Origin of the sequence: Micromonospora sp. RHAY321 (assembly GCF_023896955.1) — a bacterium.
GTDB lineage: Bacteria > Actinomycetota > Actinomycetes > Mycobacteriales > Micromonosporaceae > Micromonospora.
The window spans coordinates 56,341-113,524 of sequence record NZ_JAMHIW010000003.1; the positions used below are offsets into that span (position 1 = coordinate 56,341).

Consider the following 57,184-nt stretch of genomic DNA (forward strand, 5'->3'; position numbering starts at 1 on the left):
GCCGACGGGGAGAAGCTGCGGATCACCGAGGACCCGACGCCGCGCGGGCACTCCATCGAGTTCCGGATCAACGGCGAGGACCCGGGCCGCAACTTCCTGCCCGCCCCGGGCACCGTCACCGCGCTGCGGCTGCCCACCGGCCCCGGCGTGCGGGTGGACACCGGCATCTCGGCCGGGGACGTGATCGGCGGCAACTTCGACTCCCTGCTGGCCAAGGTCATCATCACCGGTGAGACGCGGGCCGAGGCGCTGGAGCGCGCCCGCCGCGCGCTCGACGAGATGGTGGTCGACGGGATGGCCACCGCGCTGCCGTTCCACCGGCTCGTGGTGCGGGACGAGGCGTTCACCGCCGAGCCGTTCACCGTGCACACCCGGTGGATCGAGACCGAGTTCCACAACACCGTGGCGCCGTTCGGCGCCGCCAGCGTGGCCGAGGCGCCGGCCGAGCGCGAGACCGTCGTGGTCGAGGTGGGTGGCAAGCGGCTGGAGGTCAGCCTTCCCGCCGGCTTCGGCGGGGGTACGACCACCGCGGCGCCAGCCACGCGCAAGCCGACCCGGCGCGGCGGCGGGGCCAAGGCCGGCGCCCCGGTCGGTGGCGACGCGCTCACCTCGCCGATGCAGGGCACCATCGTCAAGATCGCAGTCGCCGACGGTGACACCGTGGCCGAGGGCGACCTGGTGGTGGTGCTGGAGGCGATGAAGATGGAGCAGCCGCTGCACGCTCACAAGGCGGGCACGGTCAGCGGGCTCACCGCCGAGGTCGGTGCCGTGATCACCGCCGGCGCCGCGATCTGCACCATCGCCTGAGCTGCCCGGAAGGCCCTGACGGCCCCGGCGGAGGTCGGCCCGATGCACCGGGCGGGAGGCGTCGGCGGTCAGCGGAGGGTCTCGGCGGCGACCGCGCGGACGGCGGCGGTCAGGGCGTTCAGCACGTCCGACTCCAGCCTCCAGTGCTGCCAGTAGAGCGGGACGTCCAGGTGCCGGCCCGGCGCGAGGTCGACACAGCGACCGGCGGCCAGGTCGGCCTCGGCGATCTGTTCCGGCACCAGACTCCAGCCGAGCCCGAGCCGGATCGCCTCGCTGAAGGCCGGCACGGACGGCACGTAGTGCACCGGCGGGTCGAGCGGCCGGCCGGCCACCGCCCGGATGAAGCGGTGTTGCACCCGGTCCTTCCGGTCGAAGACGACCATCGGCGCGCCGGCCAGCGCGTCCGGGGTGAGCCCCTCGGCGAAGTGGGCGGAGACCAGCTCCGGCGTGGCCAGCGCGCGGTAGCGCATGGCGCCCAGCGGTAGCACCCGGCAGCCCTGCACGGCCTCCCGCTGGGCGGTCACCGCCGCCGTCACCGAACCGTCCCGGAGCAGCTCGGCGGTGTGGTCCTGGTCGTCCTGACGCAGGTCGAAGAAGAGCCCTGCCCGCTGCGGCAGTCGGGCCAGGGCGGCGGGGAACCAGGTGGCGAGCGAGTCCGCGTTGACCACCACAGCGACCCGGATGCGGCCGCCTCCGGCCAGCGGGCCGCGGGCGTCGGCCAGCGCCTCCAGTTCGAGCAGCGTGAGCTGACCGGCCAGGCGCAGCAACGGCCGGCCGGCCTCGGTCGCCACGCAGGGTCGGGTCCGGCGGACCAGCACCTGGCCGACGGTCTCCTCCAGTGCCTTGATCCGTTGGCTCACGGCCGACGGCGTGAGGTGCAGCAGCCGGGCCGCCGCCTCGAAGCTGCCCTCCGCGACCACCGCGGCGAGCGTCCGCAACTGCGCCGAGTCGAGACCTTCCATCAGGTCAGCTTAAGCTAGGTAAAAATGTTTAGCTGGACTGCATTCTCCTCCCGGTCTTAGCGTCGTTGCGTGCTCACCTCCGCCGTCGCCGGCTTCTCGATCTCCATCGCGCTCATCGTCGCCATCGGCGCCCAGAACGCCTTCGTCCTGCGTCAGGGCCTGCGCCGCGAGCACGTCGTCGCCGTCGTGCTCACCTGCGCCGTGTCGGACGCGCTGCTGATCACGGCGGGCGTCGCCGGGATCGGCACGCTGGTGACGGGCCGGCCGGGCGTGCTGACGGCGATCCGGTGGGGCGGCGCGGCGTTCCTGCTCTGCTACGCGGCGCTCGCCGCCCGCCGCGCCCTGCGTCCCGGCACCCTCGTGCCCACCGAGCGGCCGCCGGCCACGCTGGGGGCCACCCTGCTCACCTGCGCCGCCTTCACCTACCTGAACCCGCACGTCTATCTCGACACCGTGCTTCTCCTCGGCGGGGTTGCCCAGCAGCACCCACACCGCTGGGTCTTCGGCGCCGGGGCCGCCCTGGCCAGCATGGTCTGGTTCACCGCCCTCGGCGTAGGCGCGCAGCGCCTCGCCCCGCTGCTGGCCCGTGCCGGGGCCTGGCGGGTGCTGGACGCGCTCATCGCCGTCGTGATGGCCGGGCTCGCCGTGGCGCTCCTGTTGGGCTGACCCGCCCTGTGCGGGGCGACGTCGACGGGAGTGTTATCCGTGACCATCGGCGGCAGGACGGGCCACGAGCGGGAATGATGGCCAGGTGCAGTTCCTTCACGGCGCGGTCCCCGCGCACGACCTGACCTACACCGACGTCTTCATGGCGCCGGGCCGCTCCGACCTGGGTTCCCGACTCGATGTCGACCTGTCCACCGGCGACGGCACGGGCACCACCATCCCGTTGGTGGTGTCAAACATGACCGCGGTGGCCGGCCGGCGGATGGCCGAGACGGTGGCCCGGCGGGGCGCGATCGCGGTGATCCCGCAGGACATCCCGATCGAGGTGGTCGCCAACGTCGTCGCCTGGGTCAAGCAGCGGCACCTGGTCTACGACACCCCGATCACCCTGGGCCCGACCGAGACCGTCGGCGACGCCATCCACCTGCTGCCGAAGCGCGCACACGGCGCGGTGATCGTGGTCGACGAGGCAGGCCGTCCGATGGGCGTGGTCACCGAGGCGGACACCATCGGCGTGGACCGGTTCGCCCAGTTGCGGCACGTGATGTCCACCGAGCTGCACACCGTCCCGGCGGACGCGGACCCGCGTACCGGCTTCGACCTGCTCTCGGCGGGTCGGCGCCGACTCGCCCCCGTGGTGGACGCCGACGGCCGGCTGGTCGGGGTGCTGACCCGGCAGGGCGCGCTGCGGGCCACCCTCTACACCCCGGCGGTGGACGACCAGGGCCGGCTGCGGATCGCCGCCGCCGTCGGGATCAACGGTGACGTCACGGGCAAGGCCGCGGCGCTGCTCGAGGCAGGGGTGGACACGCTGGTCGTGGACACCGCGCACGGCCACCAGGCACGGATGATCTCCGCACTGCAGGCGGTCCGCAAGCTGGACCCGGGGGTCCCGGTGGCAGCCGGCAACGTGGTCACCGCCGAGGGGGTACGCGACCTGGTGGAGGCGGGTGCCGACATCATCAAGGTCGGTGTCGGCCCGGGGGCGATGTGCACCACGCGGATGATGACCGGTGTGGGCCGGCCGCAGTTCTCCGCCGTGCTCGACTGCTCCGCCGCGGCCCGCGAGCTCGGCCGGCACGTCTGGGCCGACGGCGGCGTGCGGCACCCGCGCGACGTGGCTCTCGCGCTCGCCGCCGGCGCCTCGAACGTCATGATCGGATCCTGGTTCGCCGGCACCTACGAGTCCCCCGGTGACCTGTACACGGACGCCGACGGTCGGCGGTACAAGGAGAGCTTCGGGATGGCCTCGGCGCGGGCGGTCAGCGCCCGTACCGCCGATGACAGCCCGTACGACCGGGCGCGCAAGGCGGTGTTCGAGGAGGGCATCTCCTCGGCCCGGATGCACCTGGACCCGGCCCGGCCGGGCGTCGAGGACCTTATCGACGAGATCATCGCCGGGGTGCGCAGCGCCTTCACCTACGCCGGTGCACGGGACCTGGCGCAGTTCCACGAGCGGGCGATCGTCGGCGTGCAGAGTGCCGCCGGCTTCACCGAGGGAATGCCCCTGCCCACCAGTTGGTGAGCCCAGGGGGCGTGCACGTCAGGTGACGAGCCGGCGCAGGACGGCTCGGGCGGCCTCGCGTGGGTCTTCGCCGACCCGGTCCGGCAGTGCGCCCGCCAGCCAGAGGGTCGCGAAGCCGTGCGCGATCGACCAGGCCGCGAGCGAGTCCCGGTCGGGATCGGCGGGCGTGCCACGGGTCGGCAGTGCGGCCACCCCGGCCCGCAGTGCCGCCCGGGCCCGCCCCTGCGCGGTGACCACCTCGGCGTCGTCGGTCCGGTAGAGCTCGGGCCGGAACATCACCTCGAAGTGCGCGCGGTGCCGGACGGCGAAGTCGACGTACGCGACACCGGCTCCCAGCAGGTCGTCCCGCGCCTCGCTCAGCGTCTGCGCCAACAGGTCGAAGCCCTGGGCGGCCAGCGCGGTGAGCAGGCCCGCCTTGTCGCCGAAGTGGTGCGCGGGGGCGGCGTGCGAGACGCCGGCACGCCGGGCGAGGTCGCGCAGGCTCAGCGCGCCCGGCCCGACCTCCTCGATCGCCTCCAGTGCGGCGGCGAGCAGTGCACGGCGCAGGTCGCCGTGGTGGTACGCGCGCGTTCCGGTCATGTTCGCGATCCTATCTTGCCATTGACAAGATGCCCCTCCGGACCGCAATCTTGTCACCGACAAGTTCGTGGAGGAGGATTCGATGGCACCCCTGATCGCCCTGGTGGTCGGCACCACCCTGGCCCGGCTGGTCGGCGTGGCCGGCGTCGACGCGCTGGACGGCTGGCACCCCGCCCTGCGGGTCGGGCTGGCCCTGATGTTCGTGGTGACCGGCATGGCGCACTTCGTCGGCCGACGGCGCGCCGACCTGATCGCGATGGTCCCGCCCCGCCTGCCAAGGCCGGGACTGCTCGTCACCCTGACCGGCGTGCTGGAACTGGTCGGCGCGATCGGCCTGCTGGTGCCGGCGACCGCCCGCCCGACGGCGGCCGGACTCGGCCTGCTGATGCTCGCGATGTTCCCGGCCAACGTCTCGGCCGCCCGCCGGGGGCTGACCCTCGCCGGGCGACCGGTCACCCCGCTCGGCACGCGCACCGCCCTGCAGATCGTGTTCGTGGCCACCGCTACGGCAATTTCGTTTGGCCCCTGACTATCAGGGCGCTAACGTGCCTCTCGTGGAACTCGTCACTCTCCAGGATGTGCCGCTCGGCCGGCTGCTGGTGGTGGCCGGGCACCTCGTCGGGCAGCGGTGGAACCGCTACCTCGCCGAGGAGCACGGCCTCACCCAGGCCGGCATGGTGACGCTGATGACCCTCGCCCGACACGGCGAACTGCCCCACCGGGAGGTCGCCGAGAAGGGCTTCGTCCGCCCGGCGACCCTCACCGGCATCGTCGACACCTTGGCCCGCGACGGGTTGGTCGAACGGCAGCGCGACGACAGCGACCGCCGCAGCGTCCGGCTCGCCATCACCCCCGCCGGCCGGGAGCGGGTGGCCGCCCTCACCACGTTGATGCACTCCGGACGCCCGCTCACGTCGGTCGACGCCGACCCGGCGAAGGCCCAGGTGATCCGGGAGTTCCTGCTCGAAGTCATCGGCAGCGGGGACGACCCGCGGATGACCGGACGCGACACCGAACCGAAGGATCCGGCGTGCTGATCCGACTGCTGCGCGACAATCTGCGCCCCTACCACCAACCGTTGACGGCGGTGGTGCTGCTCCAGTTCGTGGGCACCATGGCCTCGCTCTACCTGCCCAGCCTCAACGCCGACATCATCGACCAGGGCGTGGCCCGGGGTGACACCGACTACATCGTGCGCACCGGCGGCTGGATGCTGCTGGTCAGCCTGATCCAGATCATCTGCTCGATCGCCGCCGTCTACCTGGGTGCGCGGATCGCGATGGGCTTCGGTCGGGACGTCCGTGCGTCGCTGTTCGGGCACGTCAACCGCTTCTCGGCCCGCGAGGTGGCCCGGTTCGGCGCGCCGTCGCTGATCACCCGCAACACCAACGACGTGCAGCAGGTCCAGATGCTCGTGTTGATGAGCTGCACGATGCTGGTCGCCGCGCCGATCATGAGTGTCGGCGGCGTGGCGATGGCACTCCGGGAGGACCTCGGGCTGTCCTGGCTGATGCTGGTCAGCGTGCCGGTGCTGGCCGTCGCCCTCAGCATGATCATCCGTCGGATGGTGCCCGGCTTCCGCCTGATGCAGACCCGGATCGACACGGTCAACCGGGTGCTGCGCGAGCAGATCACCGGCATCCGGGTCGTCCGCGCCTTCGTCCGCGAGCCGTACGAGACGGACCGCTTCGGCGTCGCCAACGCCGACCTGACCGCCACCGCCCTGCGTACCGGCCGGCTTCTGGCCCTGATCTTCCCGGTGGTCATGCTGGTGCTGAACGTCTCCAGCGTGGCCGTGCTCTGGTTCGGCGCGCAGCGGGTCGACGCCGGAGCGATCCAGGTCGGCGCTCTCACCGCCTTCCTGCAGTACCTGATGCAGATCCTGATGGCCGTCATGATGGCCACCTTCATGCTGATGATGGTGCCCCGGGCCTCGGTCTGCGCCGAGCGGATCGTCGAGGTGCTGGACACCGACTCGTCGGTGGTCCCCGCCGCCGCCCCGGTCACCGAGCTGCCCACCCGCGCCGAGCTGGAACTGCGCGGAGTGCGTTTCCAGTACCCGGGCGCGGTCGAGCCGGTCCTGCGGGACATCTCCTTCCGGGCCACCCCGGGCACCACCACGGCGATCATCGGCAGCACCGGCGCCGGCAAGACGACCCTGCTGTCGCTCATTCCCCGCCTGGTCGACGTCACCGCCGGCGCGGTGCTGGTCGACGGTGTGGACGTGCGCGACCTGGCACCCGACGAGCTGTGGCGGCGCATCGGCCTGGTGCCGCAGCGGCCGTACCTGTTCACCGGCACCGTCGCCAGCAACCTGCGCTACGGCAATCCGGACGCCACGGACGACGAGCTGTGGGCGGCGCTGGAGATCGCCCAGGCCCGCGAGTTCGTGGCCGAGATGCCCGGCGGGCTGGACGCCCCGATCGCCCAGGGCGGCAGCACCGTCTCCGGTGGGCAGCGGCAACGCCTGGCCATCGCGCGGGCCCTGGTGCGGCAACCGGAGATCTATCTCTTCGACGACTCGTTCTCCGCGCTCGACCTCGGCACCGACGCGCGGCTGCGGGCGGCGCTGCGCCCGGTCACCGCCGACGCCGCCGTGGTGATCGTGGCCCAGCGGGTCTCCACGATCGTCGACGCCGACCAGATCATCGTGCTCGAGGACGGAGGGGTCGTCGGAGTGGGACGACACGAGGACCTGCTGGAGACCTGCCCGACGTATGCCGAGATCGTGTCCTCCCAGCAGACGGCGGAGGTGCCGGCATGAGCCAGCCCGACGAGCCGCGGACCGCGGCCGTACCCAGTCAGAAGCCGGCCGGCGACGCGCGGACGCCGGGAGGCGACGCGCAGCAGCCCGGCGGCGGCGCGCCGACGCCGAAGCGGCTGCCGCCCGGCGGCCAGCGCGGCGGCCCGGGGTGGATGACCGCCGGGATGCCCGCCGAGAAGTCGATGAACTTCGGGCCGTCCGCCCGGCGGCTCCTCGGCCGGCTGCGCCCGCACCGGCTGCACCTGACCGCCATCGTCACGCTGGCCGTGGTGAGCGTCGGGTTCAGCGTGGCCGGGCCGAAGATCCTCGGCCACGCCACCGACCTGATCTTCAGTGGGGTGATCGGTCGGCAACTGCCGGCGGGCACCACCACCGAGCAGGCCGTCGCGGCGGCCCGGGCCAGCGGCAACGACAGCTTCGCCGACATGCTGGCCCGGATGGACGTGGTGCCCGGGACGGGCATCGACTTCAGCGCCCTGAGCCGGGTGCTGCTGCTGGCGCTCGGGCTCTACCTGGCGGCGAGCCTGCTGTCCTGGTGGCAGGGTTGGCTGCTCAACGGGGTGGTCCAGCGCACCGTGCTGCGGCTGCGCGCCGAGGTGGAGGAGAAGCTCAACCGGCTGCCGCTGCCCTACTTCGACAGGCAGCCGCGCGGTGAGTTGCTCAGCCGGGTCACCAACGACATCGACAACATCTCCACCAGCCTCCAGCAGACCCTCAGCCAGCTGCTCACCTCACTGCTGACCGTCGTCGGCGTGCTGGCCGTGATGTTCTGGATCTCGCCGGTGCTGGCCCTGGTGGCCCTGGTCGCGGTGCCACTGTCGGTGCTGGTCACCCAGCGCATCGCCAAGCGCTCACAGAAGCAGTTCATCGCCCAGTGGACGCACACCGGCGAGTTGAACGGCCAGATCGAGGAGGCGTACACCGGTCATGAGCTGGTGAAGGTCTTCGGCCGGCAGCGTGAGGTCGAGGCCGCGTTCCACGCGAAGAACGAGGAGCTGTTCCGGGCCAGCTTCGGGGCGCAGTTCATCTCCGGGATCATCATGCCGTCGATGATGTTCATCGGAAACCTGAGCTACGTGGCGATCGCCGTGGTCGGCGGGCTGCGGGTGGCCTCCGGGACGATGAGCCTCGGCGACGTGCAGGCGTTCATCCAGTACTCGCGCCAGTTCACCCAACCCCTCACCCAGCTCGCCTCGATGGCCAACCTGCTCCAGTCCGGGGTGGCGTCCGCCGAGCGGGTCTTCGCGGTGCTCGACGCCGACGAGCAAACCCCCGACCCGGCCAAGCCGGCCCGGGTCGCCGACCCGCACGGCCGCGTCGAGTTCGAGCACGTCTCGTTCCGGTACGAGCCGGACAAGCCGCTGATCGACGACCTGTCGCTGGTCGCCGAGCCGGGGCACACGGTGGCCATCGTCGGCCCGACCGGCGCCGGCAAGACCACCCTGGTCAACCTGGTGATGCGGTTCTACGAGCTTGACGCAGGGCGGATCACCCTCGACGGAGTGGACATCACGACCATGCGCCGCGACGACCTGCGCGGACGGATCGGCATGGTGCTCCAGGACACCTGGCTCTTCGGCGGCACCATCCGGGACAACATCGCCTACGGCCGGCCGGACGCGACCGAGGAGGAGATCATCGCTGCGGCCCGGGCCACCTTCGTCGACCGGTTCGTGCACAGCCTGCCGAACGGCTACGACACGGTCATCGACGAGGAGGGCAGCAACGTCAGTGCCGGCGAGAAACAGCTCATCACCATCGCGCGGGCGTTCCTCGCCGAGCCGTCCCTGCTGATCCTGGACGAGGCGACCAGCTCGGTGGACACCCGTACCGAGGTGCTGCTGCAACGGGCGATGGCCGCGCTGCGCTCGGACCGGACCAGCTTTGTCATCGCGCACCGGCTCTCCACCATCCGGGACGCCGACCTGATCCTGATGATGGAGAACGGCCGCATAGTCGAGCAGGGCACCCACGAGCAACTGCTCGCCGCCCGAGGCGCGTACCACCGCCTGTACCAGTCGCAGTTCACGGCCGCCGTGGTGGACGAAGAGCCCGCGTCCCCCCAGCCCGCGTCGGTCTAGGGCGGATCATCGTGAACGGAGATCCACTCACAGCGATCCGCCCTCGATCGACGGGTTGGTCAGCTCGCGGGCAGCAGGTCGGTGGCGCGGAGAGCGACCTGGTTGGTGATCAGGGTCAGTGCGGCGGCGGCCGGCATCGGGGGCAGGGTGCGGCCGTCGCGCAGGCGCAGCGCGAGACGGTCGTCGGCCGCCTCGCGGGCACCCAGCACCCCGAGGTACGGGACTCGGCGGCGGGCCGCGTCCCGGATCCGGGCGCCCAGCGAGCCGGCGACGTCGACCTCGACCCGCAGCCCGGCGTCGACGGCCCGGCGCGCCAGCCCGGCCGCCGCGTCGACCTGCCCGTCGTCCACCGGCAGCAGCACCAGTTGGACCGGCGCGTACCAGGCCGGAAAGGCGCCCTCGTGCACCTCGATGAGGTACGCGAACAGCCGCTCCATGCTGCCGACCAGGCTGCGGTGCACCATCACCGGCCGGCGTCGGCTGCCATCGGAGTCGGTGTACGACAGGTCGAACCGCTCCGGCTTGTCGAAGTCCAACTGGATGGTGGAGATGGTCGACTCCCGGCCCGCCGCGTCGACGATCTGGATGTCGATCTTCGGGCCGTAGAACGCCGCCTCCCCCGGCGCCTCGACGTACTCCACCCCGGCCAGCGCACCCCGGAGCAGATCCTCGGCGCGAGCCCACTGCGCGTCGTCGCCGACGTACTTCCCACCCGGGCCTCGCAGCGACAGCCGGAAGCCCGCCGGGCGGACGCCGAGCGCGGCGTGCGCGGAGCGGATCAGGCCGAGGATCTCCACGACCTCCTCGCCCACCTGGTCGGGAGCGCAGAAGGTGTGCGCGTCGTTGAGCGAGATGGCGCGTACCCGGGACAGGCCGCCGAGCACACCGGAGCGCTCCGAGCGGTACATCCCGCCCAGCTCCGCGATCCGCAGCGGCAACTCCCGGTAGGAGCGGCCCCGCGCCCGGAACACCAGTGCGTGGTGTGGGCACAGCGCCGGCCGGAGCACGAACTCGTCGTCGGCGCTCAGTCGCATCGGCGGGAACATGTCGTCGGCGAAGTAGCCGAGGTGCCCGGAGAGTTCGAAGAGTTCGCGCTTGCCCAACGGCGGCGAGTAGACGTGCTGGTGGCCGGAGCGGCGCTCCAACTCCCGGACGTACTCCTCGACGGCGTGCCGGGCGGCGGCGCCGGCCGGCAGCCAGATCGGCAGGCCGGCGCCGGCCAGCGGGTCGGAGACGAAGAGGTCCAGCTCCCGGCCGAGCTTGCGGTGGTCGATCATGTCGTGCTCCTGGATCGGGTACGACCCGGAGGCGACCTGGACACCGAACGCCGCGCGGCCCTCGGGGCGGATCGCCCCGGGGCCTGGTCGACGGTGGTTACGTCAGAGCGGCGCGCCGGGGACACCCGGCGTCGTGGTCACCACTACCGCGCTGCGCATGCGGCGACGGTACTCGTCGGGCGGTCAGGGACGCACCCGGATTTGTCATGGCGAGAGCGGGGGCGGGCCGCCGGCGCGGGACCCGCCGGCGGCCCTGGGCGGCCCGAATCGTCAGGAACGGGGGACCCGACGGGCGGGGCCGCGCGGACAACGGTACGCCGACGGACGCCGATCCGCCGACCCCGCGGGAGCGCGGTGGGACGGTCACCGGGCCGTCACCCGAGGACGGTTCGCCTCGTTGTACCGGGGTGGCCCGGCCGTGTCGACGGTCACGACCCTACGGGGCTGTCCACGGTGACGCCGGACACGCCGTCAGGCTCAAGACACCCAATTGGCCGCATCCGGCGAGGTGGCAGGCGTGCCCGAACTACTGACTGACGTCGCGTCGCCGACGTGGGCGTACCTCGCGCTGCTCGGCCTGCTGATCGCGGACGCCTTCGTCCCGGTGATCCCCACCCAGATCATCATGATCACAAGCGGCGCGCTCACCGTCTACGGGGGGCTCAGCCTGCCCGTCACCATCGCCGTTGGCGCGCTCGGGGTGTTCGCCGGCGACCTCGCCTGCTACCTGCTCGGTCGAAGTGCGCCGGACCGTCGGGCACCCCGGCACTCCGAGCCGAGCCGCGCCCGCCGGGTGGCCAATCGCGTCACCCAGGGGCTGCGACAACCCGGGCCACTGGTCATCCTGCTGTGCCGGTTCGTGCCGGGCGGTCGCATGGCGGCCTGCTTCTCGGCGGGCCGCAGCCGCTACCCGTACCGCCTGTTCGTGCTCTACGAGGCCGTCGCCGCGCTGGGCTGGGCCACCTACGGCGCCATGGTCGGCCACCTGGGCGGCACCGCGCTGACCGAGTCGGCATGGCGGCTGGCCATCATCGCCACCGCCGCCGCGGCCGGATTCGCCGCGGCCGGGTGGGCCATGACCCTGGTCAGCGCCCGGCACGCCCGGGCGGCCGCCGGAGCCGACATCCCCATCGACTGAGTGTCGCCCGCCGCTGTCGGGGTGCCTCTAGGGGTGGTCCCGGGGAACGAATTCGGTGGCCGTCCCGGATCCGGCTGGGGCCTCCGCGGCGACAGGCTGAGGCATGCCTGGAACCCGGAGCACCGGCCTGCTCGCCCTCGGCGGGATCGCCCTGGCGGCGCTGCTCACCGTGATCGGCCACCTCGAAGTCAACGACGACCTCAACCCGTGGGCGCTGACCGTCAGCGACTTCGCGGTCTCCGACCGGGGCGGCGCCATCGACGTCGCGATGGTGGTGCTCGCGCTCGCCACCGTGGCACTGCTGTACGGGCTGCGCCGCACCGGGCCACCCCAACCGACCCCCGCCCGACCGACGGAGCTGCTGCTCGGCGCGTGGTCGGCCGGGCTGCTGCTGGCCGCGGTGGTGCCGACGAACGAGCCCGGCACCGCCATGACCACCGCCGCCTACCTGCACCGGTACGCCTCGGTGGTCGCCTTCCTGGCGCTGCCGGCCGCCGGCTGGCTGCTCGCCCGACGGCGGGACCTGGCCCCCGCCGCCCGGACACTGCGCACCCTCGTCGTGCTCAGCCTGGCACTGGCGGCGGCGATGATCTGGTCCGCCTACCCGGGTGACCGGCTGCTCATCGGCCTGGCCGAACGCCTGCTCATCCTCACCGAGGTCGCCGTGCTCGGCACCGTCGCGGTGGCCCTGACCCGGACGCCCGTCGCCCGGTGGAGCGTCACTCCAGCTCGTGGAGCATGAGCTGGCGGGCCGCCTCGGTGATCGAGCCGGAGAGGCTCGGGTAGATGGTGATGGTCTGCGCCAGCTCGTTGACGGTGAGGTTGTTCTCCACCGCCATGGTGATCGGCAGGATCAGCTCGCTGGCCTTCGGGGCGACCACCACACCGCCGACGACCTGGCCGCTGGCCGGCCGGCAGAACAGCTTGACGAAGCCGTCGGAGAGGTCGTCCATCTTGGCCCGGGCGTTGCCGGACAGCGGCAGCATCACCTGCCGGGCGGGCACCTTGCCGGCGTCCACCTCGTCCTGGGAGACACCCACCGTGGCCAGCTCCGGGTCGGTGAAGACGTTCGCCGCGACCGTCCGCAGCCGCAGCGGGCGGACCGCCTCGCCCAGCGCGTGCCACATCGCGATGCGGCCCTGCATGGCGGCGACGCTGGCCAGCAGCAGCACGCCGGTGCAGTCACCGGCGGCGTAGATGCCGGGCACGTTGGTGCGGGACACCCGGTCGACCGTGACGTAGCCGCCCCGGCCCAGCTCCACGCCGTACTCGGCGAGGCCCAGGTCGGCGGTGTTCGGGATCGAGCCGACCGCGATCAGCGCATGCGAGCCGGAGACCTTGCGACCGTCGGAGAGCTCCACCTCGACGCCGTCGGCGGTACGCCGCACCGCGTCGGCCCGGGAGTTGTTGAGAATGCTCATGCCCCGGTTGCGGAACACCCGCTCGATGGCCGACGCGGCGTCGGCGTCCTCGTGCGGCATCACCCGGTCCCTGCTGGAGACCAGGGTGACCTGGACCCCCATCGCCAGGTACGCGCTGGCGAACTCGGCGCCGGTCACACCGGAGCCGACGACGATCAGGTGCTCGGGCAGCTCGGGCAGGTCGTAGACCTGGCGCCAGGTCAGGATGCGCTCGCCGTCCGGGACGGCGGTGGGCAGTTGGCGGGGCGTCGAGCCGGTGGCCACCAGCACGGTCGACGCGGCGATCGAGTATTCCTCGGCGCCGTCGGCCGGGGTGACGATGACCCGGTGGGTGTGCCCGAGGGCGTCCTCGCCGAGCCGGGCGGTGCCGGCCACGAAGGTCACCCCCGCCTTGAGCAGCTTGGCGTGGATGTCGGCGGACTGCGCCAGCGCGAGCCGCTTGACCCGCTCGTGCACCGCCCGCGCGTCGACGGTGACCGCCTCCAGGCCGTCCGAGTGCACCCCGAACTCCTCGGTGTCCCGGTAACCGGTGACCACCTGGGAGCTGGCGATGAAGGTCTTCGACGGCACGCAGTCGGAGAGCACGCAGGCCCCGCCCGCCCCGTCGGCCTCGACCACGGTGACATCGGCGTCGAGCTGGGCGGCGACCAGCGCCGCCTCGTACCCGGCCGGCCCCCCGCCGATGATCACGATCCGGCTCACAGCGTTCGCCCTTCGTTGATGCTCACAGTGACTTTCTTCTCCCGAACGCATCCGACACGCACAGTCGTATTCTCCCCCACCCGCCCGCCGGGCTATCGTCATCGCCGTGCGTCATCACGCCGCCTACGGCTCAAACCTCGACCCCGCCCGGATGCGTGCCTACTGCCCGCATTCGCCGATGGTGGGCACCGGCTGGCTGGAGGGGTGGCGGCTGACCTTCGCCGGGGCGGACCAGATCGGCTGGGAGGGCGCGGTGAGCACCCTGGTCGAGTCCCCCGGCGACCGCGTCTTCGTGGCGATCTACGACATCCACCCGTACGACGCGGCCCAGCTCGACGAGCTTGAGGGGGTCGCCGCCGGCACGTACCGCAAGCTGCACGTCCGGGTCTCCACCCTCGACGGCGACGTGACCGCGTGGATCTACGTCTTCGACGGGTACGAGGGTGGCCTGCCGACGTCGTGGTATCTCTCGGAGATCGCGAACGCCGCCGAGAAGGCGGGCGCGCCGGACGACTACGTCACCGAGCTGCGGTCCCGCCCCACCGGCACCGCGTCGGCGTAGCGCGTATCGCACGCGCCCAGTCTGCAACCGCCACCGCCCGGACCGACCGTCGGCCCCGGCCGGGGTCGTCAATCACACACCGGCGGCCGGGACGATCACCTCGTACATGTCGGTCCACCGGGTCTCCCGCAGGCCCACGGACCGGTAGAGCGACAGCGGGGCGGTCGGGTTGGTGAGGTCCACCCCGAGGCCGGCCGCCTGCCGGCCCTTCTCCGCGTAGCGGGCGAAGGCGCGGCGCAGCAGCGCGCCGCCCACCCCCCGCCGACGGTACGCGGGCAGCACGGACAGGCTCCGCACGAAGCCCTCCTGCTGGTCGAGCGCCTGGTCCGAGGACTGCAACGCACCGGCCGGCGTCCCGTCCACCTCGGCGACGAACCACTCGTCCCAGGCGGTCACGTCACCGATCCGGGCCCGCCACCGCTCGTACGACAGCGGCTCGTGGTCCGGCGTGTCACCGAAGGCGATGTCGTGGATCCGGTGGAACTCGCGCAGGTCGGCCTCGTCGTCGGGGCGGACCTGCCGCACCGTCACGCCGGGCGGCGGGGGCGGCTCGGCAGGCAGGTCGGCCAACGGCCGGCTCATCCGGACGTACCGCTTGGCCAGGGTGAATCCGGCCGCTCGCAGGTCGCGTTCCCAGTCGCGTTCGGGCGCGAAGACCGCGCACCGGACGGCGAGCGCCGGCAGCCCCCGCTCGGCCGCCCGTTCGGCGACCCGGTCCAGTTGCCGGGCGAGCAGCGGCGCCCGCACCGCGGCGGCGCGCTCCGGATCGACGTAGACCTCCACGAACTCCCGGCCGACACCGGTCGGATTGTCCACGGTCGCCCAGCCGACGACGGTGTCGTGCGGGTCCACCGCCAGCCACGAGTCCCGGGACGGGTCGAAGAAGGGGGCGGTCAGCGACTGCGCGACATCCTCGGCGTCGTAGTCGGGATGGCCGATGGCGAAGGTGTCGGCGGCGTGCACCACGGCGAGGATGGCCGGAACGTCGTCGAGGGTGGGCCGGCGCGTGGTCCAGCCAGCGGGAAGCGTCACGGCAGGTGATCCTGGCAGCCGGCCGCCGCCGGCGCCGCTCATTTTTCCGGTTCAGGCGGCGGCGAGGTCGGCCCTGGTCCGGTGCAGCAGCTCCACCAGCTCCGCGCCGTCGGCGGGGCCGAGCGCCGCGAACGCCGGCGCGGCCAGCCGGTTGGTCACCGCCTCCGCCCAGAGCCGCCGACGCACCAGCGGCCCGACCGGCGGGTACGGCGGCGGCCAGCCGCAGGCCACGGCGCCCGCCTCCCCCTCCGGCCCGGCCAGTACGGCCTCCAGCGGCGTCATCCCGGCGGCACGCACCGCCAGCAGGTAGGCGCCCGTGAAGTGTTCGCGGAGCAGTCGCAGCCCGGCGGCGCTGCGGGCACCGGCGGAGAGATCCGGCAGTGGCATGGCCCGCCACGCGGCGAAGAGTGGCATGCCGCTGGCGTCCGCCGCCGCCACCGCCCGCTCGACCAACCCGGCCAGCCGCTCGGTGCCGGGCAGCGCGCCCAGCCGTTGCGTCCCCCACCGGCAGCACTCGCCGAGGCTCGCGGCGGCCACCTCGGCCGGCCGCAGGACCCGGGCGGCAGCGTCCCAGCCGTCGGCGATCGCGTCCGGCGCGACGAAGCCGAGGGCGGCGGCGGCGGTCTCGGCCCGTACGTCGCCGAGCGCGCCGGCCCTGCCGCTGATGTAGAAGGCCCAGCCGGAGATGCCGAGCAGCCGGGCCCGGCGCAACGTGGTCGGGCACCGGCTGAACCCGTCGCCCAGGTCGAGCACGACCGGTTTGCTGGCGGCGGCGACCTGCTCCGGCGTCATCCGAGCGCCGCCCCTGGGCGCACCGGCCCGCCGGCCACGGCGGCTTCCCGATCAGGGACGGCCAGCCCGGGACGGCCCGCCCACTCGTCGTCGTCCATCGATGGTCAGTCTGCCGGGCCACCGCCCGCGTCCGCAGCCCCCTCTTCGGCCGCCAACGCCTCGACCGCCGCCTCGACCTCGCCCGCGCGCCGTCGCGCCACGGTGACCGCCCGCTCGGCGGCGCGCCGGGCCAGCTTGGCCCGGCTGAGGTCCTGTTCCGCGACCGCCCGCCGCCGCTCCAGCTCGGCCAGCTCCGTCTCGATCTGGTCGAGCACGTCGGCGCCGTCGCGTTCCTGCCCGGTCGCCTCGGTCAACTCGGCTTCGGCCCGTTCCTGGTCGGCGCGGGCTCTGGCCAGTTCCCGATCGAGTGCCCGGCGCTGCCGGTCCCGCTCGGCACGTGCTGCCCGCTGCGCCGCCCGCTCGGCACGCTCGGCGGCCCGATCGGTGCGCGGGGCCGTCTCGGGGCCGGTCCTCTGGGCACCGGGCCGGCGGGCCGGACGTTCCGCGGCCGGCTCCTCCTCCTCGTCGGCGGTGACCAGCCGCAGCTGGGGCCGGGGCACCTCGCCGAAGCCGGCGTAGTTGGCCGCCCGGAGCAGGCGCCCAGCACGGACCTGCTCGGCGACCTCGGTGTCCGAGAGCGCCGCGTTCAGGGTCGCCTCCACCTCGGCCAGCGGCAGCTTGCCGGCCGGCGGGGCGTCCGGCTCCGCCGCGGCGAGCTTGCGGACCTCGGCGACCAGGGAGGCCACCACCGCCCGACGCTGCGCGGACAGCTCCCGTAGACGCGGTCCCCGCAGCTCCCGCTGGGCGGCGCGCAGCGCGTCGGCGAGCTGGACCAGGTCGGTGACCAGTTCGGGACGGTGGATGGCGAGCAGGTTGACCAGCCAGGCGGCCACCGTGGGGCGGCGCAGCCGGGCCAGCTGCCGGGCGGTGGCCGGGTCGCCCGCACGGCGGGCCTCGGACACGGCGGCGTCCCGGGCGGCCACGAACCGCTCCGGTGGGGTGCGGTAGAGCTGTTCCACCAGCTCCGGTGAGGGGCCGGGCATCGCGTCAGACGTCCACCCGGCTACCGGGTTCCAGGCGCTGGTACTCGGTGCCGGACAACGCGGTGTACTGCCGGTTGAGCACGCCCAGCCCGTTGTCGTTGAGCAGCGCGTCGTGCAGCGCATACGCCCGGCGTGGGGCGACCGCCCGGATGAACTCGACCACCTCGGAGAACTTCGACCAGGGAGCGTGGATCGGCGCGAAGAGCGTGTCGATCGGCGTCTCCTCCGGCACCACCAGCGAGTCGCCCGGGTGGTAGACCACGTCGTTGATCAGGAAGCCGACGTTGTCCACCACCGGGATGTCGGGGTGGATCACCGCATGCTGACCGCCGTACGCGCGGATGGCGATCCCGGCGGCGGTGAACGAGTCGCCCGCCGCGACCGGGTGCAGCGCCTCGGCGGCGTCACCGAGGGGGCCGGCGAGCGAGGCGGGGCCGTGGATCGGGAGCGGTCCCCGGTCGAGCCGCAGACGCACCGCCGCCAGGTCGAGGTGGTCGGGATGTTCGTGGGTGACCAGCACCGCGTCCGCACCGTCCAGCGCCGCGGGGTCGCTGAACACGCCGGGGTCGACGACGAGCACTCCCCCGTCGTGTTCCACCCGGAGGCAGGAGTGGGCGTACTTGGTGAGCCGCATCGTGACTCCTCGATTATCGAATCGTGACGTCCTCAGCGCAGTCTGCCGGAACCAGCGGGCGAGCGCGCCGCGTCCGAGGTATCGCACACGGGCTGACGACGATGGGAGCGGGGATGGACATAGAGGCGGGTAGGCGCCACGGCGCACTGCTGGCGGCGACGGCCCTGGCGGCGGCACTGGCGTTGACGGGGTGCGGCGCCGGTGACGGCGGGGCGCGGGACACGGCCGGTTCGGCGGCCGAGGCACCGGCGGCGAACGGCGGCGGCGCCGAGAAGGACAGCGCCGCGGGCGCACCGCAGGCGGCCGGGGCCGGCGCACCGGACCTGCGGATCGACCAGCGGGCGATCATCTACACCGGAACGATGCGGGTCCAGGTGGACGATGTGGACGTCGCCGCCCGCGAGGTCGCTGCCGTGGTCACCCGGGCGGGTGGCTTCATCGGTGGCGATCAGCGGCGCAGTGCCGAGGCCGACGCGGTGGCGGAGTTGCAACTGCGGGTGCCGGCGGCGAAGTTCGCCGGTGCGGTGGAGGAGATCGCGAAGCTCGGCCGGCAGCAGAGCCGGGAGATCAGCACCCAGGACGCCACCGAGGAGACCATCGACCTGGACGCACGGATCACCAGTCAGCGGGCCCGGGTGGACAGTGCCCGCCGGCTGCTCGCCCGCGCCACCTCGATCACCGACCTGGTCTCGCTGGAGAACGAGCTGGGTCGCCGGGAGGCGGACCTGGCCTCGCTGGAGGCCAAGAAGCGGCGGCTCGCCGACCTGACCGCCCTCTCCACGATCACCGTGTCGCTGGCCGGCCCGGCGGCGAAGACGACCGAGGAGAAGGCCGAAACCGGCTTCCTCGTCGGCCTGAAGGGCGGCTGGGCCGCTTTCGTCGCCTCGCTGACCGTCCTGCTCACCGTGCTGGGCGCACTGCTGCCCTGGCTGGTGGCGCTCGGCGTACCGCTGGCGGTCCTGCTGCTGGTGCTGCGGCGGCGGCGGAAGGATCCGGCCCTGGTCGCACCGGTCAGCGCGCCGCCGCCAGTGCCCGTAGCGCGGTCTGCACCATGACGCGTACGCCGGCCGGGATGGCCCGCTCGTCCACGTCGAAGGACCCGCGGTGCAGGTCGACGTTGGGGCCGGAACGGCCGACGCCGAGGCGGGCGAGGGCGCCGGGGACGTACTCCAGGTACCAGGAGAAGTCCTCGCCGCCCATGCTCTGCGGCGTCTCGGCGATCCCGTCCGGACCGAGCGCGGCGGCGGTGGCGGCGGTCAGCACCTGGATGGCCCGGGAGTCGTTGCTCACCGGTGGCCGACCCCGCAGGTACTCCAGGTCGACCGTGGCGCCGGTCGGGGCGATCACGTCGCGGACCACCTGAGCCACGATCTTGGGAGCCTGCTCCCACGTGTCGCGGTCCATGACCCGCAGGGTGCCGGAGGCGGACGCCTCGGAGGGAATGACGTTGTAGCGGGTGCCGGCCGAGGCGTGGCCGAAGACCAGCAGCAGTCCGCTGTTGGCCGGCACCCGGCGGCTGACCAGGGCGGGCACTTCGGTGATCAACCGGCCGAGCGCGTCGACCAGGTCGACGGTCAGGTGCGGGCGGGCGGTGTGCCCACCCGGGCCGGAGAGCCGGACGGTGACGTTGTCGGCGGCCGCGGTGATCGGGCCGACCCGCAGGCCGACCTGGCCCACCGGCAGGTTCGGGTCGCAGTGCAGCGCGAAGATCTGCACCACGTCGTCCAGGCCGCCGGCCTCGATGACCTCGAGCGAGCCGCAGGGCAGGATCTCCTCGGCCGGCTGGAAGATGAGCCGGACCCGGCCGTCCAGCTCGCCGAGGTCGGCGAGCTGGGCCAGCAGCATGCCGACGCCGAGCAGGATCGTGGTGTGCACGTCGTGGCCGCAGGCGTGGCAGACGCCCTCCACGGTGGACCGGTACGGCACGTCCTTGGGGTCGTGCAGCGGCAGGGCGTCGATGTCGGCGCGCAGCGCGATGACCGGGCCGTCCGGGCGGCCGTCGACGTCGCAGATCACCCCGTTGCCCTTGGGCAGCAGCCGTGGGTGCAGCCCGGCCAGCGAGAGCTCCCGGGCGATCAGGGCGGCCGTCTCGAACTCCGTGCCGGACAGCTCAGGGTGCGAGTGGAGGTGACGGCGCGTAGCGATCAGCCCGGGTACCCGGAGCGCGAGGAGGTGGTCCAGGTCGCGGGGCAGGGGCTGGGACCCGGGCGGCGTCTCCGGCCAGGACGACGCCAGCTGACTGCCCGTGGGCAGCGTCAACGCACTCGTCACGTCGAATTCTCGATCACTAGAGATGGATGGATCATCGGGAACAGCAGACAGCCTAGACCTCCGGCGGTGACGCTGCGCAACCTCGTTACGGTAATGATCAGACCGCGAAGCGTCACGTATGCCCTGCTGAGGGCGCTCGGAGATGTGCGGGACAGCAGGTAGATCGCGGTCGAACGCCGTCATCTGCCCCTCACCTCCTACAACGCGTAACCGATCTCGGCGGTCACGAATCGGCGCCACTCGCGGGCCCACGTTGCGAATTGTCGCATTAGTCGGGGTGATGAACTGACACTCCGACAATTAGCCGACCACGCTCCGCAACGAGCCGGAAAAGACGCTCACACGCGCTCGTCCGCCATGACCGCACACGGTGTGCGTCCCCGTTCACCCGGTCGGGTTACCCCCGAACCTGGTCGGCACACACCCGGACGCTGTCGGGGGCCGCGCCGCCTCCGGCCCGGCCGGGAGGATCCGCTTCCGACTGTAGCTCCGCCACGACCGAACAAACACGCGCTGACCTGGGGAAACGATCGGACAGTCGATCAGAACCGATCGGTGGGACGGTACAGGCCCCACGCCTCGCGCAGCGTCCCGCAGACCTCGCCCACCGTGGCCCGGGCCCGCAGCGCCTCCTTCATCGGGTACAGCACGTTCTCCGTGCCGTCGGCGGCGGCCCGCAGCCGCGCGAGGGCACCCGCCACCGCGTCGGCGTCCCGCTCGGCGCGCAGCCGGGCCAGTCGCTCGGCCTGTGCCGCCTCGATCGTCGGGTCGACCCGCAGAGGCTCGTACGGCTCCTCCTCGTCCACCGCGAACCGGTTGAGCCCCACCACCACCCGCTCACCCGAGTCGATCTCCTGGGCGATCCGGTACGCGGACTGCTCGATCTCCCGCTTCTGGAACCCGGCCTCGATCGCGTCGACCGCCGAACCGTGGTCGGCCACCCGCTCCATCAGCTCGACGGCGGCGGCCTCGATCTCGGCGGTCATCGCCTCCACGACGTACGAGCCGGCGAACGGGTCGACGGTGGCGGTCAGGTCCGTCTCGTACGCCAGCACCTGCTGCGTACGCAGCGCGAGCCGCGCGGCCTTCTCGGTGGGCAGCGCGATCGCCTCGTCAAAGCTGTTGGTGTGCAGCGACTGGGTGCCGCCGAGCACCGCGCCCAGCCCCTGCACCGCGACCCGGACCAGGTTCACCTCAGGCTGCTGGGCGGTGAGCTGCACGCCGGCGGTCTGGGTGTGGAAGCGCAGCATCATCGACTTCGGATCCTTGGCGCCGAAGTCGTCACGCATCAGCCGGGCCCAGATCCGCCGCGCGGCGCGGAACTTCGCGACCTCCTCCAGCAGCGTGGTGCGGGCCACGAAGAAGAACGACAGCCGGGGTGCGAAGTCGTCCACGGCGAGACCCGCCGCCAGCGCGGCCCGGACGTACTCCACGCCGTTGGCGAGGGTGAACGCGATCTCCTGCGCGGGCGTCGCCCCCGCCTCCGCCATGTGGTAGCCGGAGATGGAGATCGTGTTCCACTTCGGCACCTCCTTGCGGCAGTACGCGAACGTGTCGGCGACCAGGCGCAGCGACGGCTTCGGCGGGAAGATGTACGTCCCCCGGGCGATGTACTCCTTGAGGATGTCGTTCTGGATGGTGCCGTTGAGCGCCGAGCCGGGGACGCCGTTCTCCTCGGCGACGAGCTGGTAGAGCAGCAGCAGCACCGACCCGGGCGCGTTGATGGTCATCGAGGTGGAGACCTTGTCCAGCGGGATGTCGGCGAAGAGCAGCCGCATGTCCTCGATGGAGTCGATGGCGACACCAACCTTGCCGACCTCGCCGTGCGCGATCGGCTCGTCCGAGTCGTAGCCCATCTGGGTCGGCAGGTCGAACGCGACCGAGAGGCCCATCGTGCCGGCGCGCAACAGCTGGTGGTACCGCGCGTTGGACTCGGTGGCGGTGCCGAAGCCGGCGTACTGGCGCATGGTCCACGGGCGCGAGGTGTACATCGTGGGGTAGACACCCCGGGTGTACGGGAACTCGCCCGGGCCGCCCAGGCGGGAGTCCAGGTCCTCCGGAAGGTCGGCCGCCGTGTAGACGCCCTTGATCGGAAAACCGGACTCGCTTGACCGCCGTTCGCTCATCCCCGGATGGTAGGACGCGTGGGCGCGTCGTCGGGTGAGGGATACCGCACAGTGCGTCTCGACGGGTCGACGGGAGGTGAACGGCTGGGCACGTTCTGTTGACTTAGGTAAACGTCCGCCGCGTCGGCTTTCGCATCGGGCGTCGGAACCAGCAAGATAGGGGGGTTGTGTCCCAGCCCCCCTCGATTTCCCCCGGTGGCTTTTCTGTGACTCAGATCCCGACGTGGAGCGGCGGACCCGTAGGTTCCGCCAACGGACGTGCGGCGCCCGGCACCACCATTGGTGGCCGGTACTCGCTGCGGTCCTCGGTGGGCAACGGCGGCATGGGTACGGTGTGGCGCGCCACAGACACACTGCTGCGTCGGGACGTGGCGGTGAAGGAGGTCGTCCTGCCCCCGGGGCTGGCCCCCAGCGACCGCGACGCCATGTACGAACGCACCCTGCGCGAGGCCCGCGCGGCGGCCGCCATCCAGCACCCCGCCGTGGTGCAGGTGTACGACGTGGTCACCGAGGCCGGCCGGCCGTGGATCGTGATGGAGCTGCTGGACGCCCGCAGCCTCGCCGACATGGTGATCGAGGACGGGCCGGTGGCTCCCCGCGCGGTTGCCAAGATCGGCATCGCGCTGCTCGGCGCGTTGGAGGTCGCCCACGCGATCGGCGTGCTGCACCGCGACGTCAAGCCGGCCAACGTGCTGATCTGCACCGACGGGCGCTGCGTGCTGACCGACTTCGGTGTCGCCCGGATGCCCACCGACGTGCAGCTCACCACTCCCGGCATGGTGCTCGGCTCGCCGCACTTCATCTCGCCCGAGCGGGCCATGGGCCAGGAGTTCGGGCCGCCGAGCGACCTCTTCTCGCTGGGCGTGACGCTCTACACGGCGGTCGAGGGGCGGCCCCCCTTCGACAAGGGCGACCCGATCGAGACCATGCACGCCGTGGTCGAGGATCCGCCCGCGCCACCGCAGCGCAGCGGGCCGCTGACCCGGGTGCTGATGGGCCTGTTGGAGAAGGACCCCGCCCGTCGGCTGGACGTGCACACCTCCCGGTCCATGCTGCGCGAGCTGCTCGCCGGCCCGCTGGGCAGCACCGCCACCGCCGTGCACTCGGTCACCGACCCGTACGCCGTGGTGCCGGTGCAGCAGCGCCCGGTGCCCGTCCTCCCACCGGCCCAGCCGGAGCCGAAGCCGGACAGTCAGATCGGTGGACCGGCGATGCTGGCCCCGGGTGAGTCCCTGACCGACCGGCTGGCCGCGCTGCGCCGGGGTGAACGCCCCCAGCCGGCTGGCACGGCCGGCGCCACCGGGCTCGACGAGACCAGCGCCGACGCCTTGGCCGGCCCGCTGCACACGCCCACCGGCGCGATGCCCACGCCCGGCCGACCGGCCGCCGGGCGCACGTACGGCGGCAACGCGGACGCCACCCAGCGGGTGGACGCCGGCGCGCACCCGGACGCCACCCAGCGGGTCAGCTACGGCAGCCGGTCCGACGCCACCCAGCAGGTCGGCTTCGGCGGCGCGCCGGAGGCCACCCAGCGCATCGGCGGCACCTACGGCGGCGGCAACCAGTGGTCGGTGCCCGGCACCGGCCAGCCCTGGGCCACGCCGCCCGCCGCGTCCGGCGGTGGCGGCGCCCTCGACAAGGTCCGCGCCACCGGTGGCCAACTGGTCAGCACGGTCAAGGGCTGGCCGCGCAAGGTGCAGCTCGCCGCGGCCGGTGGGTTGGCCGTGGTGCTGCTGCTCAGCGTCGTGGCCCTGACCAGCGGCGGCGACGAGCCCCCGCCGAGCACGCCGCAGGCCCAGGCCACCCCGTCCGCCCCGGCCGGCCCGGGGGTGGAGATGCAGGAGCACTCCGCCCGGGGCGTCCAGGTGATGGTGCCCAAGGGCTGGAAGAAGGCCACCGGCGGCAGCTACACCGACTACATCGACCCGGAGGACGAGGGTCGCAAGATCCGGATCCTCACGGAGAAGTGGACCGGTACGCCCACCCGCTGGGCGGAGAGCGCGCAGAACTTCCTCCGCACCAAGAGCACGTCCTGCAAGAAGCCGTACGAGCAGATCGCCATGAACGAGCGCGAGTCGGCGGGCAGCCCGGGTGTCGAATTCGAGTACACCTGCGGCAACGGCGGCGACATGCGCCACGGGGTGTGGCACGCGGTGGTCAACGACGGCAAGGCGTACTCGTTCTACCTGTCCGCCAGCGACGCCCGGTACGGCGAGAGCAAGCCGATCTTCGACGAGATGGTCAAGACCTTCCAGCTCACCGGTGACGGCTGAGCCGGAGGGAACCGACAGCGGTGATCCGCCGCCGTGCTATCAAGGGGCATGGCGGCGGACACCACTGACATCGACGACATTCGCGAACGAGCCCGGCGCTGGCTCGCCGACGACCCGGACCCGGCCAGCCGGGCCGAGCTGACGGCGGTCCTCGACCGGCTGCCGGCGAGCGCCCCGGAGCTGGCCGACCGGTTCGCCGGGCCGCTGACCTTCGGCACCGCTGGCCTGCGCGGGCCGCTGCGCGCCGGCCCGAACGGCATGAACCTCGCCGTGGTCACGCAGGCCGCCGCCGGCCTGGTCGGCTGGCTCGCCGCCCAGGGCGGGACCGGTCCACTGGTCATCGGGTACGACGCCCGGCACGGCTCCCGGGAGTTCGCCGAGCGGACCGCCCAGGTGGCCACCGGCGCCGGCCGGCCGGCGCTGCTGCTGCCCCGCCCGCTGCCCACGCCGGTGCTGGCGTACGCGGTGCGCCAGCTCGGCGCGGTCGCCGGCGTGATGGTCACCGCCAGCCACAACCCGCCGCAGGACAACGGCTACAAGGTCTACCTCGGTGCGGAGCTGGGCGGGGAGCTGGGCGCGGGAGCGCAGATCGTGCCGCCCGCCGACTCCGGTATCGAGGCCGCCATCCGGGCGGTCGGTCCGCTGGCCCAGGTTCCGCTGGGTCCATCCGGCCAGGTGCTCGGTGACGATCTCGTCGCCTCGTACGTCGAGCGGGCCATCGCGGTGATCGCGCCGGACGGACCACGGGACCTGACGGTGGCGTACACGCCGCTGCACGGGGTGGGCGGCGCGGTGCTCACCGCCGTCTTCGCCCGGGCCGGATTCCCGGTGCCCGGTGTGGTGCCGGACCAGGCCGAGCCGGACCCGGCGTTTCCCACCGTGTCGTTCCCCAACCCGGAGGAGCCGGGGGCGGTGGACCGGCTGATCGCGTTGGCCGACTCCACCGGCGCCGACCTCGCCATCGCCAACGACCCCGACGCGGACCGCTGCGCCGTGGTGGTCCGCGACGGCGTGAGCGGAGGCCGGCAGGGCTGGCGGATGCTGCGTGGCGACGAGGTGGGCGCGCTGCTCGCCGACCACCTGATGCGCCGTGGGGTCACCGGGCTGTACGGCACCACCATCGTCTCGTCGTCACTGCTGCGGGCGATGTGCGCGGCCCGGGGGCTGCCGTACGACGAGACGCTGACCGGCTTCAAGTGGATCGTCCGGGCCGGCGGCGGACGTGCGCCGCTGGTGTACGGCTACGAGGAGGCGCTCGGCTACTGCGTCGCCCCGGAGCATGTGCGCGACAAGGACGGCATCACCGCCGCCCTGACCGTGGCCGAGTTGGCTGCCGGCCTCAAGGCGCAGGGTCGTACGCTGACCGATCGGCTGGACGAGCTGGCCGCCGAGTTCGGCGTGCACCACACCGACCAGCTCTCCGTGCGGGTGGACGACCTGCGGGAGATCGCCCACGCGATGGCCCGGATCCGCGCGGCCACCCCCACCACGCTGCTGGGGCAACCGGTCGACAGCACGCGGGACCTGCTGCCGGAGGCGGACGTGGTGATCCTGCGCACCGCCGCCGCCCGGGTCGTGATCCGCCCGTCCGGGACGGAACCGAAGCTCAAGGCGTACCTCGAGGTGGTCGAGCCGGTGCCCGACGGCGACGTCGCCTCCGCCCGCGCCCGCGCGGAGGCGGCGGTCGCTCAGCTCCGCGCCGAGATCGCCACGGCCCTCGGGCTCTAGGGCGGGGAAGGGATCAGCGGCGGGGGCCGAGGGCGGCGTCGACGGCCCTGCCCAGGGCGGCGACGACCAGGCCGACCGAGGGGCGGACCACCGAGTCGTCGATGCTCACCTCGCCGGAGAACCCGGCGCCGGTGGCGATCTCCTCCAGCCGGCGCCGGGCGTCGGCGGCGGCCTCGCCGGTCACCCCGAGCGCCGACTCCATCCGCAGCACCACGACCAGGGTGGCCAGCGCGGCGGTCCGCTCGTCCGGGGCAGCGCCGCCGGTCAGCGCCTCGGCGAGTCGCAGCCGGGTCTCCGCCTCGACGGACCGGTCCACGACCGGGTAGCGGTGCACGTGGATGAAGCCCAGCTCGGTCTCGTCGATGTCCCGGACCACGCCCTGCTGGCACAGGTCACCGAGGATCCGGTCGCGCAGGCCGTGCCGCAGGCGCTGCACCCACGAGGCCGGGGTGTGCGGGGTGTCGGCGGCGATCCGGCCCAGCACCTCGTCGGTGACCGGCTCGCCGGTGGGCCTCGGGTCGACCACGGTCAGGGATCCGTCGGCGTACGCGATCCGGCCGGCGAGGGCCAGCTCGACCAGGACCGCGGCGGCCATGCCCAGGTCCAGGCTGATCCTCGGCATGGTCGCCTTGCCGGTCGTGTCGTCGTAGGCGAGGAGAAGCAGCTCCTCGGCGAGCGCAACACCAGTCATGGCCGGAAACGGTAGCGGGTTCGCGCACCACCGCGCGCGAACCCGCCGGACCCGGCACCGACCGGGTAAGGACTCAGAAGCGAGGCATGCCGCCGAACTGGCGGTCGCCGGCGTCGCCGAGCCCGGGGACGATGAACATCCGGTCGTTGAGCCCCTCGTCGATCGAGGCGGTGACGAGCCGCAACGGCAGGCCGGAGCGTTCCAGCCGCTCGATGCCGACCGGCGCGGCGAGCACGCAGAGCACGGTGATGTCGGTGCAACCCCGGTCGGCCAGCAGCCGGCAGCAGTGCTCCAGCGAACCGCCGGTGGCCAACATCGGGTCGAGCACCAGCACCGGCAGGCCGGACAGCTCCCGGGGCAGCGACTCCATGTACGCGCGCGGCTCGTAGGTCGCCTCGTCCCGGGCCAGGCCGACGAAGCCCATCGAGGACTCGGGCAGCAGGCCGAGCGCGGCGTCCGCCATGCCCAGGCCGGCCCGCAGCACCGGCACCAGCAGCGGCGGGTTGGCCAGCCGGGTGCCCTCCGTGCCGGTGACCGGCGTCTGCACCGGGTACCGCTCGACGGGGAAGGAGCGCGCCGCCTCGTACACCAGCATGGTGGTCAGTTCGTGCAGCGCCGCCCGGAACGTCGAGGAATCGGTGCGCGCGTCCCGCATGGCGGTCAGCCGAGACTGGGCCAGCGGGTGGTCAATGACGTGTACGTCCACGATCGCTCAACCTACCGGTCCGTCCGGCGCGGCGTGACGGCTGCGGTCGGACCAGCGACGCCGCTCACGCCGACCCACCCGCCGGCCCACCCGTCGCGCTCGCGTGAGCAAGATCACTCGGCGGTCCGGTGCGTAGACTTCCGGGCATGACGGCGACAACGACGTCGGCCCGGTCGGAGCTCTCCGAGCTGGGACGATCCGAGACCGCTCTGCGGACCTTCCTGCACGGCCTGCCGGGCGTGGACCAGGTCGGCGCGGAGCAGCGGGCGGCACAGCTCGGCACCCGCTCCATCAAGACCACCGCCAAGGCTCAGGCCATCGACCTGGCGATCCGCATGGTCGACCTGACCACCCTGGAGGGGGCGGACACCCCCGGCAAGGTGCGCGCGCTGGCCGCGAAGGCGCTGCGCCCGGACCCGGCCGACCCGTCGTGCCCGCACGTCGGCGCCGTCTGCGTCTACCCGGCCATGGTTCCGCACGTCGCCGAGGTGCTGCGCGGCAGCGGTGTGCACCTGGCCAGCGTGGCGACCGCCTTCCCGTCGGGCCAGGCGCCGCTTGAGATCAAGCTCGCCGACACCCGGGCCGCCGTCGCGGCCGGCGCCGACGAGATCGACATGGTCATCAACCGGGGTGCGTTCCTGGCCGGGCGGTACAAGGAGGTCTACGACGAGATCGTGGCCACCAAGGAAGCCGCAGGGGACGCCCACCTCAAGGTGATCCTGGAGACCGGCGAGCTGGCCACCTACGACAACGTCCGTCGGGCCTCCTGGCTGGCCATGCTGGCGGGCGGCGACTTCATCAAGACCTCCACCGGCAAGGTCCCGGTCGCCGCGACGCCGCCGGTGACCCTGGTGATGCTGGAGGCGGTCCGCGACTTCCGGGCCGCCACCGGGCGGCAGGTCGGCGTTAAGCCGGCTGGCGGCATCAAGAACACCAAGGACGCGATCAAGTACCTGGTGATGGTCAACGAGACCGTCGGCACGGACTGGCTCGACCCGGACTGGTTCCGCTTCGGCGCGTCCAGCCTGCTCAACGACCTGCTGATGCAGCGCACCAAGCTGACGACCGGCACCTACTCCGGTCCCGACTACTTCACCCTGGACTGATAGCCGATGTTCGAATACGCACCCGCCCCCGAGTCCCGCTCGGTGGTGGACCTCAAAGCCTCGTACGGGCTGTTCATCGACGGTGAGTTCGTCGACCCCGCCGACGGCGGCAGCTTCAAGTCGATCAACCCCGCCTCCGAGGAGGTGCTGGCCGAGGTGTCCGAGGCCGGCACGCAGGACGTGGAGCGCGCGGTACGCGCCGCCCGGAAGGCGTACGAGAAGGTCTGGGGCCCGATGCCGGGCCGGGACCGGGCCAAGTACCTGTTCCGGATCGCCCGGCTCATCCAGGAGCGCTCCCGCGAGCTGGCCGTGCTGGAGTCGCTGGACAACGGCAAGCCGATCAAGGAGTCGCGCGACGTCGACCTGCCGCTGGTCGCCGCGCACTTCTTCTACTACGCCGGCTGGGCCGACAAGCTGGAGCACGCCGGCTTCGGCGCGAACCCCCGGCCGATCGGCGTCGCCGCGCAGGTCATCCCGTGGAACTTCCCGCTGCTCATGCTGGCCTGGAAGATCGCCCCGGCGCTCGCGGCCGGCAACACGGTGGTGCTGAAGCCCGCGGAGACCACCCCACTGACCGCGCTGCTCTTCGCCGAGATCTGTCAGCAGGCCGAGCTGCCGGCCGGCGTCGTCAACATCATCACCGGCGCCGGCGACACCGGCCGGACGCTGGTCGAGCACCCCGGCGTGGACAAGGTCGCCTTCACCGGTTCCACCGACGTCGGCCGGGCCATCGCCCGGTCGGTCGCCGGCACCCGCAAGAAGCTCACCCTGGAGCTGGGCGGCAAGGCCGCCAACATCGTCTTCGACGACGCGCCGATCGACCAGGCCGTCGAGGGCATCGTCAACGGCATCTTCTTCAACCAGGGGCACGTCTGCTGCGCCGGCTCCCGGCTGCTCGTCCAGGAGAACGTCGCCGACCGGGTGCTGGAGTCGCTGAAGCGGCGGATGGCCCAGCTGCGCGTGGGCGACCCGCTGGACAAGAACACCGACATCGGCGCGATCAACTCGGCCGCCCAGCTGGAGCGGATCCGCGAGCTGTCCGACGCCGGCTCCGCCGAGGGCGCCGAGCGCTGGTCCCCTCCGTGCGAGCTGCCCGACCGGGGCTTCTGGTTCGCGCCGACCATCTTCACCGGCGTCACCCAGGCGCACCGGATCGCCCGCGAGGAGATCTTCGGCCCGGTGCTGTCGGTGCTCACGTTCCGCACCCCGGCCGAGGCCGTCGAGAAGGCCAACAACACGCCGTACGGGCTGTCGGCCGGCATCTGGACCGACAAGGGTTCCCGGATCCTCTGGATGGCCGACCGGCTCCGCGCCGGCGTCGTCTGGGCCAACACGTTCAACAAGTTCGACCCCACCTCGCCGTTCGGCGGGTACAAGGAGTCGGGCTACGGTCGCGAGGGCGGCCGGCACGGGCTGGAGGGCTACCTCAATGTCTGAGCGGGTCGCGGTACGCAAGACGTACAAGCTCTTCATCGGCGGGAAGTTCCCGCGCAGCGAGTCGGGACGGTCGTATCTCGTGCAGTCCTCGAATGTGTCACTGGCCTCCCGCAAGGACGCCCGGGACGCGGTGGTCGCCGCCCGCGCCGCCGTGAAGGGCTGGGCCGGCGCGACCGCGTACAACCGGGGTCAGATCCTCTACCGGGCCGCCGAGATGCTGGAGGGCCGCCGCGAGCAGTTCGTGGCCCTCGGCGTGCCGGGCGACGAGGTGGACGCCGCGGTCGACCGCTGGGTCTGGTACGCCGGCTGGGCCGACAAGCTCTCCCAGGTGTACGGCGGCGCCAACCCGGTCGCCGGGCCGTACTTCAACCTGTCCGCGCCGGAGCCGACCGGCGTGGTCGCCGTCGTCGCCCCGGAGCGTCCGGCGCTGCTCGGCCTGGTCAGCGTGATCGCACCGGCGATCGTCACCGGTAACACGGTGGTGGTGGCGGCCTCCCCGACCGAGCCGCTCGCGGCGGTGACGCTGGCCGAGGTGCTGGCCACCTCCGACCTGCCCGGCGGAGTGGTCAACATCCTCACCGGCAGGATCACCGAGACCGCGCCGACGCTGGCCGCGCACATGGACGTCAACGCGATCGACCTGACCGGGGTCACCGACGCCGACCTGGCGGCCGACCTGGAGGTCAAGGCGGCGGAGAACCTCAAGCGGGTGCTCCGGCCGGCCCCGGCCGACCACGACTGGTCCGCCGACCCGGGCGTGACCCGGATGACCACCCTGCTGGAGACGAAGACGGTCTGGCATCCCAAGGGGGTGTGATGCTGCGGTCCCGGCCGTGGGCCGGGTCCGCGCGGGTGTTCGATCTTGCTGGCCGGTGCCCCCTGTGGGGTTACCGGCCAGCGGTGTGTCGGGGCTCCGCGCAGCTTCGGTGAAGTTGCTGCCTCCGGGGCGACTGAGGCAGCAACTTCACCGTTCCTGTGCAGATCTTGGCCGGTTCGGTGGGGGTCTACTACCGGGGGTAGGATTGGGGGGTGACTCGGTTGGGCGATCTTGAGCGTGCGGTGATGGACGTGCTGTGGGACGTGGTCCCCGGCACGTCGGACGGAGTGACCGTGCGCGAGGTGGCCGACGCGCTCGATGGCCGCGAGCTGGCGTACACCACGGTGATGACCGTGCTGGACCGGCTCGCCGGCAAGGGCATGGTGCAGCGGGAGCGGGAAGGCAGGGCCTGGCGGTACCGGCCCGCGGCCAGCCGCGAGGCGCACATCGCCCAGCTCATGCTCGACGCCCTCGACCTGGGCGGCAGTCGGGACGCCGCACTGGTGCGCTTCGCGCGCTCGGTGACCGGCACGGAGGCCGAGGTGCTGCGCGCGGCGCTGGGGAGCGAGGCCGGGCTGACCGGCGCGGACTCCAGCGGCGGCCGAGCTGGCGCCGAGCTGACCGACCGGGTGGACGGGCCGGCGGGCCGGCGGGCGGCCGACGAGGCAGCGGAGCGGTAGGGCACGCGCCATGGCCTACGCCGTGCACTTCGCCGCCACCATGCTGGCCTGCTATCTGACCGCTCAGGTGCTGGCCCGGTCCACCTGGACGTGGCGCAGCCCCCGGGTGGCGATCATCTGCTGGCAGGCGGTCGGGCTGGCGGTCGGCCTCTCAGCGATGGGCCTGCCGATGGCGCTCGGGGTGACCGCGTACGACCTCCCGACCGGGAGCGCGCTGCTCGCCCTGACCACCGACCTCGCCCACGGCACCCTGCCGGTCGGGGTGACCGCCTTCCACCTGGCCGGTGTGGGTGTGGGCTTCGGCATCGGAGCGGTGCTGGTCACCACGACCGTGCGCAGCATCCACGGCACCGTACGCGCCCAGCGCCGCCACCGGGACCTGCTCACGCTGGTCGCCCGGGACGACCCGGCCGCCCCCGGAGCACTGGTGCTGGACCATCCGAGCGCCGCGGCGTACTGCCTGCCGGGGGTGAAGCCGCAGGTGGTGGTCAGCGCGGGCACGCTGAGCCTGCTGGATCGCGCCGAACTGGCCGCGGTGCTCACCCACGAGCGCGCGCACGCCAACGAGCGCCACGACCTGGTGCTGCTGCCCTTCACCGCGCTCTGCCGCGCGTTGCCGTGGTTCCGCTGGGTCCGCGACGCCCACGAGCGGGTCGCCCTGCTCGTCGAGATGCGCGCCGACGACAAGGCGCGCGAGCTGCACGCCGAGGCGCCGCTGGCGGGCGCGCTGCGCCGGTTCGCCGCCGCCGGTCACCGGATCACCCCGGCGGGCGCGCTGGGCATGGGCGACCGCGACCTGGACGTACGCGTGCAGCGGCTGATGGTCAGCGACCAGCCGCCCCGGGTGCTCGGTGCCACGGCCCTCGCGATCGCCACGATGCTGGTCGCCCTCCCGATCAGCCTCTTCCTGAGCTGACCCACACCCGCAACCCCGCCGCACCGCCCGGCCCGCGTGCGCTCTTCTCCATGATCGAGCGCGATCCTCGAACCCATAACTACTACAACTTGTCGTAGGATTATCTACGACAGGGTGTAGTAGCCAATCTGTAGCCAAGCTACGTGTAGGGTTGCTACGACAAGGGAGCCAACGCTTACGGAGACCCGGTCATGGACACGCTGCTCCTCGCCCGTCTGCAGTTCGCCACCACCACCTCGATCCACTTCCTGTTCGTGGTCGTCACGCTCGGGCTGGTCACCCTGCTGGTCGGGATGCAGACCGCCTGGGTCATCACGGGCAACCCGGCATGGGAGCGGCTCACTCGGTACTGGGGCCAGCTCTACGTGATCAATTACGTGCTCGGCATCGCCACCGGCATCGTGATGGAGTTCCAGTTCGGCCTGAACTGGAGCGGCCTGTCGCGCTACGTCGGCAACGTCTTCGGCGCCCCGCTCGCCATCGAAACGCTGGTGGCGTTCTTCCTGGAGTCCACGTTCCTCGGGATGTGGATCTTCGGTTGGCACCGGCTCCGCAAGGGCGTCCACCTCGCGCTGCTCTGGGGCGTGGCCCTCACCGCGTACGCCTCGGCGTTCTGGATTATGGTGGCCAACTCCTGGTTGCAGAACCCGGTCGGGTACGAGCTGCGCGACGGGATCGCCCACCTCACCGACTTCGGCGCGCTGCTGACCAACCCCAGCCTCGGCATGGCGTTCGGGCACGTGGTCTCGGCCGCGCTGCTGGTCGGCGGGATGTTGATGGCGGCCGTCAGCGCCTGGCACCTGATCCGGCGTACCCCCGACTTCGTGCTCTTCCGCACCTCGCTGCGGATCGGGCTGGTCACCGCGGCGCTGGCGATCACCCTGGTGCAGGGCTTCGGCTTCGCCCAGTTCGGCCCGGTCGGCGCGGTGCAGCCGACGAAGTTCGGCCAGGGCCCGGAGGCCCAGGCCATGGTCGCCGAGTGGACGGCCCGGTTCGGCCCGGGCGACTACACGCCGCCGGTGCTGGCCAGCGTCGGGCTGGGCTTCATGATCCTGATCGGCCTCACCCTCGGCTGCGTCTGGCTGCTGCTCCCGCTGCTCTTCCGGGACTGGATCATCCGGCTGCGTTTCCCGCTCTGGCTGATCCTGCTCGCCCTGCCGCTGCCGTTCGTCGCGGTGATCCTGGGCTGGATCTCCCGGGAGGTCGGCCGCCAGCCCTGGGTGGCGTACGGGCTGCTCCCCACCGAGCAGGCCGTCTCCCCTGTCGGCGCACCGGTGATGCTCGCCTCGCTGATCGGCTTCAGCCTGCTGCTGGGCACCCTCGCCGTCACCAACTGGGTCCTGCTGGCGCGGCACGCGGCCCGCGGCGCGGTCGACCCGGCGCTCGGCCGCCCGCCGGCACCGCCGAACGAGCCGGCCCACCCCGAACCCGCCCTCGCCTGAGGAGATGACCGTGGACCTCGCCTGGTACGCCCTGCTCGGCCTCTTCTTCGGCGCCTACCTGGTGCTCGCCGGCTACGACTACGGCGTCGGGCTGCTGCTCGCCCGGGGCGGTGGCCCGGCCGGGCGGCGGGCGGCGCTCACCGCGCTCGGCCCGTTCTTCCTCGGCAACGAGGTCTGGCTGGTGGCCGCCGTGGGCATCCTCTTCGGCGCCTTCCCGATCCTGGAGGGCGAACTCCTCTCCGGCTGCTACCCGGCGGTCGCCGGCGCGCTGGCGGGGGTGGTCCTGGTGACCGCCGGGGTGCAGTTGCGCAGCCGACCGACCGACGAACGGATCCGGGCCCGTTGGGACCGCGTCGTGGTGGTCGGCAGCGTGCTCGCCGCGCTGGGCTGGGGTGTGCTGCTGGCCGCGCTGCTGCAGGGCGTACCCCGCCAGGCCGACGGTCACGTCGCCGGGGTGTCGCATCTGGCCACCCCGTTCGCGGCGGCCGCCGGGCTGGCCATGGTCGCCCTGATCGCGGTGCACGGTGCGACCTTCCTCACCCTGCGACTGCCGGCCGCCGACGCCGCCGTGGTCGGCCGGTCCGCCCGCCGCCTGGTGCCGGTGGCGCTCACCGCGGTCGCCCTGGCCACCGTCGTGGGCCTGCTCTCCGCCCGGGTACGCGAGTCGGTCCAACGGCCGGCGGTGGCCGTACTCCTGCCGGTGCTGCTGGTGGCGGCGCTGCTGGTCGCCCGCGCGGCGCTGGCCCGGCGCCGACCGGGGTGGGCTCTGGTCGCCACCGGCGCGGCCCTGGCGCTGCCGGTGGCGCTGGTCGGAGCGGCCCTCTGGCCCTACGTGCTGGTGTCCACGACCGACCCGGGTGCCTCCCTGACGGTCGCCGACGCGGCCGCCAGCGCACCGACGCTGCGGCTGCTGGGCTGGGTGGCGCTGCCGCTGCTGCCGGCCCTACTAGGCTTCCAGGCGATGTGCTGGTGGGTTTTCCGGGGACGGACCGACGGCAGGGCACCGGTGTACTGGTGAACCGCCGTCCCTTCGACCCGCGTCTGCTGCGCCGGGTCCCCGCGGCCCGGCGCGACCTTGCCGTGCTCGCGCTGCTCGGCGTCCTCGCCGCCGGGTTGATCGTGGCGCAGGCCACCGCGCTGGCCACGGTGCTGGCCGCCGCCTTCGACGGCCGGCTGGACCGGCCGGCGCTGGCCGGGTTCGTGCTCGCGGTCGCGGCGCGTTCCGTGCTGGTGTGGGCGCAGGGCACCGTCTCGGCGCGGGTCGCCGCGACGGTCAAGGCCGCGCTGCGGGCCGACCTGCTCGGCGCGGTGGGTCGGCACGGGCCGGGCTGGGTGGCCGGGCAGCGGGCCGGGCAGCTCGCCACCCTGGCCGGGCGTGGGCTCGACGCGCTGGACGCCTACTTCACCGGGTATCTGCCGCAGCTGGTGCTGAGCGTGACCGTGCCGCTCGCGGTGCTGGCCCGGGTCGTCTTCGCCGACTGGAGCTCGGCGGTGATCATCGCGCTGACCCTGCCGTTGATCCCGGTCTTCGGCGCACTGCTCGGCTGGCAGGCGCAGGCCGCCACCGAGCGGCAGTGGCGTCGCCTCTCCATGCTGGGCGGGCACTTCCTGGACATGGTCGCCGGGCTGCCCACGCTGCGCGCCTTCGGGCGGGCGCGGGCGCAGACCGAGGTGGTCCGGCGGATGGCCGACGGGCACCGGACGGCCACCATGAAGACGCTGCGGATCGCCTTCCTCTCCGCGCTCGTGCTGGAGCTGGTCGCCACCCTGTCGGTGGCCCTGGTCGCGGTGCCGGTCGGCATCCGGCTCCTCGGAGGAGGGCTGGCCCTGCAGACCGCGCTGCTGGTGCTGCTGCTCACCCCCGAGGCGTACCTCCCGCTGCGGGCCGCCGGCAGCCGCTTCCACGCCAGCATGGAGGGGCTCACCGCGCTGGACGAGGCGCTCACCGTCTCGGCCGCGCCCGCCGCACCCCGCGCGGCCGAGGGCGCGGCCACCCCGGACGGTCGCGGCGAGATCCGGTTCGAGTCGGTGACCGTGGCCTACGAGCGGACCACGGCGCTGCGCGACGTGACCCTGACCATCCGGCCCGGCGAGCGGATCGCCATCATCGGACCCAGCGGCGCCGGCAAGAGCACCCTGCTCGGCCTGCTGCTCGGCTTCGTGACGCCGACCGACGGCCGGATCACCGTGGACGGCGTCGACCTCGCCACCGCCGACCCGGACGCCTGGCGCCGGCAGGTGGCCTGGGTGCCGCAACGTGCCCACCTCTTCGCCGCCTCGCTGGCCGACAACATCCGGCTCGGCGCGCCGGACACCCCACCGCAGGCGCTCGCCGCCGCCGTGCACGACGCGGCCCTGGACGACGTGGTGGCCGGTCTGCCGGACGGGCTCGACACGCTGCTCGGCGAACGCGGGCACGGGCTCTCCAGCGGCCAGCGGCAGCGGGTGGCCCTGGCGCGGGCGTTCCTCCGGGACGCCCCGGTGGTGCTGCTCGACGAGCCCACCGCCCGACTCGACACCGCAGCCGAGGCGGTGGTGCTCGACGCCACCCGCCGGCTGGTCGCCGGGCGGACCTCGCTGCTGGTGGCGCACCGGCCGGCGCTGCTGGCCGACGCCGACCGGATCCTGCGCATCGAGGACGGCCGGGTCACCGAGCTGACCCCTGAGCCGACCGGGAAGGTGACCCGATGAGCGCGGCCCCCGAGCCGCTGGCGCCCGGGCCGGGCCCGCTGGACGCGGTCCCTGAGTCGCCGGCCGGCGACGCCCCCACCGGGCGACTGACCGCTGAGCGGGTGGTGCTGCGGCTGGCCCGGCCGTACCTGGGCCGGCTCGTCGGCGCGGGGCTGCTCGCCGCCGCCACCGAGTTCGCCGGGCTCGCCCTCATGGCCACCGCGACCTGGCTGCTGATGAGCGCCGCCGGCCGACCGCCGCTGGACCGGCTCACCGTGGCGATCGTCGCGGTCCGGGCGCTCGCCATCAGCCGGGGCGTGTTCCGCTACACCGAACGGCTCGCCGGGCACGACGCCGTACTGCGCATGATCACCGACGTCCGTGCCCGGGTCTTCGCGACCCTCGCCGCCCGTCGCACCGCCGGGCACCGCTCGGGGGACGTGCTGAGCAGGCTGGTCTCCGACGTCGAGGCGGTCCAGGACCTGCTGCTGCGGGTCCTGGTGCCGGCCTCGGCGGCGGCCGTGGTCGGGTTGTCGGCCGTGGTCGGGGCGGCGCTGATCTCACCGCCGGCCGCCGGTGTGCTCGCCATCGGCCTGCTCGTCGCCGGGTTGGCGCTGCCCGCGCTGGCCACCGCGGTCACCCGGCGCAGCGCGGCCGAGGTGGCCCCGCTGCGCGGCGCGCTGGCCACCGACGCGATCGACCTGACCCACGGTGCCGCCGACCTGGCCGCGTTCGGCGCCACCGACACCGCTCTGCGCGCCGCCGAGCAGCGGGCCGGGCGGCTGGCCCGGCTGGAACGCCGGTTGGCCGCCACCGGGTTCGCGGTGGACGCGGCCGGGGTGCTCGTCGCCGGGCTGACCGCCGCCGCGGTCGTGCTGACCGCGCTGGCCGCCGACGTGCCGGGGGTGCTGATCGGCGTGCTGGCCGTCGGCACGCTGGCGGCCGTCGAGGTGGCGCTGGCCCTGGTCGCCGCGGCCCGCCAGTGGACCCAGCTCCGGCCCGGCCTGACCCGGGTCGCCGCCCTGCTGGAGGCGGACACACCGCCACAGCCTGTCGAGCGCACGCCGGACACGGTCGACGGCGTGGACCTGGCCGGCCCGCACGAGCTGAGCTTCGTCGACGTGACCGTGCGGTACCGGGCCGGAGCCGCACCCGCCCTGGACCGGGTGAGCCTCGACCTGCCGCCCGGGCGGCGGATCGCCGTGGTCGGCCCGAGCGGCGCCGGCAAGAGCACCCTGGCCGCCGTGCTGACCGGCGCGGTCCGGCCCACGTCCGGCCGGGTCACCCTGGACGGCCGCGACCTGTCGGCGTACGCCGAGGACGAGCTACCCCGCGCCGTCGGTGGACTCCTCGCCGAGGCGTACGTCTTCCACGCCACGGTTCGCGAGAACCTGCTGCTCGGCCGTGCCACCGCCGGCGAGGAGGAGCTGACGGCCGCGACAGCCGCCGCCGGCCTGCTGGACTGGGTACACGCCCAGCCTGCGGGTTGGGACTCCCTGGTCGGTGAGGAGGGCGGCCAGCTCTCCGGCGGCCAGCGGCAACGGCTGGCGCTCGCCCGGGCACTGCTCGCCGCGCCGCCGGTGCTGGTGCTCGACGAGCCCACCGAAGGGCTGGACCCGAGCGCCGCGGACGCCGTGCTCGCCTCCGCCCTCGCCGCCACCCCCGCCGGGCACTCGGTGCTGCTGATCAGCCACCGACTCAGCGGGCTGGCCGAGCTGGACGAGATCGTCGTTCTCGACGCCGGCCGGGTGATCCAGCGCGGCCGGCACTCCGACCTGGTCGCCGCAACCGGTTGGTACCGGGACCAGTGGCTGCTCCAGGCGGCGGCCGAACGCGGGTACCTGGCACTCGCCCCCTGACCCGTCTCCGGGCTCGACCAGGGTTTTCCCGGACGTCGGCGCGCCCGCGTCCATGGCAGGGTGGTGTCATGCCGCACTGCGAGGACGTGTTGGTGGAGGAGCACCTCCGGGAGCTGGCCACCCGGTTGCAGGGGCCGGCGCGACTGAAGTCCGACCTGCTGACCGAGGCCCGGCACGGGCTGCTGGACGCCGTCGAGGCGTACCGGGAGGACGGGGTGCCGGCCACGGAGGCGCAACGGCGTGCGGTGGCGGAGTTCGGCTCACCGGCGCAGCTCGTCCCCTCCTGGCAGGCCGAGCTGGCGGTGGGTGCGCTGCGCGGGCTCTCGCTGCGGATGCTGGCGATCGCCGGGGTGCTGGTGGTGGCGGGCGACCTGACCTGGCACGGTGCGAGCTGGAGCGACGGCCCGCAGCCGCCCGCCGTCTACCGGCTGCTCTCCGCCTCGGTCGACTGGATCTGGATGGGGGCGCTGCTGCTCGCCGTGGCCGGCCTCGTGGTCGTGACGGTGAGCGCCCGCTCCGCGCGGCCGGGCCTGGCACTGGCGCAGCGCGTGGTCGGCGCCGGCCTGACCGGCATCCTGCTCCTCGGCATGCTGGCCGGCACCGCACTCTTCGCCTGGTCGATCGGGCTCTGGGACGCGGCGCTGACCTGGCCGCCGATGATCATCGGAGTGGTGCTGGCCGGCGCCGCCTACTTCTCGCTGGCCCGCGCGGCCCGCGGCTGGTTGCGGGCCACCGCCCGCTGACCGGGCGGGCGGCTCAGGCCGGGGTGCCGGGGGGTGGGCCGGCCGGGTCGAGGAACTGGCCGACCGTCGTGCGGAACTCGCGCCAACCGGCGCGCTCACCGGCCAGTGCCCGTCGGCCGTCGTCGGTGAGCTGGTACGTCCGCCGCTCCCGACCGTTGACCGTGCTCCAGGTGCTCGCCACGTGCCCGGCGCGCTCCAGCCGCCGCAGCGCCGGGTAGATGGTGCCGGTCGGCAGGTCGAGGTTGCCGTCGCTGCGCGCCCGCAGTGCCTCGATGATGGCGTAGCCGTGCAGCGCGCCCTGTTCGAGGACGGCGAGCAGCAGGGCGTCGAGGTGGCCGTGCAACTCCTGGGCCTTCATGCGTAGCAACGCTACTTGTCAGACGGCCGGTCCGCCACCGGCAGCCACCCGGACACGCCAGCGGTAACCTGCGGCTGTCAGCGGCGACCCGCAGGCCCGAGCCGGTGCACCGCCCGGCCATCGGGGTGCGGGCTCCGGCCACCCAGGGCCGCCGACTAGGGTATGTGCCCAGAGTCACTCGCCGGTCGGAGACGCCGGTGGGTGGGCAACCCGAAGCACACGGAGGTCAGCGTGGCCCGCCAGTCGCCCCAACGGCCCGACGCCGACGAGCCCGAGCTCGACGACACCACCGGCCCGGCCGAGCCAGACGACGCCGACGAGTCGGACGAGGCCGGCCGCGCGTCGGCGCCGACCGACCGGTCGCTCTGGGACGAGGTGCGGATCGACCCGGTGGAGATCGACCTGCCCGCCGGCACCGGCTTCACGCTGCGGGCCTACCGGCCGGCGGGGGCGCTGACCCCGACCGACGTGACCGAGCGCGACCAGGACGACCCGTTCCTCGCCCGCCGTCAGGTGGTCGAGGAGGAGGACGACGAGACCGTCGTCATCCTCGACGAGGAACTGGCCGAGGAGTTCGCCGACAGCGACGAGGAGGAGCCGTCGCGCCGTCGCCGCGACGGTGCCACGGACGCCGACGCGACCGCCGACGACGAGGACGAGGACGTCGCCGACGAGGCGGACGACGAGGAGGTGCCGGTCTTCCTCACCCACCGGGGCAAGCTGCTGCTGTTCAAGACCCCCGAGTCGTTGGTCAGTTTCATCCGATCCGGTGCGCCCAACGATCTGTCCCAACTGGACAGCTGGAATGAATTGGCCGAACGGGTGGAGCCGGCCGACATCGCGCCGCTCGACGAGGACACCTACGAGCTCGACCTCGTGGTGGAGAACCTGCGCGGCGGTCACGACACCTGGGACTCGACCCTCCTGATCAAGGCTGGCGAGGCCGCCCGTGACCTGTCGTACGCGTTGCGGCTGCCTGCGGTCCTGGACATGCTCTCCGCGGACTCCAGCCTGGACGACCTGGACGAGGCGCTGCGGGCCACCGTCAACGGCGGCATCGGCGGTTTCATGGGTCGACGGCGGCTGAAGAAAATCGGGGCACAAACCGCAAGTCTGGGTTGGCGCACCATTGTCGGCAAGATCTCTGCGGTCGTGGACTGGCGCGACTGACCCGTACCGGGGAGCATCAGTTGCTGGCAGAGGAAAGACCTGTCCCGGGAGGAGGACGACGCCGTGGCGCTCGTGCGCGTGTACTGCGGTCTGGCCTCGGCGGACCCGGCTGATCGACCGGCCTCGGCCGGTTCGACGCTGACGTCCGCTGTGGTCGACGACGCAGGCCGTCTGCTGCATGTCTGCGAGATCGGCGACGACGCGGCTGGTTACGCCCGGCTCGTCGCGCTGCTCGTGGAGCGGTCGGGCGGGCCGAGCGGTGCGGCCATCGCCGCCGACAGCGACGACCACACGGTCACCTCGCTGTTGAGCGCGGCGGGTCGACCCCTGGCGATCGCCGACGACGACTCGGTGGACGACTTCGCCGAGCGGTTCGCCGACGACGACTCCCTGGAGGAGATGCAGTCCCCGCCGGCGGAACGCCGGGCCGTCGGCCTCGCCCGCGCACTGCAGGCGGGTGCGCTCTCCGCGGTCACCCTGCCGGCACCCCGGGACCTGGCCGGCTACAAGCAGGTGCTCTCCGCGCACGCCGCGCTGGCCAGCGGTCGGCACTCCGCCGCCGTGGCGCTGCGCGAGGTGCTGCGCGAGCTGTACCCGGCGGCGCTACGGGCCTACCCGGATCCGGCTGAGCCGGTCTCGCTGGCCGTGCTGGACGCGCTGCCCGAGCCGGGCATGCTCGGCGGCACCGTCGCCCGGGGTCGTGAGGTCTCGGTCGCCGCCGACGCCATCGCCGCCCACCTCGCCGCCGACGGCGTGGCCGACGCCGAAGAAATCAACGAGGCCGTCACCGCCCTCCAGGTGGCCATCTCCGAGACGCCCCGCCGCGCCGCCGTGAACCGGGCACTCACCTCTGCGGTGGCCGAGACGGTCCGGCAGGCGGTCGCCTCCGTACGGGCCTGCGACGCCGGGTGCGAGGCTCTGGTCAGTGCGCTCAGCGCCCGGGTCAGCACCCCCGCGCCGGCGCCCGGCCGTCGCGCCGCCGCCCGTCGTGGCGAGTCGGTCGGCGAGCTTGCCGGCACGCCCACCAGCGGCACCGGGTTGCGAGCGGTCCGGCCGACCCCGGCCGCCGCCGAGCCCGCGCCCACCGGTGGCCGGCGCAGCCGTCCCGAGCCGGTTCCGGGGGGCGCCCCGCTGGCGTCGCCCCGCCCGCTCGGGCCGCCACCCGTCGCCCCGGCACCGGTCACGCCGCCTCCGGTCGCGCCCGCTCCGGTGGCCCCGGCCGCGCACGCCGGTCCGCCGGTGTCCGCCCCGCCCGGGCGCACCGAGTTCACCCAGAGCCGCATCGACGGTCCGACCAACCGACCGGTCTCCTCGCCGCCGCCCCCTCCGCCCGGGATCACCCCGATCGCACCGGCGCAGCGCGGCACGGTGCCACCGGCCGAGGCCGGCGAACCGTTCCGGCCGACGCTGACCACCGCCGCGATCAACAACGCGCGGGCCGAGCGGCAGCGCACGGTCATCCCACCGCGCCCCAAGACCAACGGCGATCTCCGATCGAGCCCTCTGCAACGCCCGGTCGTCGACGAGCCACCCACCGGCGGTTTCAGCGCCACCGATCTCAGCATCCCGGTGCCCACGCCCCGGCCCGGTCAGGAGTCCGCGCCGCCGGGTTCCCGGGCCAACTGGCCACTGGTCAACAACCCGGAGGACCCGGCCGAGAGCTCGCCCAACAACCCGGCCGCCTACTCGTACGGCGGCGGTCGTGGCATCGAGGCCCCGACCGACCCGGGCCGCGCCGACGGCCGCGTCACCCCGCCCTGGCTGGCGGACGACCTGCCGCAGGAGCCACCGATGCTGCGGTTGGTGGAGCCCCCACCGCTGGCCGACCGGGCGCTGCGCGAGGGGCTCAACCCGCCCGCGGACCCGCATCTGGAGACGCCACCGCTGCGGCTCGTCGACCGGGAGCAGGCCGCCCGCAACGGACGCCCGGCGGCCCGCGCCGAACGCGCCCCCGAGCACCGGCCCTCGCCTCCGGTCGAGCACCGGCCGCCGCCGGTCGCCGACGAGGGCGACGGTGACCTGCTGATCTTCGCGCAGGCCAAGTCGGCATGGTTCGTCGGGCAGCCCGAGGAGTCCGATCTGGACTGGTCGACCACGGCCGACACCGGGTGGCAGGCCGCCGAGCAGGCTGCCCGCCCGGCGGTGGGTGCCGAGACGACGGCCGGGCTGCCGAAGCGGGTGCCGCAGGCCAACCTGGTGCCGGGCTCTCCGTTGCGCGAGGAGCGTCCACTGCGGATAGTGCGTGACGCTGCGAGCCTCGCCGAGAACACCACCGGCTACTTCCGCGGCTGGCGCCGTGGGCAGGAGATCGGCGGCTTCGCGGTGGGCGGCCGCCCGGGTCGCGAGGCCGCCGGCGGCTGGGACTTCAGCCGCGACCACGGCGACCGCGACGACGACCGGGAGTACGAGTACCGGTCCGCCGGCTACCAGTCCTGACCACTCGCACCCACGCGGTTCCCGCCACCGTCGGCTGATTCATCGCTGGCAGCCCGGTGGCGGGAGCACACTACGGCGACGGGCGTCCCGGGGCGGAAACACACGCCCCGGACGCCGTCGCCGCGTCTGTTCAACGAAGAGATCCTGGAAGGATCCGGCCCCTCCCGGGGCGGGTTCGTTCCAGGATCTCGGCGGGTCGTACGCTGACCGGCCCTGGACAGCACTCAGCGCCCGGTGGCGGCTGAGGCCACCACCGGGCGCGGATCCGTCCCGGTCAGGCCGGGGCGACGGCGCGCGTACGGCGCATGGTGAGCACGTACTCGACCAGCGAGATCAGCACGTGCTTCGTCGACTCCCGGTTACGGGCGTCGCAGGCCACCACCGGCACGTCGCTCGAGATCGCCAGCGCGTCCCGGACGTCCTGCGGGTCGTGGTACTGCATCCCGTCGAAGCAGTTGATGGCCACCAGGTACGGCAGCCGCCGATGCTCGAAGAAGTCGATCGCCGCGAAGCAGTCAGCCAGCCGGCGAGTGTCCACCAGCACGACCGCACCGATGGCGCCCCGAACCAGTTCGTCCCACATGAACCAGAATCGGGTCTGACCCGGCGTACCGAACAGGTACAGGATCAGGTCACGGTCGATCGAGATCCGGCCGAAGTCCATGGCCACCGTGGTCGTCGTCTTGCCCGGCACCTGCCGGGTGTCGTCGACGCCCACGCCGGCGGAGGTCATGATGGCCTCGGTGGTCAGCGGCGTGATCTCCGAGACCGAGCCGACCAGCGTCGTTCTACCGACGCCGAATCCACCGGCGATAACGATCTTCGCCGACGTCACGCGCGCGCTCGGGTTCGGCGGGCGGTGCGACATGTCAGAGCCTGCGAAGTCCACTCAGCACCCTCTCCAGCAGTTCAGTGCCCACCGCGTCGTCGGAGTCGTCCAGGATGGTCGGCTCGTGGACCGCGACCAGGCCGTCCGTCGCCATGTCGGCGATGAGCACCCGGGCCACACCGAGCGGGAGCTGCATCCGCGCCGCGATCTCGGCGAGCGATTGCACGCGTCCGTCACACAGCGCGGCGATGTACTGGTGTTCGCGGCCCTGGCCGCCGTTGCCATTGGCAGCGGCCCGACCGCGCACCGTCGTCTCGACGAGCGCCTCCAGCGCGATGTCGAGCCGGGGACGGGTACGACCACGGGTCACGGCGTATGGACGGACCAACGCTCCGGTCGGTTCGTCACGATCGGCCATGTCGCCGCTCACCTCCTTCGTACCCCGTACCGGCTCCCACCGGTGAAACCCGTCGTTGTTGTCGTTGTGCAGTTGCGCCGACCTCACGATCGGCGACGCGTCAGCCCAGCATTCCCGCAGCCGCACGCGGCTGCGGAGTCAACGCGTCGCCCACCCGGTCGACCAGCAGCGCCATCTCGTAGCCGACCTGCCCGACGTCGGAACTGCGGGCGGCCAGCACGGCGAAGGACGAGCCGTCCGAGATGGACATCAGGAACAGGAAGCCATTGTCCATCTCGACGACGGTCTGCAGCACGGCGCCTCCCTCGAAGCAGCGAGCCGCCCCCTGGGTCAGGCTGACCAGACCGGACGCGATCGCGGCCAGCTGGTCGGCCCGGTCCCGCGGCAGATCCCGTGACGACGCGAGAAGCAGGCCGTCCGCCGAGACGGCGACCGCATGCGCGACACCGGGAACCCGGTCGGCGAAGTTGGCCAGCAGCCAACCAAGATCCTGCGTAGTTGTCATCCTTCTTGCTCCTTCTGCCCGCTCCCGGCCACCGGGCCTGAGCCAGACTGCGAGGATTGCTGCCCTCCCGGAGTCGCCTCCGGGCTGGTCGGGTTGTCCGAGGTGCTACGCCCCCGCTGTACGCCCCGGTGATAGGCGGAGAGCAGGCCACGGACCGCCTCCGGGGTACGGCGCTGGGCCGAGATGACGGGCTTTTCCACCGCTCCCGGCACCAGCTGCGCCATCGGCTTGCGCTTCGGCAGACCGGTCGTGGTGGTCTCGCTCACCGGCGCCGCGCTGGCCGCCGCCGAGGCGGCACGCCAGCCGTCGTCGGCAGCGGTCTGCCAGCCGTTGGTCTGCGGTTGGGGCCGGCGGTTCGGCAGGCTCTCGGCGAGGCTGGGGCGGGTGCCCCCGTTCGCTGTCGACCCGTTGTCCCGCGGCGCTCCTCCGGCCGTCGGAGTGTCTGCCATCGGTGCGTTACCTGTCGTCCCGGGTGGTGTCTTCTGGCCTGCCCGACCGCTGGCGTCGACCGTGGCGAACTGCTGGGTCGCGGTGCCACCGTTCGCTGCCGGCTGTGCGCCGGCCGCGGCCTCCTCCGGCCCCGGGCGGCGGGTACGGAACCAGGCCGACTCGAGCTCCCGGAAGATCGGCAGCTCCATCGTCTCGTCCGCGTACCGCTGCCGGTTCTGGGCCTGCGGCTGCTGCGGCGCGGGCCGGCTCTGGGCGGGTGCCGCCGGTGTCGGTGCCGCCGGGGTCGGTGCCGGCGGTTGGGGCGCGGCGGTCGACTGCTCGGGACGCGGCACCCGCGGCAGCTCCGTCGTCATGTCCAGGGCGGCGGCGAGCCGCTCGGGCACCGGCGGGGTCGCCGCGTCCCGGTCGCCACCCTGCACCGGCGGCCAGGCCGGCGGTGCGGGCGCGCTGGGCGCGGGTGCGGGCGGGGCCGATCGGGGTGCGAAACCGCTGAACGACTGCCCGGAGGCCGGCGGCGCCGAGTACGGCTGACCGGAGGCCGGGGTGGCCGAGACGGGCGACGCGGACACCGGAGGACCGGCGTACGGCTGCCCGGAGGCCGGGGCGGCGGACACCGGCGGACCGGCGTACGGCGCACCCGAGTAGGGCTGCCCGGAGTACGGCTGACCGGAGGCCGGCGAGGCGGAGACCGGCGCGCCGGAGTAGGGCTGGGCCGAGACCGGCGGCAGCGGCGGCGCGGAGACCGGCGGCGGCGAGTACGGGTGCGCCTCCGGGCTGCTGGGCAGCTGCCGCGGGATGTTCTGCTGCTGGCCGGTGTTCTGCGACTCGTCGCCGGAGCGGCGCTGCGGCAGCGGGTCGATCGGCTGGCCGTTGGCCGTACGCGGGGTGAACCCGTCGCCGCCGTTGGCCCCGGCCGCACCGGTCAGGTCCGACCAGGCCGGCATCGAGCGGTACGCACCGTTGTTGGCGGGCGTGCCGGCGCCGTTGCGGGAGGCCGGATCGAACGGGCGGCCGCCCAGGGTGACCTGGTTGCCGGACTCGCTGGGGCGGGGGCCGTTGCCCAGTGCGGGCAGTGCGCCGAAGGCCGGCGTGGGCCCACCGTGCTGCTGAGGTGCGCCGGCCGCGGGCAGCGCCGGCGGCTGCTGCACCCGACCGGAGAGCGCCCGGGGCACCAGCACCGAGGTCGGCAGGGTCACGTCGGCGACCGTGCCACGGTCACCACCGGGACGCAGCTCGACCCGGACCCCGTGCCGGGACGCCAGCCGGGCGACCACGACCAGGCCCATCATTCGGGACACGGCCACGTCCACCTGCGGCGGCGTGGCGAGCCGCTCGTTGAGCTCGTACAGCTGGTCGCGGCTGATGCCGATGCCGCGGTCCTCCACGTAGAGCGAGGCGCGGTCGCCGACGCGCCGGGCCTCCACCATCACCTGGGAGTCCGGCGGGGAGAACGCGGTGGCGTTGTCGAACAGCTCGGCGACGAGGTGCACCAGGTCGTTGACCGCGTGCGCGGCGACCTCGATGTCGCGGTCGATGACCCCGAACTCGATCCGGGTGTAGTGCTCGACCTCGGACTGCGCGGCGCGCAGCACGTCGATGAGTGCGGCCGGCTCGCGCTGCACACGGGTGGAGTCGGCACCGGCGAGCACCAGCAGGTTCTCGTCGTTACGGCGCATCCGGGTGGCCAGGTGGTCGAGCTGGAACAGCTCGGCCAGCCGGTCCGGGTCCTCCTCGCCGCGCTCCAACCGGTCGAGGTGACCGATGAGGCGGTCGACCAGGATCTGGGAGCGGCGGGCCAGGTTGACGAACATGGTCGCGACGGAGGCGCGCAGCGCCGCCTGCTCGGCGGCCGTCCGGACGGCTTCCAGGTGGACCGCGTTGAACGCCTCGGTCACCTGGCCGAACTCGTCCTTGCTGCGGACCGGCAGCGGCTCGGCGATCTGGTTGGCCAGCTGCACCGGGGAGAGCTGACCGACGACCTGCGGGTCGCGCAGCCGGGCCACCGCCTGCGGCAGACCGTACTGGGCGACGGAGAGGGCGCCCTGCCGCAGCTCACGCAGCGAGCGGGCCATCGAGCGGGCGACCAGGTAGGCGAAGAGGATGGCCAGCAGCAGCATGCTGAGCAGCAGGCCGGTCTCCAGGAACACCTGGCGCTGGACGTCCGAGCGCAGGTTGTCGGCCTCGGCGACCACGTCACGGTCGAGCTTCGTCTCGACCGTGCGGATCAGCTTGGCGTTGGCCGTCATGGCCGAGTCCCACTGGTCCGGGCCGAAGATCGCACCGCGCATGTCGCCGGTGGTGTTGCCGTCCATCCAGCCGATGTAGTTCTGCGCCTCGCGGCGGTCACCGCCGGCGATCGTCTGATCGTGGAACGCGGCCTCTTCGGGGGTGGCGACGGCCTTGAAGCTCTGCTCCGCCTGCTGCTGACCGGTGCCGCTGGCGATGTAGTCGGTGCGCAGCACCGGGGTCAGCTGCCTCTGGTCCAGCGCACGGTGCACGACGACCCGGCGTACGGAGAGGAACTCCTTCTCCCGCGCCACGGCGGCGGCGGCTCGCATCCGGTCGCTCAGCTCGTTGTTACCGGCGAGCTGGGTGGCCGACTCACGGATGGCGAGCAGGTTGTTGATCAGGCCCTCGTACGCCTGGACGGTCTCGGTGAGCTTGAGCTTGCTGCTGAACACCTGGCTGCGGGCGCCCGGGAGGTCCTTCAGGTCCTGGTCGATCTGGTCGAGCAGGCTCTCCAGGCTGGCCGGGAGATCCTCGATCTCGGCCCGCTGCTGCAGGTAGGGGCCCTTCGCCTGGTCGACCCGGGAGTTCACCCGGTTGTATGCCTCCTGGTACTGCGCCTTCGGCTGCGTCCCGTCGGCGGCCGACAGCAGCACGGCCGCCGTCCGCTCGTCCTGCAGCGTGTCGACCAGGTCACCCGAGTAGCTCGACAGGTTGGCCAGGTCGCCGGCCCGGTTGGCATTGTTCAGTGTCTCCAGGTGGTCGACCAGACCACTGGTGCCCACAACGACCGTGGCGATGGTCGGCACGATCATGATGAGACCGAGCTTGGACCAGATCGGCATGTCCCGGAGCCGGCTGGCCGGCCGGCGCAGCCGCGACAGGAAGGAGCCCGCCGTCTTTGGCCGTTTGCTCACGTCACCGCCCTCGCGATTACAGCTTCAACGCGTTGCCCCGGGCAACGCCCAGCGACCGACCCGGCGGGTCGGACCCCCGAGATTCCATCACGCCGCCCCGCAAGAAGAAAGCCCAGGTTGTCACCCGCCGGAGGTGTGATGAGATGTTGATACGATTTGATAGCAGTCCGTCTGGCCGGAGTAACTGAAGGTAATGAAACATCCGCACCGCGTTGTCCTGCTCGCCGGCCCTTCTGGCTCCGGAAAGTCCTACATAGCGCAGCAAACCGGTCTACCGGTGCTCTGCCTGGACGACTTCTACAAAGACGGCGATGACCCTACGTTGCCGCGTCGAAACGGCCAGGTGGATTGGGAATCACCCGACTCGTGGGACGCCCTGACCGCGGTGGAAACGATTGCCCGGCTGGCCCGCGAAGGTCGGGCGGATGTGCCGGTTTATGCGATCGGCGCAGATCGAAGGGTGGCCACCCGGCCATTTGATGTCGCCGGATCTCCAATTTTTGTGGCTGAAGGGATCTTCGCCGCCGAGATCGTGCAGGAGTGCCGGCGCCGTGGGCTGCTCGCCGGCGCGTACGCGCTGCGCCGCCCACGTGGGGCGACCTTCCTGCGCCGGCTGGCCCGCGACCTGTCCGAGCAGCGCAAGGCACCCCGGGTGCTGGTCCGTCGCGGGGTGGCGCTGCTGCGGTCGGAGCCCGCGGTGCTGCGCCGGCAGACCGGGCTGGGTGCGGAGGCGGCCCGCGCGCGGGAGGTGCTGCACCGGGTGGCCGGCCTGCTCGCCGGCCACCCGCACGGCTGACCGGTCAGGCCAGCAGCTTGGCGTACGCCGGCTTGATCACCTCATCGATGATCCGCAGCCGCTCGTCGAACGGGATGAAGGCGCTCTTTATCGCGTTGATGGTGAACCACTGCAGCTCCCGCCAGCCGTAGCCGAACGTCTCCACGAGCAGCGCCATCTCCCGGGACATCGAGGTGCCGCTCATCAACCGGTTGTCGGTGTTGACGGTCACCCGGAAGCGCAGGTCTCGCAGCAGGCCGATCGGATGGTCCGCGATCGAGTCCACCGCGCCGGTCTGCACGTTCGACGACGGGCACAGCTCCAGCGGGATCCGCTTGTCCCGGACGTACGCGGCCAGCCGCCCGAGCACCGGCACCCCGCCGGGGGTGATGTCGTCCACGATCCGCACCCCGTGGCCGAGCCGGTCCGCGCCGCACCACTGGATCGCCTGCCAGATGGACGGCAGGCCGAACGCCTCCCCGGCGTGGATGGTGAAGTGGAAGTTCTCCCGCTGGAGATATTCGAAGGCGTCCAGGTGCCGGGTGGGCGGGAAGCCGGCCTCGGCACCGGCGATGTCGAAGCCGACCACCCCGGCGTCCCGGTGCCGCACGGCCAGCTCGGCGATCTCCTGCGAGCGGGCCGCGTGCCGCATGGCGGTGAGCAGGGTGCCCACCCGGATGGTCAGCCCCGCCTCGACGGCCTGGGCGGTGCCCTCGGCGAAGCCGGCCAACACCGCCTCGACCACCTCGTCCAGGCTGAGGTCCTGTTCCAGGTGCTGCTCCGGGGCGAAGCGCACCTCGGCGTAGACCACCCCGTCGGCGGCCAGGTCCAGCGCGCACTCCCGGGCCACCCGCCGCAGCGCCGGCGCGGTCTGCATGACCGCCACGGTGTGCGCGAACGTCTCCAGGTAGCGCTCCAGGGAGCCGGAGTCGGCCGCGTCGACGAACCAGCGCCCGAGCGCCTCCGCGTCGGTGGTGGGCAGCTCGTGGCCCACCTCCGCAGCCAGCTCGACGATCGTCGCCGGCCGGAGCCCGCCGTCGAGGTGGTCGTGCAGCAGGGCCTTCGGGACCTTGACGATGTCCTCGTATCGGATAGTTGCGGCCATGCTCAGACCCTAGTCAGCCTCCGGCCGGCCCTGGGACGGGACCGCCCCGCTCTGGGTCGCCAGCCGTGGACGCGTTTCGATGATGTGTCAACCAAAAGGCTAGACTCGACGCATGGACGCACCCCGGCGGCACGACCCGGCGGCCTGACGTGGACCCACGCATCCTCGACCGGCTGCGCTGCCCGGTGTGCGGCGAGCTGCTGGCCGAGACGACCGCCGGCAGCGCCAGGGCGCTGCGCTGCCCACGCCGGCACAGCTTCGACATCGCCCGGCAGGGATACGTCAATCTGCTGGCCGGCCGCGCCCCGCACGCCGGCGACAGCGCCGAGATGGTGGCCGCCCGGGAGGACTTCCTCGCCGCCGGGCACTACGACCTGATCTCGGCCGCGCTCGCCGACGCCGCGGCACTGGCCGTGCACCGGGTCGCTGCGGTTCGGCCCGTCGACGCGTACCCCCTGGTGGTGGATGCCGGCGCCGGCACCGGCCGTTACCTCGGCGCGGTGTTGGCGGCGCTGCCGGACGCCGTGGGTCTGGCCCTGGACGTGTCCAAACCGGCGCTGCGCCGGGCGGCCCGCGCACATCCCCGGGCGGCCGCGGCGCTCGCCGACACCTGGCAGCGGCTGCCGCTCGCCGACGCCTCGACGGCCGTGCTGCTGAACGTCTTCGCCCCGCGCAACGGCCCGGAGTTCCACCGGGTGCTCGACCCGGCCGGCACGCTGCTCGTGGTCACACCCGCCGCCGACCACCTCACCGAGTTGGTGGACGCCCTCGACCTGCTCCGGGTGGACCCCGACAAGTCCGACCGGGTGGCCGGCAGCCTGGGCGCTCACTTCACCCCGGTCAGCTCGGCGGTGCACCGCGCGGAGCTGTCGCTGACCCGGCCGGAGGTCGCCACCCTGGTCGGGATGGGTCCCAGCGCCTGGCACACCGACCCGGCCACCCTGGCCACCCGCCTGGCCGCGCTGCCCGACCCGACCCGGGTGACCGTGGCGGTCCGGCTCGACGCCCACCGACCCCGCTGAGCTCAGGTGGAGAGGTCGACCTCTTCCCAACCGGGCGGCTCCTCGTGGTACGGCCCGCGCAGGATCACCGCCCACTCCAGCGCCCAGCGCCGCTGCCCGATCGCGTTCGCGTCGATGAGCCCCGGCACCGGTCGCCCGCTCCGCTCGGTCTCCAGGTACGCCCAGTCCAGGCAGTAGTGCAGGTCGAGCAGAGCGGCGGCGTCGGCGGGGTGCTGCGGCGCGGTGAGGATGCGGGACCGCCAGCGCGGAAACATCTCCCCCTCCGCGATGTGCGGCAGCCGCTCCATGAGCCGCTCGTCGACGGCGAGGGTCGGGTCGAGCTGCTTGGTCAGCCCCAGCACCCAGCACAGCGCGAAGAGCGCGTCGTGGTGCAGCACGAACGAGCGGTGGTCGCCCTTGCCACCCATCACGAACTGCCACTCCGGGGGCGTGACCATCTCGACCAGGTGTGAGCCGAGCAGCCAGCTCATCGCCGCCTGCGGGGGCATCCCGAAGCAGCGGGCCAGGATCAGGTGCAGCACGGCGATCCGTGCCTCGATCTCCCTCGTGGGGCGCAGCTCGATCTCGTCACCCGGCTCCCACACGAGTGGGAACTGGGCCGGCGGCAACGGCAGGCCGAGCCGGGACAGCTCGTCCAGGCTCGCCTCGCGCACCTCACGGGGGTCGGGGGCAGGTACGGTCACGGCGGATTCCTGTCTGCTCGCGACGGCTCAAGGCCGACTATCCCCCCTTGGCCTGCGACAATAGCGCTCCCAGGTGACCGGCACCACGCCACCCCGACCCCTCGCGCGGTCAGCCGATCCGTTCGATGACCAGCGGCGTCGCCGCCGGTGCCGTCGGCGCGATCAGTACCGCGCGGGCGGCCTCCGCCAGCGCCGCCGGGATCCGCGCCGGGTCCTCGGCGCGCAGCTCGTAGAGGGCGTCGCCGACCCGCACCGGGTCGCCCGGGCGCTTGTGCAGCACCACCCCCGCCGGCACGCTGACCGGGTCCTCCTTGCGGGCCCGGCCCGCGCCGAGCCGCCAGGCCGCAACCCCCATGGCGTACGCGTCGACGGCCGCGACGTGCCCGTCCTGCTCGGCGCGGACCACCTCGACCTCCGGCGCGGCCGGCATCGGTGCGTCCGGGTCACCGCCCTGCGCCCGGACCATCGCCCGCCAGGAATCCATCGCCCGGCCGTCGCGCAACGCCGCCGCCGGGTCGACGTCCGGCAGGCCGGCGGCGTCGAGCATCTCCCGGGCCAGGGCCAGCGTCAGCTCCACCACGTCGGCCGGCCCGCCACCGGCCAGCACCTCGACCGACTCGGTCACCTCGACGGCGTTGCCGATCGCCAGGCCGAGCGGGGTGGACATGTCGGTCAGCAGGGCGACCGTCCGGACGCCGTGCGCCCCGCCCAGCTCGACCATGGTGCGGGCCAGCTCGCGGGCCTGGTCGACGGACTTCATGAAGGCACCGGAACCGACCTTCACGTCGAGGACCAGCGCACCGGTGCCCTCGGCGATCTTCTTGCTCATGATCGAGCTGGCGATCAGTGGGATCGCCTCCACGGTGCCGGTCACGTCGCGCAGCGCGTACAGCTTGCGGTCGGCGGGGGCGAGCCCGGCGCCGGCCGCGCAGATGACGGCACCCACGTCGGCGAGCTGGGTGATGAACTCGTCGTTGGTCAGCGCGGCCCGCCAGCCGGGGATCGACTCCAGCTTGTCCAGCGTGCCGCCGGTGTGCCCGAGGCCGCGCCCGCTCAGCTGCGGCACGGCGGCGCCGCACGCCGCCACCAGCGGGGTGAGCGGCAGGGTGATCTTGTCGCCGACACCACCGGTGGAGTGCTTGTCGACCGTCGGACGACGCACCGCCGAGAGGTCCAGCCGCTCACCGCTGGCGATCATCGCGGCGGTCCACCGGGCGATCTCCGGAGCGGTCATTCCGTTGAGCAGGATCGCCATGGCCAGCGCCGACATCTGCTCGTCGGCGACCACCCCCCGGGTGTACGCGTCCACCACCCAGTCGATCTGCGCGTCCGACAGCACACCCCCGTCCCGCTTGGTACGGATGACGTCAACAGCAGCAAAACCACTACTCATCGAAAGATCTCTCTAGTCGTATCGAGATGCCGGGTCGCAACCGTGACCGATCTACGGCCAGACCCACGACGGCCGGGGCCGACCGCCCCGGCCCTGAACCGCAACCACCGACAAGCTCAGGGCGCCGACCAGCGCACCGGGATCTCCATCGGCGGCTCACCCTCGCCGGCCCAGAAGATCGTCCCGGTCGCGTCGACGACCACGACCCGGGGGGTCCGGGCCATACCCCAGGTGATCGCCTCCGCCGGGTCGTCCCAGCTCGGAGCCTCCTCCAGCACACCGGTCTCGGCGCCGGCGTCGTCCCCGGCCGACCGCTCCCAGTACGCCGTCCAGACCTGCTGGCCGGCGGACATGTCCGGGTGCACGAAGACGGTGCCGCGTCCGCGCCAGGCGGCCAGCCGCTCGGGAACCACCGGCACGGGCGTCTCGCCGGTCACCGCCTCCAGGTCCTCGACACCGAAGGCGTGTGGCAGCAGCTCGGCCATCCGCAGTGGGTGGCCCTTGGCCTCGATCAGGCACTCCGGCCCGCCGTGTTCCCAGAGCAGTTGCCGGCACCGGCCGCACGGCATCAGCGGCTCACCGGTGGCGTCGACACAGGAGAGCGCCACGAGCCGGCCGCCGCCGGTGGCGTGCAGGCTGGAGACGACGCCGCACTCGGCGCAGAGCGTCACCCCGTACGCGGCGTTCTCGACGTTGCAGCCGACCACGATCCGGCCGTCGTCGACCAGGGCGGCCGCACCGACCGGGAACGTGGAGTACGGCGCGTACGCGTGCCGCATCGCCTCCGTCGCGGCGGCGCGCAGGCGCGCCCAGTCGATCTCGGTCATCCCATCATTCTGCCGCACCGCCATCGTGGCCTGCGGCGGGACCACCTCGGTCCCGCCGCGTCGGCCACCCGGGCGTCAGCCCTTGATGTACGGCTTACCGTCGGCGGCGGGTGCCCGGACCCGGCCGACGAGCCCGGCCACCGCCAGGATCGTGGCCAGGTAGGGCAGCATGGCCAGGAACTGGCTGGGGATCACGCTGTTGATCGCGCCCAGGTAGGTGGCGAGCTGGTCGGCGAAGCCGAAGAAGAGCGCGGCGAGCAGGGCCCCCGTGGGGTTCCACCGGCCGAAGATCAGCGCCGCCAGCGCGATGAAGCCCTTGCCACCGATCATGTTCTTGGTGAACGAGTAGAGCGCCAGCGTGTAGGAGGCACCGCCGATGCCGGCGACGACACCTGCCAGCAGCACGTTGCGGTAGCGCACCCGCAGCACCTTGACGCCGAGCGTGTCGGCGGCGGTCGGGTGCTCGCCGACCGAGCGCGTGCGCAGCCCCCACCGGGTGCGGAACAGCGCGATGTGGATCACCAGCACCAGGAGCAGGCCGAGGTAGAGGAAGATGTTGCCGCGGAACAGCGCCGGGCCGAGGACCGGGATGTCCTCCAGCAGGGGGATGTTCCAGTTGCCGAAGCGGGGAGCGCTGTTGTACCGCTCGATGTTGGTCTGCATCAGCCGCTCGTAGAGGAAGCCGGTGACGCCGACCGCGAGCAGGTTCAGCACGATGCCGATGACCACCTGGTCCACCAGGTAGCGGATGGCGAAGATGGCCAGCAGCAGCGAGATGAACGCACCGCCGATGGCGGCGGCCACCAGGCCCACCCAGACGCTGCCGGAGATGCTGCCGAAGAGCGCGCCACTGAAGGCGCCCATCAGCAACTGCCCCTCGATCGCCACGTTGACCACGCCGGAACGCTCACAGAGCACACCAGCCAGCGCGCCGAAGATCAGCGGCAGGGCCAGGATGAAGGTGCCCCGGATGATGTTGACCAGCGGCATGAAGTTCTGCCCGGTCGGCGCGGCGGAGACCTGCCAGCAGAGGAAGGAGAGCACGAAGCCGACCAGCCCGACGCCGAGCACGGGGAGGAACCACCGCTTCGGCACCCCGGCGAGCAGTGCCGCGCCGGCGGCGATCGTGATGATCCCGAACAGGATCGCGCCGATCGTGCCGTTGATCTCCAGCGCGGCGCCGGCCGCGTCGTCGCTGAGGGTGAACCGGGCCTGCTGGTCGGTGGCGAGCGCACCAAAGAGCACCGCCGCCAGCAGGCCGAGCGCCAGCAGCGTGAGACCGACCTTGCGGCCACGGGTCCAGAAGCCCTCGTCGACCGGGGCGACCGCGACGTCGGGGACAGCCATGGTGGACATGAGTTACCAGCCCTTCGCCAGGCTCGTCTGCAACCGGGCGGCACGCGCGGCCCGGAGCTGGAAGATCGCCTTCACCAGGGCCGGCGCTGCGATGAAGATGACGATCAGCGCCTGGAGCACCGTGACCAGCTCCAGCGAGATCCCCGAGTACGACTGCATCCGGTTGCCGCCGGCCTGGAGCGCGCCGAACAGCAGCGCCGCCAGCAGCACCCCCCAGGGCTTCACCCGCCCGAGCAGTGCCACCAGGATGCCGTCGAAGCCGATCTGCGCGACCACGAGCGGGGTCAACGCGCTCGCGGTGGAGCCGAGCACCATGTTCGAGCCGCCGAGACCGGCCAGGACCCCGGCGAAGACCATGATGAGGACGTACGTCCGGGTGACGCTGATACCCGCGGTGCGGGCGGCGTCCGGGTTGGCACCGACCGCGCGCAGCTCGAAGCCGAGGGTGGAGCGGTTGAGCAGCCAGGCGACCGCCCAGGTGGCCAGCACGGCGAGCAGGATGCCGGCGTGCACCCGAAGGTTGTCGCCGAGCAGTCGCGGCAGCTGTGCGGAGTTGTCCACCGCCCGGCTGATCGCGTCGGTGCGGGTGGGGTCCTGCACGCCGTTCTGCACGATGAGCCAGGTCAGGAAGTACGTGGCGATGTAGTTGAGCATGATCGTGTTGATCACCTCGTGTGCCCCGGTACGGGCCTTGAGGATGCCCGGGATGAAGCCCCAGACCGCCCCGCCCAGAGCACCGGCCAGCACCGCCACCAGCAGGTGCAGGCCGGGCGGCAACGGCAGCAGGAAACCGGCCAGCGCCGCGAAGATCACGCCGATGGTGGCCTGGCCCTGGGCGCCGATGTTGAACAGGCCGCCGCGGAAGGCCAGCGCCACGGACAGGCCGGTGAAGACCAGCGGCGCCGTGTAGGTGAGCGTCTCGGAGATCGGCGCGAGCACGGCCTGCCAGCCGTTGTCGCCGTTCAGCCAGCCGGAGAACGCCTCCGGGTCGAAGATCGAGCCCTTGAACAGGTTCGCGTACGCCTCGCTGACCAGCGTCCAACTGGAGTTGAGCGCATCGGACGGGCGGGAGGTGATGTACGAGTAGGTGGAGAGCACTTCCGGATCAGAAATGATCATCAGAATCGCGCCGACCACGATCGCCAGCACCAGCGACAGCAGGGTCACCGTGAAGGTGTTGGCCGCCCAGAGGTTGTCCAGGAACAGCCGGCCCAGCGTGGGCTTC

At 72.9% G+C, this 57,184-nt stretch carries 50 protein-coding genes (2 of these 50 running past the window's edge); 27 read left to right on the top strand and 23 right to left on the bottom strand.

Annotation, left to right across the window (positions count from 1 at the left end; all coding sequences use genetic code 11):
• Positions 1–807: the end of a biotin carboxylase N-terminal domain-containing protein gene (locus tag M8C17_RS08265; protein ID WP_252415819.1), read on the top strand. Its footprint begins 942 nt before the window's first position; only the last 807 of its 1,749 coding nucleotides appear in the window; its start codon lies off the left edge, out of view; it ends in the stop codon at positions 805–807.
• A 68-nt stretch (positions 808–875) separates the two neighbouring features.
• Here the strand turns inward: M8C17_RS08265 and M8C17_RS08270 are convergent, their stop codons facing one another.
• Entirely contained in the window at positions 876–1,769 is an 894-nt protein-coding gene (locus M8C17_RS08270) for a LysR family transcriptional regulator ArgP (protein WP_252415820.1), read from the bottom strand.
• A gap of 69 nt (positions 1,770–1,838) precedes the next feature.
• On the opposite strand from M8C17_RS08270, the gene M8C17_RS08275 reads away from it, so the two are divergent.
• Both M8C17_RS08275 and M8C17_RS08280 read left to right on the top strand, forming a co-directional pair.
• Positions 1,839–2,435, top strand: coding sequence for a LysE family transporter (locus M8C17_RS08275; RefSeq protein WP_252415821.1), 597 nt, complete (start codon positions 1,839–1,841; stop codon positions 2,433–2,435).
• A gap of 85 nt (positions 2,436–2,520) precedes the next feature.
• Positions 2,521–3,960 (top strand): GuaB1 family IMP dehydrogenase-related protein, encoded by a 1,440-nt coding sequence (locus M8C17_RS08280; protein WP_252415822.1) that lies wholly within the window; start codon positions 2,521–2,523, stop codon positions 3,958–3,960.
• Positions 3,961–3,978: 18 nt separating this feature from the next.
• Here the strand turns inward: M8C17_RS08280 and M8C17_RS08285 are convergent, their stop codons facing one another.
• A complete protein-coding gene (locus tag M8C17_RS08285) occupies positions 3,979–4,539 on the bottom strand; it encodes a TetR/AcrR family transcriptional regulator (protein ID WP_252415823.1) in 561 nt (186 codons plus the stop codon).
• Positions 4,540–4,621: 82 nt separating this feature from the next.
• On the opposite strand from M8C17_RS08285, the gene M8C17_RS08290 reads away from it, so the two are divergent.
• The 4 genes from M8C17_RS08290 to M8C17_RS08305 all read left to right on the top strand — a co-directional run bounded on the left by M8C17_RS08290 (position 4,622) and on the right by M8C17_RS08305 (position 9,384).
• Positions 4,622–5,068, top strand: a complete 447-nt coding sequence (locus M8C17_RS08290) for a DoxX family membrane protein (RefSeq protein ID WP_252415824.1) — start codon at positions 4,622–4,624, stop codon at positions 5,066–5,068.
• Between the two features lie 25 nt (positions 5,069–5,093).
• Positions 5,094–5,576, top strand: coding sequence for a MarR family transcriptional regulator (locus tag M8C17_RS08295; protein WP_252415825.1), 483 nt, complete (start codon positions 5,094–5,096; stop codon positions 5,574–5,576).
• Positions 5,570–7,303, top strand: a complete 1,734-nt coding sequence (locus tag M8C17_RS08300; RefSeq protein ID WP_252415826.1) for an ABC transporter ATP-binding protein — start codon at positions 5,570–5,572, stop codon at positions 7,301–7,303. The genes M8C17_RS08295 and M8C17_RS08300 overlap by 7 nt, the downstream gene beginning before the upstream one ends.
• A gap of 152 nt (positions 7,304–7,455) precedes the next feature.
• On the top strand, positions 7,456–9,384 hold the full coding sequence (locus M8C17_RS08305; RefSeq protein WP_252416319.1) for an ABC transporter ATP-binding protein: 1,929 nt from the start codon (positions 7,456–7,458) through the stop codon (positions 9,382–9,384).
• A gap of 59 nt (positions 9,385–9,443) precedes the next feature.
• On the opposite strand, the gene thrS is transcribed toward M8C17_RS08305, so the two are convergent.
• Entirely contained in the window at positions 9,444–10,661 is a 1,218-nt protein-coding gene (gene thrS / locus M8C17_RS08310; RefSeq protein ID WP_252415827.1) for a threonine--tRNA ligase, read from the bottom strand.
• A 517-nt stretch (positions 10,662–11,178) separates the two neighbouring features.
• On the opposite strand from thrS, the gene M8C17_RS08315 reads away from it, so the two are divergent.
• Positions 11,179–11,799, top strand: a complete 621-nt coding sequence (locus M8C17_RS08315; RefSeq protein ID WP_252415828.1) for a DedA family protein — start codon at positions 11,179–11,181, stop codon at positions 11,797–11,799.
• A gap of 103 nt (positions 11,800–11,902) precedes the next feature.
• Entirely contained in the window at positions 11,903–12,541 is a 639-nt protein-coding gene (locus M8C17_RS08320; RefSeq protein WP_252415829.1) for a DUF998 domain-containing protein, read from the top strand.
• On the opposite strand, the gene M8C17_RS08325 is transcribed toward M8C17_RS08320, so the two are convergent.
• On the bottom strand, positions 12,519–13,922 hold the full coding sequence (locus M8C17_RS08325; protein ID WP_252415830.1) for an NAD(P)H-quinone dehydrogenase: 1,404 nt from the start codon (positions 13,920–13,922) through the stop codon (positions 12,519–12,521). The two genes, M8C17_RS08320 and M8C17_RS08325, sit on opposite strands and share 23 nt — an antisense overlap.
• Positions 13,923–14,028: 106 nt before the next feature.
• On the opposite strand from M8C17_RS08325, the gene M8C17_RS08330 reads away from it, so the two are divergent.
• Positions 14,029–14,484 carry a gamma-glutamylcyclotransferase gene (locus M8C17_RS08330; RefSeq protein WP_252415831.1) on the top strand — a complete coding sequence of 152 codons (456 nt, stop codon included), beginning with the start codon at positions 14,029–14,031 and terminating at the stop codon, positions 14,482–14,484.
• Positions 14,485–14,556: 72 nt separating this feature from the next.
• Here M8C17_RS08330 and M8C17_RS08335 read toward each other — a convergent pair whose 3' ends face one another.
• The 4 genes from M8C17_RS08335 to M8C17_RS08350 form a co-directional block, all read right to left on the bottom strand.
• Positions 14,557–15,516 (bottom strand): GNAT family N-acetyltransferase, encoded by a 960-nt coding sequence (locus M8C17_RS08335; protein ID WP_252415832.1) that lies wholly within the window; start codon positions 15,514–15,516, stop codon positions 14,557–14,559.
• 51 nt (positions 15,517–15,567) lie between these two features.
• A complete protein-coding gene (locus M8C17_RS08340) occupies positions 15,568–16,308 on the bottom strand; it encodes a hypothetical protein (RefSeq protein WP_252415833.1) in 741 nt (246 codons plus the stop codon).
• Between the two features lie 104 nt (positions 16,309–16,412).
• Entirely contained in the window at positions 16,413–17,390 is a 978-nt protein-coding gene (locus M8C17_RS08345) for a hypothetical protein (protein WP_252415834.1), read from the bottom strand.
• 4 nt (positions 17,391–17,394) lie between these two features.
• The gene (locus tag M8C17_RS08350; protein ID WP_252415835.1) at positions 17,395–18,024 is read right to left on the bottom strand and encodes an MBL fold metallo-hydrolase; all 630 of its coding nucleotides are present in this window, start codon (positions 18,022–18,024) and stop codon (positions 17,395–17,397) included.
• A gap of 92 nt (positions 18,025–18,116) precedes the next feature.
• Between M8C17_RS08350 and M8C17_RS08355 the strand changes: the two genes are divergently transcribed.
• Positions 18,117–19,079 (top strand): DUF4349 domain-containing protein, encoded by a 963-nt coding sequence (locus tag M8C17_RS08355; protein ID WP_252416320.1) that lies wholly within the window; start codon positions 18,117–18,119, stop codon positions 19,077–19,079.
• Here M8C17_RS08355 and M8C17_RS08360 read toward each other — a convergent pair.
• Positions 19,036–20,295: an amidohydrolase gene (locus tag M8C17_RS08360; RefSeq protein ID WP_252415836.1), complete on the bottom strand. Its 1,260-nt coding sequence runs from the start codon at positions 20,293–20,295 to the stop codon at positions 19,036–19,038. The two genes, M8C17_RS08355 and M8C17_RS08360, sit on opposite strands and share 44 nt — an antisense overlap.
• Before the next feature lie 542 nt (positions 20,296–20,837).
• Complete coding sequence (locus M8C17_RS08365) at positions 20,838–22,421, bottom strand: methylmalonyl-CoA mutase (protein ID WP_252415837.1); 1,584 nt, start codon at positions 22,419–22,421, stop codon at positions 20,838–20,840.
• Between the two features lie 206 nt (positions 22,422–22,627).
• Here M8C17_RS08365 and M8C17_RS08370 point away from each other — a divergent pair, with 206 nt between their 5' ends.
• Both M8C17_RS08370 and M8C17_RS08375 read left to right on the top strand, forming a co-directional pair.
• Complete coding sequence (locus M8C17_RS08370; RefSeq protein ID WP_252415838.1) at positions 22,628–24,694, top strand: serine/threonine-protein kinase; 2,067 nt, start codon at positions 22,628–22,630, stop codon at positions 24,692–24,694.
• Positions 24,695–24,742: 48 nt separating this feature from the next.
• On the top strand, positions 24,743–26,422 hold the full coding sequence (locus M8C17_RS08375) for a phospho-sugar mutase (protein WP_252415839.1): 1,680 nt from the start codon (positions 24,743–24,745) through the stop codon (positions 26,420–26,422).
• Between the two features lie 13 nt (positions 26,423–26,435).
• On the opposite strand, the gene M8C17_RS08380 is transcribed toward M8C17_RS08375, so the two are convergent.
• Positions 26,436–27,113 carry a GPP34 family phosphoprotein gene (locus tag M8C17_RS08380; protein WP_252415840.1) on the bottom strand — a complete coding sequence of 226 codons (678 nt, stop codon included), beginning with the start codon at positions 27,111–27,113 and terminating at the stop codon, positions 26,436–26,438.
• A 73-nt stretch (positions 27,114–27,186) separates the two neighbouring features.
• Positions 27,187–27,819, bottom strand: coding sequence for a uracil phosphoribosyltransferase (gene upp, locus M8C17_RS08385; protein WP_252415841.1), 633 nt, complete (start codon positions 27,817–27,819; stop codon positions 27,187–27,189).
• A gap of 146 nt (positions 27,820–27,965) precedes the next feature.
• Here upp and deoC point away from each other — a divergent pair, with 146 nt between their 5' ends.
• From deoC to M8C17_RS08435, 10 genes are all read left to right on the top strand, one after another.
• Positions 27,966–28,925, top strand: a complete 960-nt coding sequence (gene deoC, locus M8C17_RS08390) for a deoxyribose-phosphate aldolase (protein WP_252415842.1) — start codon at positions 27,966–27,968, stop codon at positions 28,923–28,925.
• 6 nt (positions 28,926–28,931) lie between these two features.
• On the top strand, positions 28,932–30,362 hold the full coding sequence (locus tag M8C17_RS08395) for an aldehyde dehydrogenase family protein (protein WP_252415843.1): 1,431 nt from the start codon (positions 28,932–28,934) through the stop codon (positions 30,360–30,362).
• Positions 30,355–31,179, top strand: a complete 825-nt coding sequence (locus tag M8C17_RS08400; RefSeq protein ID WP_252415844.1) for an aldehyde dehydrogenase family protein — start codon at positions 30,355–30,357, stop codon at positions 31,177–31,179. The genes M8C17_RS08395 and M8C17_RS08400 overlap by 8 nt, the downstream gene beginning before the upstream one ends.
• 212 nt (positions 31,180–31,391) lie before the next feature.
• Positions 31,392–31,859: a BlaI/MecI/CopY family transcriptional regulator gene (locus M8C17_RS08405; protein WP_252415845.1), complete on the top strand. Its 468-nt coding sequence runs from the start codon at positions 31,392–31,394 to the stop codon at positions 31,857–31,859.
• Positions 31,860–31,869: 10 nt separating this feature from the next.
• Complete coding sequence (locus tag M8C17_RS08410; RefSeq protein ID WP_252415846.1) at positions 31,870–32,775, top strand: M56 family metallopeptidase; 906 nt, start codon at positions 31,870–31,872, stop codon at positions 32,773–32,775.
• A 191-nt stretch (positions 32,776–32,966) separates the two neighbouring features.
• Positions 32,967–34,217 carry a cytochrome ubiquinol oxidase subunit I gene (locus tag M8C17_RS08415; protein ID WP_252415847.1) on the top strand — a complete coding sequence of 417 codons (1,251 nt, stop codon included), beginning with the start codon at positions 32,967–32,969 and terminating at the stop codon, positions 34,215–34,217.
• Positions 34,218–34,221: 4 nt separating this feature from the next.
• Positions 34,222–35,235, top strand: a complete 1,014-nt coding sequence (locus M8C17_RS08420; RefSeq protein ID WP_252415848.1) for a cytochrome d ubiquinol oxidase subunit II — start codon at positions 34,222–34,224, stop codon at positions 35,233–35,235.
• On the top strand, positions 35,232–36,908 hold the full coding sequence (cydD, locus tag M8C17_RS08425) for a thiol reductant ABC exporter subunit CydD (protein ID WP_252415849.1): 1,677 nt from the start codon (positions 35,232–35,234) through the stop codon (positions 36,906–36,908). Before M8C17_RS08420 ends, cydD begins: the two co-directional genes overlap by 4 nt.
• The gene (gene cydC, locus M8C17_RS08430) at positions 36,905–38,746 is read left to right on the top strand and encodes a thiol reductant ABC exporter subunit CydC (protein WP_252415850.1); all 1,842 of its coding nucleotides are present in this window, start codon (positions 36,905–36,907) and stop codon (positions 38,744–38,746) included. The genes cydD and cydC overlap by 4 nt, the downstream gene beginning before the upstream one ends.
• A 68-nt stretch (positions 38,747–38,814) precedes the next feature.
• Entirely contained in the window at positions 38,815–39,489 is a 675-nt protein-coding gene (locus M8C17_RS08435) for a permease prefix domain 1-containing protein (RefSeq protein ID WP_252415851.1), read from the top strand.
• A 13-nt stretch (positions 39,490–39,502) separates the two neighbouring features.
• Here M8C17_RS08435 and M8C17_RS08440 read toward each other — a convergent pair whose 3' ends face one another.
• Entirely contained in the window at positions 39,503–39,847 is a 345-nt protein-coding gene (locus M8C17_RS08440) for a PadR family transcriptional regulator (RefSeq protein ID WP_252415852.1), read from the bottom strand.
• A gap of 201 nt (positions 39,848–40,048) precedes the next feature.
• On the opposite strand from M8C17_RS08440, the gene M8C17_RS08445 reads away from it, so the two are divergent.
• Both M8C17_RS08445 and M8C17_RS08450 read left to right on the top strand, forming a co-directional pair.
• Positions 40,049–41,017 carry a DNA primase gene (locus M8C17_RS08445; RefSeq protein ID WP_252415853.1) on the top strand — a complete coding sequence of 323 codons (969 nt, stop codon included), beginning with the start codon at positions 40,049–40,051 and terminating at the stop codon, positions 41,015–41,017.
• Positions 41,018–41,056: 39 nt separating this feature from the next.
• Positions 41,057–43,453, top strand: coding sequence for a transposase (locus M8C17_RS08450; protein ID WP_252416321.1), 2,397 nt, complete (start codon positions 41,057–41,059; stop codon positions 43,451–43,453).
• 274 nt (positions 43,454–43,727) lie between these two features.
• Here M8C17_RS08450 and M8C17_RS08455 read toward each other — a convergent pair whose 3' ends face one another.
• The 4 genes from M8C17_RS08455 to M8C17_RS08470 form a co-directional block, all read right to left on the bottom strand.
• Positions 43,728–44,321, bottom strand: a complete 594-nt coding sequence (locus M8C17_RS08455) for an ATP/GTP-binding protein (RefSeq protein ID WP_252415854.1) — start codon at positions 44,319–44,321, stop codon at positions 43,728–43,730.
• A 1-nt stretch (position 44,322) separates the two neighbouring features.
• Entirely contained in the window at positions 44,323–44,700 is a 378-nt protein-coding gene (locus tag M8C17_RS08460; RefSeq protein WP_030329021.1) for a DUF742 domain-containing protein, read from the bottom strand.
• 100 nt (positions 44,701–44,800) lie between these two features.
• Positions 44,801–45,205, bottom strand: coding sequence for a roadblock/LC7 domain-containing protein (locus tag M8C17_RS08465; RefSeq protein ID WP_007455462.1), 405 nt, complete (start codon positions 45,203–45,205; stop codon positions 44,801–44,803).
• Positions 45,202–48,798: a nitrate- and nitrite sensing domain-containing protein gene (locus M8C17_RS08470; protein ID WP_252415855.1), complete on the bottom strand. Its 3,597-nt coding sequence runs from the start codon at positions 48,796–48,798 to the stop codon at positions 45,202–45,204. The genes M8C17_RS08465 and M8C17_RS08470 overlap by 4 nt, the downstream gene beginning before the upstream one ends.
• Positions 48,799–49,300: 502 nt before the next feature.
• On the opposite strand from M8C17_RS08470, the gene M8C17_RS08475 reads away from it, so the two are divergent.
• Entirely contained in the window at positions 49,301–49,594 is a 294-nt protein-coding gene (locus tag M8C17_RS08475) for a hypothetical protein (RefSeq protein WP_252415856.1), read from the top strand.
• Positions 49,595–49,598: 4 nt separating this feature from the next.
• Here the strand turns inward: M8C17_RS08475 and M8C17_RS08480 are convergent, their stop codons facing one another.
• Positions 49,599–50,678 (bottom strand): adenosine deaminase, encoded by a 1,080-nt coding sequence (locus M8C17_RS08480; protein ID WP_252415857.1) that lies wholly within the window; start codon positions 50,676–50,678, stop codon positions 49,599–49,601.
• Positions 50,679–50,827: 149 nt separating this feature from the next.
• Here M8C17_RS08480 and M8C17_RS08485 point away from each other — a divergent pair, with 149 nt between their 5' ends.
• A complete protein-coding gene (locus M8C17_RS08485; protein ID WP_252415858.1) occupies positions 50,828–51,700 on the top strand; it encodes a putative RNA methyltransferase in 873 nt (290 codons plus the stop codon).
• 2 nt (positions 51,701–51,702) lie between these two features.
• On the opposite strand, the gene M8C17_RS08490 is transcribed toward M8C17_RS08485, so the two are convergent.
• From M8C17_RS08490 to M8C17_RS08510, 5 genes are all read right to left on the bottom strand, one after another.
• Complete coding sequence (locus M8C17_RS08490) at positions 51,703–52,383, bottom strand: DUF4272 domain-containing protein (protein ID WP_252415859.1); 681 nt, start codon at positions 52,381–52,383, stop codon at positions 51,703–51,705.
• Between the two features lie 109 nt (positions 52,384–52,492).
• Entirely contained in the window at positions 52,493–53,776 is a 1,284-nt protein-coding gene (locus M8C17_RS08495; RefSeq protein WP_252415860.1) for a thymidine phosphorylase, read from the bottom strand.
• A gap of 116 nt (positions 53,777–53,892) precedes the next feature.
• Positions 53,893–54,627 (bottom strand): cytidine deaminase, encoded by a 735-nt coding sequence (locus M8C17_RS08500; RefSeq protein WP_374557692.1) that lies wholly within the window; start codon positions 54,625–54,627, stop codon positions 53,893–53,895.
• Positions 54,628–54,678: 51 nt separating this feature from the next.
• Positions 54,679–55,959: an ABC transporter permease gene (locus tag M8C17_RS08505; protein WP_252415862.1), complete on the bottom strand. Its 1,281-nt coding sequence runs from the start codon at positions 55,957–55,959 to the stop codon at positions 54,679–54,681.
• A gap of 3 nt (positions 55,960–55,962) precedes the next feature.
• Positions 55,963–57,184, bottom strand: the 3' portion of a protein-coding gene (locus M8C17_RS08510) for an ABC transporter permease (protein WP_252415863.1). Its footprint extends 131 nt past the window's final position; the window shows 1,222 of its 1,353 coding nt (coding positions 132–1,353); its start codon lies beyond the right edge, outside the window — the gene reads right to left on this strand; the stop codon is at positions 55,963–55,965.

Excerpts from the sequence above, each read along its gene's own strand:
- M8C17_RS08345 (WP_252415834.1), bottom strand. The coding sequence starts at position 17,390 with ATGCCCGGCCCCTCACCGGAGCTGGTGGAACAGCTCTACCGCACCCCA.
- M8C17_RS08285 (WP_252415823.1), bottom strand. The coding sequence starts at position 4,539 with ATGACCGGAACGCGCGCGTACCACCACGGCGACCTGCGCCGTGCACTG.
- M8C17_RS08365 (WP_252415837.1), bottom strand. The coding sequence starts at position 22,421 with ATGAGCGAACGGCGGTCAAGCGAGTCCGGTTTTCCGATCAAGGGCGTC.
- M8C17_RS08460 (WP_030329021.1), bottom strand. The coding sequence starts at position 44,700 with ATGGCCGATCGTGACGAACCGACCGGAGCGTTGGTCCGTCCATACGCC.
- M8C17_RS08440 (WP_252415852.1), bottom strand. The coding sequence starts at position 39,847 with ATGAAGGCCCAGGAGTTGCACGGCCACCTCGACGCCCTGCTGCTCGCC.
- M8C17_RS08395 (WP_252415843.1), top strand. The coding sequence starts at position 28,932 with ATGTTCGAATACGCACCCGCCCCCGAGTCCCGCTCGGTGGTGGACCTC.
- M8C17_RS08495 (WP_252415860.1), bottom strand. The coding sequence starts at position 53,776 with ATGAGTAGTGGTTTTGCTGCTGTTGACGTCATCCGTACCAAGCGGGAC.
- M8C17_RS08320 (WP_252415829.1), top strand. The coding sequence starts at position 11,903 with ATGCCTGGAACCCGGAGCACCGGCCTGCTCGCCCTCGGCGGGATCGCC.
- M8C17_RS08340 (WP_252415833.1), bottom strand. The coding sequence starts at position 16,308 with ATGACGCCGGAGCAGGTCGCCGCCGCCAGCAAACCGGTCGTGCTCGAC.
- M8C17_RS08410 (WP_252415846.1), top strand. The coding sequence starts at position 31,870 with ATGGCCTACGCCGTGCACTTCGCCGCCACCATGCTGGCCTGCTATCTG.
- deoC (WP_252415842.1), top strand. The coding sequence starts at position 27,966 with ATGACGGCGACAACGACGTCGGCCCGGTCGGAGCTCTCCGAGCTGGGA.
- cydC (WP_252415850.1), top strand. The coding sequence starts at position 36,905 with ATGAGCGCGGCCCCCGAGCCGCTGGCGCCCGGGCCGGGCCCGCTGGAC.
- M8C17_RS08400 (WP_252415844.1), top strand. The coding sequence starts at position 30,355 with ATGTCTGAGCGGGTCGCGGTACGCAAGACGTACAAGCTCTTCATCGGC.
- M8C17_RS08480 (WP_252415857.1), bottom strand. The coding sequence starts at position 50,678 with ATGGCCGCAACTATCCGATACGAGGACATCGTCAAGGTCCCGAAGGCC.
- M8C17_RS08415 (WP_252415847.1), top strand. The coding sequence starts at position 32,967 with ATGGACACGCTGCTCCTCGCCCGTCTGCAGTTCGCCACCACCACCTCG.
- M8C17_RS08305 (WP_252416319.1), top strand. The coding sequence starts at position 7,456 with ATGACCGCCGGGATGCCCGCCGAGAAGTCGATGAACTTCGGGCCGTCC.
- M8C17_RS08500 (WP_374557692.1), bottom strand. The coding sequence starts at position 54,627 with ATGGCGGTGCGGCAGAATGATGGGATGACCGAGATCGACTGGGCGCGC.
- M8C17_RS08375 (WP_252415839.1), top strand. The coding sequence starts at position 24,743 with ATGGCGGCGGACACCACTGACATCGACGACATTCGCGAACGAGCCCGG.
- M8C17_RS08420 (WP_252415848.1), top strand. The coding sequence starts at position 34,222 with ATGACCGTGGACCTCGCCTGGTACGCCCTGCTCGGCCTCTTCTTCGGC.
- M8C17_RS08350 (WP_252415835.1), bottom strand. The coding sequence starts at position 18,024 with ATGCGGCTCACCAAGTACGCCCACTCCTGCCTCCGGGTGGAACACGAC.
- M8C17_RS08455 (WP_252415854.1), bottom strand. The coding sequence starts at position 44,321 with ATGTCGCACCGCCCGCCGAACCCGAGCGCGCGCGTGACGTCGGCGAAG.
- M8C17_RS08505 (WP_252415862.1), bottom strand. The coding sequence starts at position 55,959 with ATGTCCACCATGGCTGTCCCCGACGTCGCGGTCGCCCCGGTCGACGAG.
- thrS (WP_252415827.1), bottom strand. The coding sequence starts at position 10,661 with ATGATCGACCACCGCAAGCTCGGCCGGGAGCTGGACCTCTTCGTCTCC.
- M8C17_RS08290 (WP_252415824.1), top strand. The coding sequence starts at position 4,622 with ATGGCACCCCTGATCGCCCTGGTGGTCGGCACCACCCTGGCCCGGCTG.
- M8C17_RS08380 (WP_252415840.1), bottom strand. The coding sequence starts at position 27,113 with ATGACTGGTGTTGCGCTCGCCGAGGAGCTGCTTCTCCTCGCCTACGAC.
- M8C17_RS08465 (WP_007455462.1), bottom strand. The coding sequence starts at position 45,205 with ATGACAACTACGCAGGATCTTGGTTGGCTGCTGGCCAACTTCGCCGAC.
- M8C17_RS08270 (WP_252415820.1), bottom strand. The coding sequence starts at position 1,769 with ATGGAAGGTCTCGACTCGGCGCAGTTGCGGACGCTCGCCGCGGTGGTC.
- M8C17_RS08435 (WP_252415851.1), top strand. The coding sequence starts at position 38,815 with ATGCCGCACTGCGAGGACGTGTTGGTGGAGGAGCACCTCCGGGAGCTG.